Here is a 47,778-nt window from a genome sequence, read left to right as displayed (position 1 = left end):
CCCTCGAACTGCCCCGCCTTCCGGCGCCGGCCCGCCTGGACGCCGCTGTGCACGGCCTCCACAGCGCCCTGAGCACACCGCAGGCCGAGGAATGCGGCTGCCGGCCGCTACGGCGCCGGCACCGCTGAGTCAGTCCGGGCACGGCGGTGTCCGACCCGCCGCCGGGCGTCCTTCAGCACCCGGCGGGCGGCGAGCAGGCCCGACGTGGCGTTGGTCCCCGCGCCCGGCCAGGTCGCGGCACCGGTCAGGTACAGGCCGGGGACCGCCGTGCGGTAGCCGCCGTGCCCGGGCATCGGCCGGAACAGGAAGTTCTGCGCCAGGTGGTGGCTGCCCCCGGTGCTGTCCCCGCCCACCAGGTTGGGATCGGCCGCTTCCAGGTCCTGCGGGGTGTACGCGGTGACGTGGGCGATCCGCGCCCGGCTGCCGGGCGCATAGCGCTCCAGCTTGGCCAGTACCCGGTCCGTCATCGCCTCGGCGACATCCGGCCAGTGGGTCTGCCGGATCGTGCCCGCCGCGTCACCACGGATGCGGGTGGGCATCGTCCGGACCTGGATCCACACGACGTGGCGGCCCGCGGGGGCGCGTGTCGGGTCCACGGAAGAGGTCTGCCCGACGATCAGCAGGGGGTCCGCGGGCAGCCGCCCCGCCTGGGACTCGGTGTAGGTGCGCGCCAGGTCGTCGACGTACGGCGCCACATGGACGTACCCGAAACCGGCCAGCTCCTCCCCCGCCGCCCACGGCAGCGGGCCGTCGAGCGCGAGGTGCAGCATCAGCGTGCCCGGGCCGTACAGGAAGCGGTCCGCTGTACGGCGCACCTGCTCCGGCACCTCCTCCGGTTCCAGCAGGTGCCGGTACAGCGCGGCCGGAGCGGTGTTGGCGATCACCGCGCGCCGCGCGGTGATCGTGCCGCCGTCCGCCGTACGCACGCCGACGGCCCGTCCGTCACGGCACAGCACGCGCTCGACCTCCACACCGGTGCGGACCTCGCCGCCGTGGTCGGCGAGGACGGCCGCGAGCGCCTGCGGCAGCCGCTGCGCGCCGCCCTCGACGACCGACATGCCGTTCTCCATGTCCGCGAAGAGTTCCAGGAGGGGGAACATCGCTCCTCCGGACACGTCGGGGGCGAAGTCCAGGTGCATGCCCCAGCAGGCCGCCATCGCCCGCGCCTCGCGCGTGGCGAACCAGACCTCACCCAGCTCCCGGGTGCTCATGAGCAGCGTGTGCGCGAGGTCGCCCGCGCCCCGCACGCCGTGGTGGCGCAGCAGGCTCAGCACCTGGCGTGCCGCCGACCGCGACGGCAGCGCGGATCCGTAGAGCGCGAACAGGTACGGCGCGAACCGCTGGTACTCGCGGTACAGGCCGGCGAAGCCGTCGGCGTCCCCGGCGTCGTGGGCCGCGAGCTGCTCCATCGTGCGCGCGTAGTCGCCGTACACCCGGAGGCTGCGGCCCTCGGGGAAGACGTTGGCGTAGGGGCGGTCCGTGGTGCGGAACCGCAGCCCGTGGCGCGCCAGTTCGGTGCCCAAGTCGGCGTACGCCCGGGAGCCGAGGAAGAGGTTCTGGTTGGTGGAGTACAGGTCGTGCACGAACCCGGGCAGCGTCACCTCGCCACCGGCGATCGCACCGCCCACGGCGGCGTTGCGCTCCAGCACGGCCACCGACCACCCCGCCCGCGCCAGGTACAGGGCCGCCACCAGGCCGTTGTGGCCGCCCCCGACGACGACCGCGTCGTACTCGCGGGAGCCGGCGGCCGTCATCGCCCCGCCCTCCCCGTGCCGCGTTTCCTCTCGCTTCGCCAAGGGGTCATGGGCCTATCCTCCGTTCGCCGGTGAGGGGGCCGCGATCAGCAGTGCCGTGTCGTCCGTACCGGGGGCGGTCCGCAGGGCGTGTTCGAGGAGACTGTCCGCAACGGCGTCCACGCCCTGGTCGGCCGCCGCCACCAGATGCCGCACCAGGTCGGCCGCGGCCAATTCGGCGTCGGCGCCGGGGGATTCGACGAGGCCGTCGGTGTACATCGCCAGCATCGTGCCCGGGGGCAGGGGGATCTCCGTGGTGGGGTACTCGCCGTCCGGTGCGATACCCAGCAGGAGGCCCGGCGTGAGTCCGAGGATCCCCGCGCGGCCGTCGGGATGGCGGATCAGGGGCGGGGGGTGACCGGCGGTGGCCAGCCGGGCGACCTGCCGCTGCAGGTCGATGTGGACGAACAGGCAGCTGGTGAACAGACCCGGGTCCAGGTCGGCCAACAGGCGGTTGGTCCGGGCCAGCAGGTCGCCGGGTGAGGAGTGGGCGGTGGCGTAGGCGTGGACGGCGATGCGGACCTGCCCCATCAGGGCGGCGGCCTGCAGGTTGTGGCCCTGGACGTCGCCGATGGTGACGGCCGCGCAGTGGGGTCCGCAGTGGATGAGGTCGTAGAAGTCACCGCCGATGTCGCTCCCGTGGCCGGCCGGCAGGTAGCGGGCGGCGACGTCGAGACCGGGCACCCGGGGCAGTTCCTTGGGCAGCAGGCCGGCCTGCAGGGTGCGGGCGAGTTGGTGCTTGGTGTCGTAGAGGTGGGCGCGGTCCATGGCCTGTGCGATGAGCCCGGCCAGTGCGACGAGGACGGTGCGCTCGGACTGCGGGAAGGGCCGGGGCCGGTCGTAGGACAGGACGAGCAGCCCGACGGGGCGGCCCGAGGTGATCAACGGCAGGAAGGCCCAGGCGTCCCTGTGCCGGAAGCGCAGGGCCTCCGGGTGGGCGCGGTGCAGTTCGGCGAAGCTGGAGAAGAACAGCGGGGTGGCGCGGTTGAGGGCCTGGGCGGTGACGATGCCGGAGGTCAGGGGCGTTCCGTCGATGCGGGCCATGAACTCGTCGGTGTAGCCGCGGTAGCCGGCCAGGCGCAGGCGCCCGCCCTCGGCGAGGAGCACGACCAGGCCCTGGGCCTCGAACGCCGGGATGAGCTGGTCGGCGACCTGGTCGACCACGTCCTGCACGCCCACCGCCTCGGTGAGCCTCGCGGCCAGGTACATCAACTGGTACATGGCCGACGCGCCGACCGGGCCGCAGACGCCGGCAGGGACCACGGGCTCCTCCGCCGCGTCCATCTGCTCCCGCGGTGAGCCGGCGATGCTGACGCTTATCCCGGTGGGTCCCGGGTGGAGCCGGAAGGACAGCCACAGGTCCGGTGGACGCAGGGCGGTGAACCAGGTGGTCTGCTTGGTGATGACGGCGGCACGGTACGCGTCCTCGAACGCCGGGCCGTCCAGCCAGAACAGCCGTTCCCACGGGCGTGAGCCCTTCAGGTCCGCCGCACCGACGCCCAGCAGGTCGGTCGCCGCGGCGTTGAGGAATCTGACCCGGCCCTCCAGGTCCAGCGAACAGCACCCGGTCGGCAGCCGTTCGGCGAAGTCGTAGGCCGCAAGCGCCTCGGCCCGGCTGGGCTCCCGACGCCGTACCGCGCGCAGGATCAGCGCGTCCGCGCCGGCCAGGACGGGGTGGCCCCGGTCCGAGTAGTGCCTCAGCAGCCGCCCCGACCTGCCGCAGAAGATGCCGATCGTGTCCCGTTCCCCGGGGCTCAGGACCGGCGCGTGCCAGATCGGCCACAGCAAGCACACGCCGCCCCACATCACGTCGCCGTCCATGATCGGCGCCGCCGCCAGCATGATCTCGTAGGGCGCCACCAGCGCGACCCGGGGAAAGCGTTCCGCCAGCTCCGTGGAGTTCCCCACCCACACCAGCGACCGCTCCCGCACGGCCTGCGCCACCGGCGCCGCGTCGTCCAGGGCGATCCGTGCCCACGGGGCGGCGATCCGCCGGGACGTGCCGGACAACGCCACCAGCTCCAGCGTCCGCTCCCCCGGCGCGAGCACGTAGAGCATGCCCACCGCGGTGTCGGTGTCCCGGACGAGACCCTCGAACAGGCCGGCGAAGCGCCGCATGCCGCCTGTCAACGGTTTCACGTCATGCCGGGTCACCGCGTTCGCCCCCGTCGCCGTCGTGCCGGGACACGCGGGCAGGCCACCGGCGGTACCGGGTCCGCCGAGCCGTCCGTCCGTGCCGCAGAGCCCCGCGGCCCCAGCACCGCTCTGGTCCCATAAACGGACCATACGCCCCAAGGGGCACTACGGCATCCACGGCGCCGGTCACGGTGCGCGGACCCACGGGGCAGGCCGTGTCCCCCGGGAGGGTCGGCGACCCTCGCCGTGCGGGCGGGTCGGACGGGCCGCCGGCTCCGCGCACGCCTGCACCCTGCGTGCGCGGAGCCTTCCACGGACCGGTGCCGGAGCGCCGCTACCGCAGGCCCTCGGTGACGACGTCCATGTCGGCGCTGAAGATGACGACCTTCTCGATCAGGTCCCCGTCGAGCTGGAGGATCTCCGATCCCAGTGCCGACTTGCCGCCAGGGAAGCCGAAGTCCCAGGCCCAGTGGATGAATTCCCGGTTCTGGGAGTGACCCGTGATGAGGCCGCTCAGCGGCGGCGCCTGACGCTGCACGGCGGTGATGTACGCGTTGATGGCCTCCCGGCCCACGATGACCTGGTCGGGCTCCATGATCGTGATGTCCTCGGTGTAGATGCCCTCCATCACCTCGGCACGCCGGGCCGGGTCCGGAGTCATCCAGACCTCCAGGTGCTTGGCTATGAGCACCCGGGCGCGGTCCGACCCGGCGGTCAGCGTCAGGTGGAGCCGGGAGATCCGCCCGTCCGGGCCCAGGGAGACGGAGACCGGTCCGCTGCCGGAGCGACCGTTGCCCCGGACGTCCAGTCCGGCCCGGCTCCACGTGCCCGTGATGGAGCCGTCCGCCGCCACGGAAGCCGTCCACTGGTGCGTGGACTCCTTCCACTCGGCAGCCAGCGTCCGGTGGAGGTCGACGGCGGGCTCGCGGCCCTGGACCATGTCCCCGCTGTGCATCAGCAGCACGTCCTCGGCGAAGACGTCCCTGAGGTCGTCCAGGTGGGAGTGGCCGCCGTCGGCGGAGTCCACGATCTCGAAATAGCGGTCGAGCATCGTCGTCACGCTTGAATTCCATTCTGTCTGCACGTGTCGGTGGCGCCGCACTGCGGGAGGGCGCCCGGGGGCGGTGGCGCATCGTCGCGATCACGTTCCCGCCAGGGAGACGACACGGCCCGCACCGACGTGACGGATCAGGCGCCCGGAGTTCGCTCCGGGTGCTGGTTCCAGCGGCGCAGCTTCTCCGGGTTGAGCACGGCCCAGACCTGCGCCACGCGGCGGTCGGTGACGTCGAGGCTGATGACCGCGGCCACGGTGTGGTCGCAGCGCACCACGAGTCCGGTACGGCTGTTCACGGACTGGGCGGTCAGGGTGGTGCGCGGGTGGGGGCCCAGCAGCGTCAGCAGGCTGCGGGTGACCTGCTCGCTGCCGTGCACGGATCGGACCAGTGTCCGGACCTTGCCGCCGCCGTCGAAGACGGCCATGGCGTCGGGTGACAGCGCGGACGCCAGCAGCCCGGCGTCGCCCGCCGTGCAGGCTTCCCCGACGGCGCGGACGGCCGCGTCGTGCTCCAGCGGGCCCGACGGACCGGAGCGCTGTGCCTGGAGCCGCCGACGCGCGATGGCGGTGAGTTCGTCGTACCTCGACCTCGCCTCCGGGCCGTCGCGCCCGGGGCCGCGGTGCCCGTCGGGCGTGCCCGGGTCGCCCAGGCAGATGCCGCCCGCGGTCGTCGACAGCCAGGCACGGGGCGACGTGATGGCCGCGCGCTCCGCGTCGGACAGCGCGTACCACCGGCGATAGGTCTCGTCGATCACGCTCTCCGCATCGCTGCGGCTGCCCGACATGCGGTGGGCGACATCCAGCAGATGCCGGCGCTCGTCGAGCAGCACCGCGATCGGCACCGCGTCGCTGGCCACGTCCATACGGCATCCTCCCTCTCGTACAAGACCACACAACGCGGCCGCACGCAGCAACCTCGTCGAAGTTCGAGGGCGTGGGGGAGTGGTCCGCGAGGCGGGTGTCTTCCCGGGTCTCGTCAGGGAGACGACGTGGCCCGTACGGGTGTGACAGGCCGGCCCGAGGAGAGCGGCTGGGCGGACTCCGAGGAGTTCATGGCCCATTCCGGGCCGCGGCTGCCGCCCCTGACCCGGATGCTCACCGGCGACCGGGATCAGGACGGTCGCGGTGCGCGGCGGTCCCGGCGACCGGCCAGTTCCCGGTCGTCGACGAACGTGAGCATGGGCTTGCCCTTCTCGCAGAGCATCACCACGACGAAACGGAGCGGTTGGTCGTCCTGGTTGTTGCCGTCCTGGTAGTGGATGACGTCGCCGCCGGGCTCCCAGAACGACTCGCCTGCCCGCACGAGGCGCTCCGGCTCGCCCTCCAGCTCGAAGAGCATCTCGCCTTCGATGACGTACCCGAACGCGGGACCGGTGTGCCGGTGCGGGGGGATCCCCGGATAGCCGGGCGGGTACTGCACGAGCAGGGTCATCGCCTGGGGGTGTTCGGGGACGAAGGGCGGTTCCTGTTCCAGCAGCGTGGTGATGCACGATTCCCAGGGGACCTGGTCCGCGGCAGCCCCGGAGCGGCCCTGTCCGGACCCGCTGGTTTCGTTGTTCGGCATGGTCACTGACCTCACGATGGACAAGCGCGCCGTGGACATCGGCAGCTCAAGGACCCCTTCCACGCTACTGCTCAGCCGGACGACGCGCTCAGCACGTCGCGCCCGGCGCAGCTGTCACACCGGCGGGGGCCGCCTCGCGGGCCAGGGACGGTCGGCGGGCCGGCACCCGGACGGCGCCCCATCCGCTGACGATCCGTCACCCGGCGTGTCTGGAGCGCGTGTTACGCGGCGGCGACGGACCTGATGAGCAGTAGCGCGATGTCGTCGGTGCGGGGGCCGGTCCGGCGCGCGTGGTCGATCAGGTCCGTGGCGAGCCGGTCCATGGGCTGGGGGGCGGTACGGGCGAGGCGGGCGGCGAGCCCGGCCATGGCGTCGTCGAGGTCGACCCCGGGGGTCTCGACGAGTCCGTCGGTGTACAGGGCGAGGACGGTGCCGGGCTCCAGGGGGATCTCGGTGGTGGGGTAGTCCGCCTCGGGGTCGATGCCGAGCAGCACCCCCGGCGGAACGGTGAGGACCTCCGTGTGCCCGTCCGGGTGGCGCAGCACCGGCGGCGGATGGCCGGCGGTGGCCAGGAGGGCCCGGCGTCGCGCGAGGTCGAGCCGGGCGTAGAGGCAGCTGACGAAGCGGCCCGGGTTCAGGTCCAGCAACTGGCGGTTGGCCTGGCGCAGGGCCTGCGCCGGTGCGGCCCCGGCGAAGGCCTGGGAGCGGATGGCGGGCCGGATCCGGCCCATGAGGGCCGCTGCCCTGACGTGGTGGCCCTGGACGTCGCCGATGACCGCGGCCGCGGTGGTGTCGTCGACCCGGACCAGGTCGTAGAAGTCGCCGCCGATGTCCATGCCCCGGACGCTCGGCAGGTAGCGGGCGGCGACGTCGAGTCCGGGGAGGTCCGGCAGCGAGTCGGGGAGCATGGCCGCCTGCAGGGTCTCCGCGAGCTCCTTGACGGTGTCGTAGAGGCGGGCACGCTCCAGCGCCTGGGCGATCAGCCCCGCGAGTGCGGTCAGCACGGTCCGCTGGTTGCCGGAGAATCGGTGGGGCCGGTCGAAGGCGAGGACGCACAGGCCCACGGGCCGGCCGGAGGCGATCAGCGGCAGGTAGGCCCAGGCGTCCAGGCCCTCCCGGCGGGGGGCGCGCGGATAGGCGCCGAGCATCTCCTCGAAGGTGGCGAAGAAGGCCGGCACGCCCTCGGCGAGGGTCCCGAGCGCGGCCGGGGAGGTGAGCGCCGCTCCGGTGAACATCTCCGCGGGACAGGGGTTGTAGCCCCGGCAGCCGACGAACCGCAGGGCGCCGTCCACGGGCGAGAACAGGGCCAGGGCCAGGGTCCGGGCGCGGAAGGTCGGCAGCATCTCGTCCGCGACGAGGTCGACCACGTCGCCCACGCCGACGGCCTCGGAGAGGGCGGCGGCCAGGTGCAGCACCTGGTAGAGCTCGCCCAGGGCGATCGGCGCGCCGCGGGGTGCCGCCGTGCCGGGGCGCACCGCGTTCCGGACGCGGTCGGGACCGTAGGGCACGATGCGGACGCTCACCCCGGAGGCGTCGGGGTAGAGATCGAAGGCGAGCCGCCGGTCCGGCGGGACCGTCGCCGTGAAGGATTCCTGCTGCCGGCTGACCACGGCCGCCCGGAAGCGGTCCTCGAAGGCGGGGTCGGTAGACCAGGACAGGGCCTGCCAGGGGCGTCTGCCGAGGAGACCGGGGACGGTCCCGCCCAGCAGACGGGCCGCGGTGGCGCTCAGGTAGGTGAATCTGCCCTCGAGGTCGAGGGTGCAGCTGCCTCCCGGCAGGCGTTCGGCGAAGTGTGCCGCGGCCTGTGCCTCGGACGGCTCCCACTCCTGGGCGGGCGGCTGGGCCAGGGTCCGCGGGGACGCCGCGGGGGTGACCGGGTGCCCGGCGTCCGCGGCGTCCCGCAGGAACCGCCCCAGGCGCCGGCAGGCGGCGGCGACCCGCTCGTGGCTGGGTCCGGCGAGCTCGGCGGCGTCGCAGCAGGGCCAGAACAGCAGGAGCGCCCCCCAGGTCTCGGAGCCGTCGAGGACCGGTGCCGCGGCCACCGCGAAGTGGTACGGCAGGGCGATCGCCGTGCGGGGGTAACGACGGGCGAGTTCCTGGGGCTTGCTGAGCCACACCAGGCGTCTGTCGCGCGCCGCGTCGGACACCGGGACGTGGGCGGACAGGGCCACCCCGAACCAGGGTGCGAGGTACTCCGCCGGCATCCCCGTGGTCACTTCGAGCCGCAGCGACGGTCCTTCGGGGCTCAGCAGGAACAGCGCGCCCGCGTGGGCGCCGGTGTCCCGCGCGGCGAGCTCCAGCAGCCGGTCCAGTTCCGCCCGGCACGTCGGCCCGGCGGCGTCGGCAGCGGTGCTCGCGTACGCCTGAGCAGCACCGTCGTCCGGTGTAGCGCTCATGGCTCAACCGTACGTCCGGACCGGTCGGCCCCGCCCGGGACGCCGGGCGGCGGCTCAGCCGGCGACCCGGTAGCGGCTGGTGATCGCGACGCGGTTGAACGCGTTCATCACCGTCGCCAGCCAGGCGACCGCCGAGACCTGGTCGGCGGTGAGCACGGCCGCGGCCGCCTCGTAGTCCGCGTCGCTCACGTGCCCCTCCGGCACGCGGGTGATCGCCTCCGTCAGGCGCAGGGCGGCGCGGTCGGTCCCGGAGAAGTAGCCGGCTTCCTCCCACGCGGGCAGCACGGCGATCCGGTCCGGGTTCTCGCCCTTCTTCAGGGCGTCGCGCGTGTGCATCCGCAGGCAGAACGCACAGCCGTTGATCTGGGACGTGCGGATCTTCAGCAGTTCGACCAGGAGCGGGTCGAGGCCTGCCGCGGCGGCGCTCTCCTCCACCACCGTGGACAGGGCGAGGAGCGCCTGGTAGCTGTCCGGGTGCTGCTTTCCGATGTTCACGCGCTGCTGCTCGGTCATGGATGTCCCCTCTGGGTGTGGTCTGCCGGGTAAGCCTCGTCGAAGGTCCGCCGTCACGCGCGGCGGGGTGCCGTCCGGTGGCACGGGTCAGACGTGTGCGATCTTCGCCGGGTTGAGGACCCTGCGGTAGGCGGTGATCAGGCCGTCCTCGATCTCCACCGTGTCGACGGAGAAGACGCGGCCTGCGCGGCGGTGCAGGAGCGCGGGTTCGCCGCCGACCTCGACGAGGTCGACGCGGTCCGGACGCCACCGGAGCCACACCCCCACCATCAGCTTGGCGATGCGCGTGCCGCCGTGGACCAGCTTGCGCGCCGTGAAGACCTCGCCGCCGCCGTCCGTGACGTACACGGCCTCGGGGTGGAGGAGCCGCACCAGCCCGGCCATGTCCCCGGCCTCGTACGCGGCGCGGAACGCTGCGAGCAGCCGTTCCCGCTCCGCCCGGGTCGCCTGCGGCGTCGAGTGCCTCGCCTTGGCCACCTTGCGCCGGGCCCGCGAGGCGAGCTGGCGGGCGGCCGGTGCGGAGGCGTCCAGCACGTCGGCGATCCGGCTGAACTCGAGGCCGAAGACGTCGTGGAGGATGAAGGCCACACGCTCCGGCGGGCTCAGTTCCTCCATGACGAGCAGCATCGCCGACCCGACGGAGTCGTCGACGAGCACCGGCTCCGACGCGTCAGGCCCCGTCAGCAACGGCGCGGGCAGCCACGGCCCCACATAGGTCTCCCGGCGGGCGCGCGCGGACTTCAGGACGTCGTACGACCGTCGGGCGGCGACCGTGACCAGCCAGGCCCGGAGGTCGCCGATGTCGCGCAGGTCCGCTCCGGCCGCCCGCAGCCACACGTCCTGGGCGATGTCCTCCGCGTCGGCCACGCTTCCCAGCAGGCGGTACGCCACCCCGAAGACGGCGGGCCGGTGCGTCTCCCACTCGGCCTCGAGCACCTCGGGCGACCTGGGTATACGCGTGAGACTCATGCTGGCGTGACCTCCTTCGCCCCCACATCCGGCAAAATCGAGATGTTTTTCATCCTGAATGAAGCTCCGCGGGAGCAAAGGGGCGCCCAGCACCGGAAGCGGGCTCAGTCGCGCCCGAGCCCTCCGCGTACGTACGACCCCACCGCGGGAGCGTGCGCTTCGGCCTCCGCCCGCACCTCGGCGAGACTCTGCTCGGCCAGCGCCTTCCGCCAGGCCAGCTCGGCCCGCCCCATGGCGCTGTTCACCGCGCAGGGGCGGCGGAAGCCGCCCGCCGGCACCCGTTCGCCGATCGTGCCGCAGCGGCGGATCTCGGCGCAGCGGAACAGGGGGTCGTCCCCCTCGACGGCGAGGACCACGTCCAGCATCGACACCGCCTCCAGTGGGCGGGCCAGCCGGAAGCCGCCCCGCGCACCCGGCACGGATTCCAGCAGCCCCGCCTTGACGAGCTGCTGGAGTTGCTTGTTCAGGTAGGACGCCGACAGATCGTGACCGGCGGCCAGCTGCGCGGTCGGGACCGGCTCGCCGTCCCCGAGCCACGCGAGGTTGAGCAGTGTGTGCACCGCCCACTCGACGCCCTTACCCGTTCGCATATCTGGATAATAAACATCCAGATATCGCCCGTCAAAGGTCATGTCCCCTCGTAGGACACCTCAGCGGTGACGGCCGCCCCTGCGGGGGTCGCCGGTCCGGCTGGGCACCACGGGGAGGGTCACGGCGTACGCGCCGAGGGCGGAGGGGGTTACGACGGCGCCGATCCACGTGGTGCGCAGGCGTATGTCGCTCCAGGACAGCGCCGTTCCCCAACCGTGGGGCAGCCCCAGGAGCACGGCGCTCGTGAGGAGCGACAGGGTGGCCGACCACGCGAGGGCGGCGGTCAGGTGGACGAGCCAGCCGGGGGTGCGGTGGTCGCGGGTCCGCCACACACGGGCGAGGCCGTAGGCGGGGAGGACTCCCGCCGTGCCGGCGAGGACGGCCAGCAGCAGCGCGCCGATGATGCCGCCGTGGTAGCTCCCGGCGAGGCCGAGGCCGATGACGAGCAGCGCCGCGACGGCCGTGCCTGCCCCCCACGCGGCGGGCAGGCGGAGTTCCCCGCTCCTTCCCGGGTGCGTCATCGGACACCCGCTTCCGCGGCGGGCGGTCCGGCCGAGGCCGGTCGTCCGGGGGCCTGCGGGCAACGGTCGCGGTACCCGGACACCGCGAAGGCGGCGGCGCAGAGTGTGCCGGCGGCGCCGGCGCCGATGCCGAGGACGGCGGTCGGCGGCATGTCGTCACCTGCCGGGTAGCGCCGGCCGCACAGGCGTACCGACCGGGGGTCGTCCGCTGCCGCCTCCAGGCACGGGTGGGCACCCACGGCGACGCGGCCCGGCATCTGCGACACGGGCAGGTCACGGTCGGCAAGGGGCCGCCCGGCGACCTCGTACCCGACACGCGCACTCGTGCCCCTGCCGAACGTCACCTCTTCGATCACGCCGTCCACCCGCACGGGCGAGGCGTCGATCCGGTCGGCGCCCCGGACCTGGCCGTAGAGGAACCAGGCGACGCCCAGCGTCAGGAGCGGGCAGCAGACGGCAATGAGACACGGCACTTTGGGCACTGTCTTGGCGAAGTCCCCCCGCATGCACCGGAGTATGGCACCGCGGCGGGACGAAAGCGCCCGGCCGGACGCCGGGGCCCGCGGGGCCGGTGCCGCGGTGTGTGCGCGGCACCGGCCCCCGGGCGTCACTTCAGGCCGAAGGCCCGGATGACGGTCTGCGCGACCGATCCCCCGGCGCGTGCCGTGGCGCTGGTGCGCAGCGACACGAACGCGGCCGAGGAGGGGGCGTGCAGGGTGGCCCGCCAGGACCCCTGACGGACCTTCAGGTCCTGGCGGTGCCAGGACGCTCCGTCGTCGTAGGAGACCTCGAGCCGGACCGAGGACACCGCGTCCTTCGCGGACGTGCCGAGCACCGAGGGGGTGACGGTGACCTCCTGCGTGCGGCGCGCCCTGCCCGCGGCGTCGAGTTCCGTGCCGTAGTCGAGTTGGACCAGCGGCACGGTCCCGGACTGCGCCTTGCCCGAGACGAAGTCCCACTGCGTGTGGGTCTTCGACGAGTACGGGCTCAGCGCCGGATCACCCGCGGTGTCGACGACCAGGCGGTACGGCAGCGACTCGGCCGGCAGGTCGAAGGCGTTGACGTAGGCGCTGTCGGTGGTCAGCAGCGTGGTGCCGCCCTGGAGCAGTGAGGTGCGTGCGGTCATCGTCTCGGTTCCCGCGGAGCCCGTGTGCGGGGCGCCCGAGTCGCTCCAGCCCGGGACGACCAGCGAGAGGGAGGTGTCGTCCCGCACCTGGGAGTCGCCGTCGGACATGCGAGGCCGCAGGACCGGGCCGAGCCACCGTTCCTGCTGGACGCTGCCCCGCCGGTAGGACGTGGGACTGTTCGTCGCGCCCACCCAGCCGCTGACCGACGCGGTCTGCTGCCACGTGGCCTCCTCGCCCGCGGTCACCCAGTCGGTACGCCGTCCGGGTGCCATGGGCTCGAGTCCGAAGGAGTACCCCGCGGCCCACTCGTACGCCGGGTAGTCCGTCCTGCGCTCCAGGGCCTGCTTGCCCCGCGGCTGGGCGAAGTCGACGTCGACGCGCGCCAGGCGGTCCGGGTCGGCCCGGTAGGCCACGTCCGAGGGCACGGCGCCCGCGTGGTACTTGACCAGGTCGTACAGGTACGAGGGGGACGGGTGGGCCGCCACCCGGAGTCCGACCCGGTGCTCGCGCGCCGAGGCGATCCTCGCGATCAGTGCCTCGCCCTCGTCCTTGGTCACCGACACCACGGGCACGTCCGAGTCGGCGGTGTAGTCCGGCGACCCGTACCAGGCGGCCAGCCGCCCCACTCCGTCGTTGACCACGAGCAGCGCTCTGGCGCCCGCCGCCTTCGCGGCCGACGCCTGCTCCGAGGGCGCGACCTCGGCGCTGTGGCGGACCACGGCGACCCTGCCGCGGGCTCGCGCCCTGGCGAACTCCTCGGGCGAACCGGCGCCGGCGAACACCGCGTCCGGTGTCGACGTGCCGTCCGGCAGGGCCGCGCTTCCCTCCTGGGCGAGCGCGTCGTCGATCCTGCCGCCGCCGTAGGACAGGTCGAGCGGCGTCTGCTGGGCCCGCAGGCGGGTGGCGAACACGAAGCTGCCGTGCCGTACCTTGGCGCCGGTCGGCTGGGCCCAGACGCTGTCGTAACCCGGGCCGACGATCACGTTCTCCCTGACCGCGCCGTAGTCAGCGGGGCCGGGTTCGGTGGAGGTGAAGGAGCGGAAGAAGTCCAGCCGGGTGTTCACGAGCGTGGTGGGCTTCGGTGTGACGGCCCGCACCTGGTGCGCCGTGGAGGCGTCGAGGACGACCTGCCGGTCCGCGGTCAGGTCCACCTCGGGGGCGCTCAGCAGGGCGATGCCGCGGGAACTCGGGCCGTGGGTGCCCACGACGTCCGCGTACGACACCACCGTGTAGGTGTCGGCGGGCAGACGCAGGGTCAGCTCCCCGCTCGCGGGGATCTCGTACGCGGTGGTGGACCTGCTGAGGGCGCCCTTGAGGTGGATCCAGCCGCTCATCGGCTCGCCCGAGCGGTCCTTCATGGTGATGCCGAGGTCGTACCGCTCCGGCTCGAGGCCGATGCCGGCGACCGTGTGGGCGACCGCCGCGCCGGTGGCGTCGCGGGCGACGACCTGGGCGGTGTGGTCGCCCCGTGCGAGGCCGGACGGGTCGGCGCCGACCTCCACCACGGTGCTGCCGTGGGCCGGCACGGTGACCTGGTCGGCGGAGAGGGAGAACACGCCGTCGTCCGGGGCACCCGCCTCCACCGCGAGGCGCAACGTCAGCGGCTCGTCCCCGGAGTTGTGGTACGTGATCCCCTGCGTGACGGGGCCGGTGCCGCCGTTGGGCCACCGGAGGAAGCGGAAGACCGAACCGGTCGCCGTGACCCGGGCGCGGACCGCGGCCGCGACGTCGACACGCCCCGAACCGCCCTGGTAGGCGGTCAGGTACGGCGTCGCCTTGCTGGTGCTCATCAGGGCGTCCTTCAACCGGCTGCCCGGCCAGTCGGGATGCCGCTGCGCCAGTAGGACCGCGGCGCCCGCGACGTGCGGGGAGGCCATCGAGGTCCCGCTCATCGTGGTGTAGGGGCCCTCTCCCCCACTCGCGTACTGCGACCGGGCGGCCAGGACGTCCACACCCGGGGCCGTCAGGTCGGGCTTGACGCCCTCGTCGCCGACCCGCGGTCCGACGCTGGAGAAGAACGCGAGGTCGTCGGAGGGGCCGACCGCGCCCACGGTCAGCGCGGCGTCGGCGGCGGCCGGGGAACCGATGGTGTACGGCGTGGACCCCCGGCCGCTGTTGCCGGCGGCGACGACGAACAGCGTGCCCGTCTCGGCGCTCAGCGCGTTGAGGCTCCGGCTCATCAGGTCCGTTCCGTCGCTCGGCTCGGCGCTGCCCAGGCTCATGTTGACGACCCTGGCGTGCTCCGTGCGCGCGGCCCACTCCATGCCGCCGATGACCCAGGACTCCTGTCCCTCGCCGCGGTTGCCGAGCACCTTGCCGACCACCAGGTCGGCGCCGGGGGCCACGCCCTTCTCCTTGCCGTCCGACGCCGCACCGGTGCCGGTGACGGTGGAGGCGACGTGGGTCCCGTGGCCGCTGCCGTCCGGCACGTCCTGGTCGGGAACGAAGCTGCGGGTGCCGACGATCCGGTCCTTCAGGTCCGGGTGCCCGGTGTCGGCGCCGGTGTCCAGCACCGCGACCTTGACGCCGGAGCCGGTGTCCCCCGACTCCCAGACCTGCGGCGCGCCGATCTGGGCCGTGGTGTCGGCGAGCGTCGCCTTCGTCCTGCCGTCCAGCCAGATCTTGTCGATGCCGCCGGTGAACGACGGGACCGCGGCGGCACGGCGGGACCCGGTCGCCTCCTGCCCGGAGGAGCCGGCGCCGCCCGCGGTGAGCACGGCCCAGGCATCGGCCGCTTCCGACCGGTCGGCCGCGAGGGCGGCGCCGCCGACGGAGGGCAGATCGCGGCGGGTCTCCGCACCGGGCAGGGCGGAGCCGCCGCGGCGGAGGGCGGCGTGGTTCCCGCCGGTGACGATCAGGGGCAGCCGCGGGGCGTGCGCGTCGTCGTAGCCCTGCGCGATCAGCCCGGTGACGTTGAAGAGGCGCTTGTCGAGGCGGTCCGCCGCCACGTACGCGAGGGCGTCGTCCGGGTAGACGTAGGTGTCGCCCGCCTCGGTGACGATGCGCACCGAACCGGCGGCCCCGGGACGGCGCTCGACGCTCAGCGAGTCCCGCGCGCCGCCGGTCCCCGGGGTGACGACGACCTTGTCCCCGGTGATGAGGGTCACGGTCTTCACCCGACCCCCGGCGGGGGCCGGCGGCCCTTCCGGCGGTGCGGCGGACGCGGCCGCCCCCGCCGACGCGGGGCTCAGGAGAGTGACGAGTACGGCGGTGGCGGTGCCCAGAGCCGCCAAGCCCGTTCTTCGGGCCGTGGTGAACAGCACTGTTCCTCCTTGCGTTTTCCTGGGCGAATACGATCACATCCCTGAGATTTCGAACAGATCTTGACAGCCTCGAACAGCGCAGCGGCGCATGTCGGTTGAGGCGCTGATTCCTGGAGCGGCGCTCGGGTCGAAGCGCGGTGTCAGGTGCGGGTGCGGGGTGGGGTTCCGGTGCCCCGCATGCGCTGCGCGGCCTCCGTCACGTCACCGCGTACGCAGCGGCCGGCGCAGCAGGAAGACGCCGACGGCGGCGGACACCAGGATCACGTACAGCGCGAAGACCACGCCCGCGTCCCGCAGTCCGAGCGCCAGGCTCAGGGCGCCGACCCCGACCACCGGTACGGAGATGCCGACGTAGGCGGCGACGAAGAAGGCCGAGATCGTCGCGCCGCGGTGCTCGTCGGGGGCCACCGCGCTCACGCCGGTCAGGCCCGCGCGGAACGACATCCCCTGCCCGAGGCCGCCGACCAGGGCACCCACCACCAGTACCGGCAGGGACTCCACCACCAGCGAGGCCGCGACCACGGCCATGCCCGCCGTGAGCGCCAGGCATCCGGCCGGCAGTGCGCGCCGGACGCCCAGACGGCCCATCAGCATCTGCCCGGCGGTGGACGCGCAGAACACGGAGAAGACGACGAGGCCGTCTACGGCCAGGTTGTGCTCCCCCAGCGTCATGGCGAGGAAGCTCGGCGCCACCGCCGTGAACAGGCCGAGCATGGAGAAGCCGGCGAACGCCGCCAGCCCGGCGGGGACGAACGCCGCCCGCGTCGGCGGCGGGACGACCATGCCCTGAGGACGCAGCGGGGGACGCGGGCTGCGCACCGCCACCGTCTCGGGCAGGGCGCGCGCGACGGCGTAGGCCGCCAGCAGCAGGACGATGTGCACCAGGAAGGGCAGCCGGAGGGGCCACGGCGCGTACTGCGCCAGGACCCCCGACAGCAGCGGCCCGCAGCCGAGGCCGCCCATGTTGGCGGCGGTGGCCGCGAGGCCCGCGCGTGCGCGCCGGTCCGGGGGCGCCAGTTCGAGCACCGCGGCCGTCGCGGCCCCGCTGAGCAGACCGGCCGAGAACCCCGACAGCAGCCGCCCCGCGAACAGCAGCGGCAGGCCGCTCTCGAAGAGGAAGCACACCGCGCTCAGCAGCGACAGGCCCAGCGCGGCGAACAGCACCGGACGCCGGCCGAGGACGTCGGAGAAGTCCCCGGCGACCAGCAGCGCGGCGATCACTCCGATCGCGTAGACCGCGAAGACCACCGTGACGACCAGTTCGGAGAAGCCGATCTGCTCCCGGTAGAGCCCGTACAGCGGTGTCGGCAGCGTGGTGCCCGCCATGCCGACCGCGAACACGCCCGACGCCGCGACGTACGCGCTCCGCGCGCGGCGTTCCCCGGTGGCTTGCTTGATCACCCTTCCACGCTAGCTGACGACCCGTCGGATCGGACGCTCCTGCGCGCCCCACGGCGGCGCCTTGAGAACAGGCAGGCCGACGTGCCAGGCTGACCCGCCATGACCCGCACACCCGGCCCCCGCCTCGACGCCCGGGGCATCGACCGCGCGGCCGGGGTGCTGCTCGGGGCCGCCGTCGGTGACGCGCTGGGCGTGCCCTACGAGTTCAAGGCGACCCTGCGCGAGGACCAGCAGCCGGGCATGATCGGCGGCGGTCTGGGGCCGTACCGGCCCGGCGAGTACTCCGACGACACCCAGACGCAGGTGTGCGTCGCCCAGGTCGCGGCGACCGGGGCGGACCTGCGCAGCCCCGCGGCCCTGGACGCGATCGCCGCCGGCTTCCGGCACTGGGTGGACGGCGGGGCCAGCGACGTCGGCGCCCAGACCCGTTCCGTGCTGGGCGCCTCCGAAGCGCTGCCCGGAAGCCCGGCGGAGGCGCTGCGGGAGGCCGCCCGCCGGTACGCCGCCGGGCACCGGCTCACCGCGGGGAACGGCTCGCTGATGCGCACCGGGGTCGTGGCGCTCGCGAACCTCGGGGACGCCGCCGCGATGGCCGAGGCCGCCACCGCGGTCAGCGCGCTCACCCACCCGGACCCCGACTGCGCCGACGCCTGCGTCCTGTGGTGCTCCGGCATCCGCACCGCCGTGCTGCACGGCACCTTCGACGGTGTGCGGGCCGGGCTCGACCTCCTCCCGCCCGTACGGCGGGACACATGGGCGAAGCGGCTGGACGAGGCGGAGGCCGCGCCGCCCGGGCACTTCGCCGACAACGGCTGGGTCGTCCGGGCGCTCCAGGCGGCCTGGTCGGCGATCACCCGTACCCCCGTGCCCGAACTCGACCCCGGAAAGGGCCGTTTCCCCGCGGGGCACCTGCGGCAGGCGCTGGCGGCGGCGGTACGGGCCGGTCACGACACCGACACCGTCGCGGCGATCGCCGGCGCTCTGCTCGGCGCGCGCTGGGGCTGCTCCGGCATCCCCCTGGACTGGCAGCGGGCCGTCCACGGCTGGCCCGGCCTGAGCGGGCCCGACCTGGTACGGCTCGCGGTCCTCACCGCCAGGGACGGGGCCGACGACGATGACGGCTGGCCCTCGGCACCGCGCATGCCGCTGCCGTCCCACTCCCCCACCGGCCTCGCCGTCGCCCACCCGCACGACCCCGGTGTGATGCTGGGCAACCTGGCCCTGGCCCAGGGCGCCGAGCCGGTCCCGGTCGACGCCGTGGTGTCGCTGTGCCGTACGGGAACGGCGCCCGTGCTGCCCGGCGCCGACGTCGAGCACATACAGGTGTGGCTGCGGGACGGCCCGGGAGACAACGCCAACCTCGCCTTCGTGCTGGACCAGGCCGCCCGGCAGGTGCTGCGGCTGCGGCGCGCGGGCAAGAAGGTCCTGCTCCACTCGTCGGCCGGGCAGAGCCGGACCGCCGCCGTCGCCGCCGTCTACAGCCATCTCGCCGGCGGAGCGCCGGGCGGGTCGTACCCGGTGCCGGCCCACCCTGAACTCCGCGACGCCCTACGGGCACTGACCGCGGCACCCGCCCCGGCCGCCGCGTACGGCACAAAAGCCCCCGCGGCGGCCGTGCCGGCGGCGCGCGCCGCCTCCCCGGAGGAGGACGCCGCCGACGGCATCGACACCTCCGACCCCGAGGAGGAGCCGGAGCACGAGGGCGAACGGCCGCCACTGCCGCGGTACACACTGTCCCGCGTGCGCGGGCTGCTGCTCGGCCTGGCCCTGGGCGACACACGGGGCTCCGCCCAGGGCACACTGCCGGACCGCGGCCCGCTGAGGGCCGGCGCCGGCACGCAACTGGCCTGCTTCACCGTCGAAGGCATCATCCGCGCACGGACCGGTGCCCGGCACGGCACCGGTCATCTCCCGTCAGCCGTGCGGCGCGCCCACGGCCGACGGGCCGCCCTCCAGGAGGCAGGCGGCCACCAGCCGGACGGCTGGCTCGCTCGCGTCCCCGCACTGGCCGAACCGCGCGGCGAGGAGCCGGACTTCCTCGCCACCGTCCTCGCCACCGTCCTCCCCGCCGTCCTCCCCGTCGCCGTCACCGGCGCCACGCACGGCCCGGCCCAAGCGGCCGCCTGGGCACGCGAGATCGCCGCCGACTCCGCGGCGGCCCACGCGACCGTGCTGCTCCACCACTGCCTGACCGGCACTGCGGAGGCCCAGGAACCCCTGTTCGCCGAGCATTCGCAACTCCACATCGCCCTGCGAGCCGGCCTGGACGCCCTCGGCGACACCGGCGTTCCCGGCGACCTCCACACGGCGTACCGGCAGGCCACGGACGACCCGGCCGACCCGCGACGGCTCGCCGCCCTCGCCCCGGACGCGACCGCTCCCTCAGCGCTGCGCGGCGCCCTCTACTGCGCCGCTTCCTTCCCCCACCGGCACCAGATCGGCGACGCCCTCCACCTCGCCGCCGCGGCGCCTGACAGCGCGTGCGTCGCCGCCGTCACCGGCGCCCTCCTCGGCGCCGCCCACGGCGTACGGGCCCTGCCGGCCGGTCCGCTCAGCCGCCATGAACTCGCCTGGGTCCTGGACACCCTCGCCCACGACCTCATCGCGCCGGCTACGGCTGGAAGTACTCCGACATCAGATCGCCGACCCATTCCGGCTGCTTGACGTCCACCGCGCGGAACTCCACCATCGTCGGCTTCAGGTCGATGACCGGGGTGCCCGAGACCGCGTCGAGGCCCACCACCGTCAGTTCGCGGCCGTGGACCGATTCGATGGCGCAGCACGTCACCCCGATGCGGTTCGGCCTGCGGGGGCCGCGGCCGGCGAAGACACCGACGGGCGGCAGGTCGGAGCGGCCGCGGTAGGGGCGGGGTTCGCGGTGGTCGTCGCTCTCCGGGAACCGGTCGAAGACGAAGAGGACCTCCACGTGGGAGAAGCCCTCCAGACCCTGCAGGCACGCCTCGCCGAAGCGCTCGTCGACGGTGATCGTGCTGCGGACGGCGCCCCAGTTGTCCGTGTGCTGGACGTCCGTCCGGTCGTTCCGGACCGTACCTATCGAAGTGACCTCGAAGCTCGGCATGCCAAGGTTCTACCGCTTGGGGCGGTGTCGTGCCCAGATGAGGACCGGTCCCGGGACCGGCTGCCCGGGCGACGCGGTGGGCCCTCCCCGCGGGTGCGGGGAGGGCCCGGGAAGCGGTCAGGGATGGCGGATCACAACTGCTTGATGCGGATGTCGCGGTAGGAGATCACGTCCGTCGTGCTGTGGACCTGGAGGCCGATGTAGCCGGTGGCGTAGCGCCGGCCGTCGGTGCCCGGGTCCCCGGCGCGCGGCGGGGTGAAGACCTGGCCGCCGACGTTGTCGAACTCGTTGATGACGACGCCGTTGCGCAGGACCGTGAAGTGCTGGCCCTCGGCGCGGATCTCGTAGTCGTTCCAGGTGCCCTTCGGGGTCACGCCGGCGCCGCCGAGGCCCACGCGGTCGAAGCCGTAGACGGAGCCGGTCTTGTACATGTCGCCGTCGGGGCGGTCGAGGATCTGGATCTCGTGCCCGTAGTTGATGGCGACCCACTCGGGGCGGGACTCCTCGGGGTGGTCGTGGACGTCCGGGAAGCGGATGAAGACACCGCCGTTGGCGTTGCCGGTGCCCGGGGCGTCGTCGCGGAACTGGAGCTTGAGCGAGAAGTCGCCGTACTTGCGCTCCGGGAACCACAGCATGCCCATGCCGGGGACGGTGGTGCTGCTGGTGATGGCGCCGTCGCCGGAGAGGGTGAAGCGGCCGCCGCCGACCTGCTCCCACTTCGCCAGGGAGGCCTCGGTGCCGTCGAACAGGTCGCGGTAGCCCTGCGTCTGGCCGGGCTTGCCGATCTTCGACTGCTTGGCGGCCTTGGTGATCTTGTTGAACTCGCGCTGGTCGATGACGTTGTCGGCGAGCAGCCCGTCGAGCACGCCGTCGACGTGCTTGAGGAACAGGGCGTGCGAGGACCAGTCCTTCTCGTCCTCGATCAGCTCGTTGATGGTGCAGCGGCTGCGGGTGAGCCGGTTCGGCACACCCGAGTCCACCGTGCCGACGATGACGGTCAGCCGCTCGTCGTACTCGGGGCAGTTGGGCGCCGGGACGCCGCCGCCCTGCGCGATGGTGAAGGTCACCTCGCGCGCCGTGGCGGTGTTGCCCGCCTTGTCCGTGGCGCGGTAGGCGAGCGTGTGGGAGCCGATCCGGTCGACGATGACGGGGGCGGAGTACACGAGGTAGGGGCCGCCGTCGAGGGAGTACTCGATCCGGTCCACCCCGGAGCCCTCGTCGGTGGCGGTGACGGTGACCTTGGCGCTGGTGATGTACGCGCCGTTGGAGTTCCTGGTGCCGGTCACGGTCGCCGAGGTCTGCGGCGCGGTGGTGTCCTGGGTGGGCGGCGCCACGACGGTGAACGCGACGGACTTCTCGGCCGACGCGTTGCCCGCCTTGTCGGCGGCGCGGTAGCGGACGGTGTGCGAGCCGACCTGGTGCACCATCACCGGCGCGGTGTAGGTCTGCCAGGCGCCGGTGGTCCCCACCGCGTACTCGATGGTGTTGACGCCCGATCCGGTGTCCGAGGCGGTGACGGTGACCGTGGCCATCGTCAGGTAGTTGCCGTCGGCGTCCTTCTCGCCGCTCACGGTCGCCGAGGTCTCCGGCGCGGTGGTGTCGTCGGTCGGCGGCGCGACCACGTCGAAGGCGACGGACTTCTCGGCCGCGACGTTGCCCGCCTGGTCGGTGGCGCGGTAGCGGACGGAGTGGGCGCCGACCTGGTCGACGACCAGCGGTGTGGTGTACGGCTGCCAGGGGCCGTCCTGGCCGACCGCGTACTCCACCGTCTTCACACCGGATCCGTCGTCGGTCGCGCTGACGGCGACCGTGGCGGAGCCGACGTAGGCGCCGTCGGCGTTCTTCTGGCCCGTGACCTCGGCCGCCGTGGTGGGCGCGGTGGTGTCCTCGCCGCCGGGCTCGGTCACCGTGAGGATGCCCTGCATCTGGCCGTGGCCGGGGATGCTGCAGAAGAAGCGGTAGCGCCCGGGCGTGAGGGTGACGTCGACGGTGTGCCGGCCGCCGGTGTCGTCGCCCGGGTTGGCGAGGATGTTGACCGGGACGTCGTGGTTGTACTCGGGGTCCGACACGTCGAAGGTGAGCGTGTGCGGCATGCCGATGTCGTTGCCGGTCGCCGCGCTGTTCTCGAAGACGAGCGTCGTCGGCCCGGCCACCGCCGTGGTCGGGAAGCTCGCGTACCGGTCGGTGCGCGAGCTGGCCGTCCAGGTGAGCACCTGGGCGGCGGCCGTGGTCCCGCCGGCCGCCGCACGGTCGTCGGTGCGCCCGTACGCGACGGTGGAGGTGAGCCCCAGCACCATCAGCAACGCGCCCAGCAGGGCCGCCAGCGGGCGTAGAGGTCGCTGTCTCACTGTGCCGCCTTCCTGACCAGGTCCTGCGCGGCGGGGGTCGCCGCGCCGCCCGTGTACGTCACGCGCCACAGCGCGGACTGGGAGTCGGAGGTGAAGAAGCCGCGCCCGTAGTCGAGGACGTAGAGCGAGCCGTCCGGGGCGAACTTCCAGTCCATGAGGTTGCGGATGCCGCCCTGGCCGACCGGGATGATCTTCTTCAGCGACCCGGCGGTGACGGGCAGCCCGCCCTTGCCGACGGTCTTGGGGTCGGTCAGCACCGCGTGGCGCGGGTTGTCCGCGTCGTAGAAGTCGCCGACGAACCACTTGCCGTCCCAGTACTGCGGCCACGCGCCGGCGCCCGCGGTCGTGGCGTCGTAGCGGTAGACCGGGCCGTCCATGGTGGCCTGGCCGCCGCCCTTGAGCCAGGGCAGGAGGTAGGTGGCCTCCTCGTTCTTGTAGCTCGGGACTCCATTGGCGTCCCGGGGGAAGTCGGGGGCGCCGCCCTGCGGGGAGTACCAGATGGTGTTGCCGGTGACGGGCGGGAGGTTCACCAGTCCGTCGTTGTTCGGCGACTCGTTCTTGGGGGCGTCGCAGTCGTACCAGCCCAGCGGCTTGCCCGGGTCCGGCAGGTTGCGGTCCCGGTAGGGCTGCTTGTTGCCCATGCAGAACGGCCAGCCGTGGTTGCCCGCCTTGGTGATCGCGGCGAACGTGTCGTACTTCGCCGGTCCCCAGGTCGTGCTCGGGGCACCCGCGTCGGGGCCGACCCAGCCCGCGTAGAGGATGTCGGTCTTCTTGTCGACCGAGATCCGCGCCGGGTTGCGCACGCCCATGACGTAGATCTCGCCGCGGGTCTTGCCGCCGCCCTCGTCCTGCTCCTTGCCGGTGAAGAGGTTCCCCTCGGGCAGGGTGTAGGTGCCGTCCGGCTCCGGGTGGATGCGCAGGATCTTGCCGTTGAGGTTGTTGGTGTTGCCCGCGGTGCGGCGGGCGTCGGCGAAGGACAGGCCCTTGAAGTTGGGCTGGGGGTTGTTGCCGGAGTAACCGTCGCTGAATCCGGACGAGTTGTTGTCGCCGGTGGCGATGTACAGGTTGCCCTTGGAGTCCCAGGCCATCCCGCCGCCGGCGTGGCAGCAGCTGTGGACCTGGACGGGCCACTTGAGCAGGACCTTCTCGGAGGCGAGGTCCAGCTTGTCGGTGGCGAGGTCCAGCGTGAAGCGGGAGACGCGCCGCTCCGCGACATGCTTGTCGCGGTCGAGGCCGGAGTGCGGGGTGTAGTGGAGGTACACCCAGCCGTTGGTCTCGAAGGCGGGGTCGAGCTCGATGCCGAGCAGCCCTTCCTCGACCTTGGTGAGCTCGTCGCCGCCGCCCTTGTTGCCGAAGACGGTCAGGGCGCCCGCGAGGGTCACCTTCTTCGTCGCCGGGTCGTAGACGTGGACCTGGCCGAGGCCCTTGCCCATGTCGGGGCTGTTCCAGTCGGTCACGACCGGCGCGCCGTTGGCGCCGCCGCCGCGGCCGATGTACAGCACCCGCCCGTCGGGGGCGACGACCATGCCGTGCGGTTCGCCGATCTGGTCCTGCTGTCCGGGCTGGTTGGGCTGGGTGACCTTCACCGCGCTGTAGTTGGCGTCGATCGTCGCCTTGCAATCGGCGCGTGAGAGCCGGGTGGTCCACTGCAGGGCGCCGCGCAGGTGGTCGCGGAAGTCGGTCTCGGCGAACGACTCCGCCGTACCGCCCATCCCGGTGTAGAAGGACCGGCCGCCGTCGTAGTCACGGCACCAGGAGACGGGGTGGTCGACGCCGTTGGCGCCGGTTCCCGGCGTGTAGCTGCTCTCCCTGACCTTGGCGACGGTGTGCACCGTGCCGGTCGGGTTGCTCGCCCAGTTCAGCCACTTGTCGGGCCGCTTCCACTCCAGCGGCAGGTCCTTCGTGGCCGGATTGGTCCGGTCGGGGATCTCCACGACGGCGCGCTGGACGGCGGCCGGGCTGGTGGCCGCGGGCCGGGCGCCGATCAGGCCGGCGAACCAGTCGGAGTACGGTTCGGTGCGCGCCGCGTCATGGATGCCGAGGAAGCCGCCGCCGGCCTCCATGTAGGCCTCCAGGCCGGCTTCCTGCTCGGGGTCGAGCACGTCGCCGCCCCCGGTCAGGAAGACGACCGCGTTGAAGGTGCCCAGTCGCTTGGCGTTGGTGAAGACCGAGGCGTCGTCGGTCGCGACGGTCTTGTAGCGCTGGGCCGCGGGCCCGGTCAGGCCGATCGCCTCGATCGCCTCGATGCCCGCGTCGACGGTCGGGGACTCCTCGGTGGCCGAGGCGTGGAACACCAGGACCTTGACGTTCTTGCCGCCCGGCGGGGACGGCAAGGATAACGTTGTCGGCACCGGCTCCGGATACGGTCTGGCCGAGGCGGTGGTACCGCCCAGCAGGGATGCCGCCAGGGTCCCGGTCACCAGGACCGCGGCCGCGCCTCGCCGGGATCTCGACCGGTGATGTGGTGCGCTCTGCATCGTTCACCCACCTTCGTAGGTCACAGCAACAGCGCCTGAAGCTAGACGGCTTTTGACGGTCCGCCAACAGCTATGGACGGAATCTCACCAACTTTGTCCTGGGTGTGGATAAACGGAGATCCCTGGTCTACCGTGTGGCCGTCCCCGGGGACCCTCGCGCCCCGACCGTCTCCTCACGGCACTGGAGAGACCGGTATGGCTTTGGACAGAAGGAGTTTCAACCGGCGGCTGCTGGCCGGTGGCGTGGTCGCCGCCACCGGGACGGCCTCGCTGGCGGTGGCCTCCGCCCCCTCGGCTTCCTCCGCGGAGCCCTCACCGCCCACCGCACCGGCCGGCGGCCAGGTGCGCCACCTCAAGCTCTACGCCGAGACCTTGCCGGACGGCCGGATGGGGTACGGCCTGGAGAAGGGCAAGGCCACCGTGCCCGGCCCGCTGATCGAGCTGGTCGAGGGCGACACCCTGCACGTCGAGTTCGAGAACGCCTCGGACGTGGACGCCAGCCTCCACGTCCACGGCATGGACTACGACATCGCCAGCGACGGCACCCGGATGACCCGCAGTCACGTCGAGCCGGGCGGCACGCGGACGTACACCTGGCGCACCCACGCCCCGGGCCGGCGCAAGGACGGCACGTGGCGCCCGGGCAGCGCGGGCTACTGGCACTACCACGACCACGTCGTGGGCACCGACCACGGAACGGGCGGCATCCGCAAGGGCCTCTACGGGCCGGTCGTCGTGCGCAGGAAGGGCGACATCCTGCCGGACAAGCAGTTCACGATCGTCTTCAACGACATGACGATCAACAACAGGTCCGGCGCCGACACCCCGAACTTCGAGGCGACGGTGGGCGACCGCGTCGAGATCGTCATGATCACGCACGGCGAGTACTACCACACGTTCCACATGCACGGTCACCGCTGGGCCGACAACAGGACGGGCCTGCTGACCGGCCCCGACGACCCCAGCCGGGTGATCGACAACAAGATCACCGGACCGGCGGACTCCTTCGGCTTCCAGATCATCGCGGGCGAACACGTCGGCGCCGGCGCGTGGATGTACCACTGCCACGTCCAGAGCCACTCCGACATGGGGATGGCCGGTCTGTTCCTCGTCGCCAAACCCGACGGCACGATCCCGGGCTACGAACCGCACCACCCGGACCACCCCGCGGACGCGGCGAAGTCCGGGAAGAACGGCGCGAAGACGTCCTCCGGCGGGGAACACGCGCACCACATGGGGTGAATGCGCGCCCCGCCGCGGTCAGGCCCTTCCCCGCAGCTTCAGGACAGGCGTGCGAGGAGGGCGCGGCACGTCCGCTGCAACTCCTCGTCGTTCTCCACGTTGCCGAACCGGCCGCTGCGACGGGTGCGGGTCAGCTCCTCGCGGACACGCGGCAGGGCCTCCCCGCGGCGGGTGCTGCAAGCGGCACTCGTTGGAGAGCGACGTTCAGCTGGAGCCGAAGTGGTTGGTCTGTTGTCCGTGGTCGCCGGCTTGCATCGCGGTGGGGCCGTGGAAGACGTTACCTGACAGGACGTTCCGGGCCGGGGAGGTGGCCGGCGCCTCGTCCAGCAGTTGCTGCAGAGCAGTCATCGCTTGGGAGCGCTGGTCTTCAGGCAGTGCCTGCAGCGCCGCCACGATGCGACCTTGCCAGGTTCCCTCGGCTCGTGCTCGGGCGATCTCCGGGACGCCCCTGCCAGCGGCCTGAAGTTCTCGTGCGGTGCTGTCGAGACGTTCGAGTTCTCCCTGCGTGCGTGTGGCGTCCCCACGACCGAACCACTCGGCGAGGCGGGTACGGAATGTGGTCCAAGCGTCGGTGCCGGCGGCTTGCACGACGGCGGTTCCACCGGTTGCGGCGAGTACGGTCAGGGCTTCTGGAAGCATTCGTCGTCCCCCTAGCTGAGCTCTGCATTCGTCCTGAGAACGAGGCTATCCATGCCGAGTTCTCGTTTGCAGGTCTTCACACGCGTGCGTCAAGGCACTCGGAAGCTTCCTTGACTGACGTGCCGGTTCGATGGCGTCCACACCCCACCAGGCACGTTCCGGCCCATGCCTTCTGTGACTTCCGACGAGACGTTGATGCAGGACGAGTCGGCCGACCGCTGCGACGGCTACGGAGACGAGCGTGAAGTCGTCGGCATGGGTCGCTCTAGAGTGGCGCGTGCAGATTCGATGAAAAGCCGAATTCTTTCCTGCGTGACATCGTAATGAGCGTCGATCGCTCCGTTCATTTCTCCAACCGCCTCTGCCGTCAACTCCCCCGCAGTCGACCGTTCTTCGTGAGACTCAGCACAATTCAAGAGATCCCGCAGAGCAGAGATGCATGCGTTCGCCATTTCGGACACCTCATTGGGCCCCTGCAGCCCCACGCCGTACGAAGCCACGACGGCATCCCTGTGCGCCTTCCTTCCCTCCATACGCAGGGTAGGCATGTCCTCGCGCATGGTTCTTGGTTGCATACCGGCCCTGTGATAGTCAAGGGCTGCACCCCGGGCCGCCAGAACCCGCGCGGTGAAATCCTGATAAGCCGTTCGTCTGTGCTCTCTTCTCCATCGGTGATGCTCCACGCGCAGGTCCAGGTCTTGCAAACTCGCTTGCCTATGCGTCTGCCGTTCCTCATGCCGCTCTAGGGCCCGTTGTCTCGTGCGATCCGAACGGAGAGCAAGGAAGCCGGTCAACCCACTACCTATCAAGGTTCCTATGATGCCCGTAAGAGAAAGAAGCAGCGACTGCGTCATGTCTCATCTCTGCGTCGGAAAACGCACCGCTACTCCTGCCGTGCCGGGCGACCTTCGAGCCCCCTCCACCCCCAGGCGCGTCGCCGTGACCTCATCTGCTTCAGGTACGCGGGCCGTGCATCGGGTCTCAACTGGCAGCGCCTTGAGCGTATGAGACGGTTACGGCGGCGGACGGTCTCGGCACGCCCGCGGCCCCCGCCCGAGTCGTGACGCCGGTACGCACGGCGTTGTGCGCCTGCGCGGGGTCAAGGCCGCCCGTGGACTCCCGCACCTGGACGTCATGCATTGGGACGGGGTTACGGCTTCGGTCCTCGCTGGCAGCCGAGTGCGTGGTCACCCATGACAGGCTTGCGGACGCCGCCCGTGATGTCGCGCCAACCACGAGTAAGGTGAGAAACCCATCTGGCTTTCCGCTGGGGACGGAACCGACGCGGCCCTGTCGGTGTCATACGGTGACACCGCGACGACAACCGTCATCCCGGAAATGCGCCAGCCGTTGCCGCTACCAGTCGCTGGCGGCATCACCGTGACCTGGCTGGCCATGACAACATGCAGCCAGCCCTCGCTGCGATCCCGCTCCAGCGTGTGGTTCGCCAACCGGCCGTCTTGCCACCGCGGCGGGCGGTGAGCGCCGCACCTGCCTTGAGGCGTTCGCCGTTCCCGCCTCCTATGGCGGCTCACAGCAAGTGCTCTGCTCTCCGACTTTCGTGCCATTCGGGTCGTCATCTGACTAGCCTGAGACAGGAACGATGATCCAGCTGGGGAGGGCCGTGACCGAGGCAGCTGATGTGGCACGTAGAGCTGGCGCGGCCCTCGTCACGGCGGTGGGCACTGACCAGTGGCTGACGGCTCGAGATACGGCAGCGGAATTGCTGTCTGCAGGAAGCCAGAGCCGGTTCGATCAATTGATCAAGCAGCTGGACCTGATGGCGGCCGACGTACTCGCTGCCAGGCCCGCGGACAGTAGTTCCATTCGTTCCCGCGAGGACATCGTCTGGGAAACACGCTTCCTGGTCATGCTTGAGTCAGATCAACCTGGCACGCCGGGCCCAACCGCCCGAGCCGTCGAGAAGTTTGCAGATTCCGTTCATGAGCGGCCGGTTAACAGAGTCTCGGACAATGCCTTCATCGGCCCGACAGCCCTGCAACTCCACGGCGTCCAGCACAACTACTACGGGGCACAGTGGTGGCGGCACCTGCGGGCTCTCATCCGGGCAACGTTGCAGCATCGCCGGGCAAAGTGGGTTGCCGGTGTCGTCGCCCTCGTCGCCCTGTGCGCAGGGGGTACTTGGCTTGGCATCGGCTCGTTCGACGGTGGCCCCGAGTTGCAGCGTCTGATGGTGATCTCCGGGAAGCGTCCAGCAGAGGGAGGCCAGCCCGGACAGCCCCAGTGGACGTGGCATTTCTCACGAAACGTCCCCTATGGAACCAATAAAGTCACCGTCAGCCTCGCCCGCGGCGCGAAGGGGGACCATCTCCGCTCGCTCAGCGGGTCCCTGCACCTGGGGAGATGTACCGGCCCCTCCGACCAAGCAAGCTGGTCCTTCTCCGCAAACAACCACCTCGTCGCCGACGGCATGCTGACGGCTAAGAAGCCAAGCATCGACTTGGCCGCGTACCCGTTCCCTGACCACGTCACGCAACTGGCCATCTCGGTCTACCCGTCCTCGTCCAATGAGTCGGATGCAATCGCCGACCCCGATCCTCCACCCTCGGAGTGCGCGGTCGCATGGGACAAGCCGGGCGTGATCAGGGACATCCGTTCATGAGCTACACCGGCCGAAATCACCCTTCGGTACCGACGCGGCACGGGCTTCCGCAGGTCGGCAAGCGGATCCGGTACCTGCCAACCGGCGAAGGGAGGCGTCGGTGGTGGCAGCATGCGAGCAGAGGCCGCAACGTCGAGTTCTCCTCGTCGATCATGGCTGACACTCTGCCGGAGGGCACTGATACGAGCATCCTGACGGAAATCCCGTACGCCACTTTGTCGATATATGATCCGCGCGGCCCCTCCCCGCCAGGGGTCGCGTTCCGGCCCGCGGGCGACGTGCACCAGAGAAGAGAGCCAGGCCTCCCATGAACGCAGTGGTCCCCCCGGCGGTCGCGGAGCGGTCCGAGGCCGAGGCGATGTACCGGTTCGAGACGGAGGCGCCCGGGTCGGTGCGGGCCGCGCTCGGGATGAACGCCGCGCGGATCGGTGGCGGTGTCGTGCTGTCGATGCGCAACGACCCAACCCACTACTGGAGCAAGGCCCTCGGGTTCGGCGTCACCACCCCTGTCACGGTGGAGGTGATCCACGAGGTGTGCGACTTCTACCGCTCGGAGGGGACCGCGCAGGCCGTCCTCCAGATCGCGCCCGCGTTCCTGCCCGAGGACTGGGACGACATCCGCGGCCGCGAGGGCATCACCGCGGGATCGTCCTGGGTGAAGCTCGTCTGCCCGGTCGAGGAGGCCGTGGCGCGCGCCGAAGCGCTGGGACCGCCCGCCGCCGGGATCCGGGTGGCCCCGCTGGAGCCGGAGCAGGCCCAGGAGTGGGGCGCGGTGGTGACCCGTGCGTTCGGCATGCCCGAGGAGCACTACGCGCGGATGACCGCCGCCTCGGCGAGCCGGCCCGGGTGGCATCCGTTCGCGGCCCGGCTGGACGGGGAGATCGTCGGCACGGGCACGATGCACGTCCACGGCGACGCGGCCCAGATGTTCGCCGGTGCGGTGCTGCCGCACGCCCGCAAGCGCGGCGGACAGACCGCCCTGCTCGCCGCACGGGCCCGGAGGGCACGGGAGCTCGGCTGCGGTGTGCTGGTCGCCGAGACCGGAGCCGAGGCACCGGGCACCCACAACTCCTCGCTGCACAACATGCTCCGGCTCGGCTTCCAGGTGGCGTACGAGCGCCGCAACTGGGTCTGGCGGTCGTCGCCCGAGACGTGAGGTCCCGTGGGCGGCCGCGACGCGTCCGCCGCCCGTGCGGCGGAGCGCGGCCCGGGCCGCGACGATGGGTGGACCGGGTCCGCGCGACGGGACGGGTCCGGCCCGCCCCCGGAAGGTGCCCATGACCCGCGACCAGGCAGACCGCGCCCGAGCCGCACTGATCACCGGCGCGTCCTCGGGGATCGGGCGTTGCTACGCCGAGCAGCTGGCCCGGCGCGGCTATGCGCCGATCCTCGTCGCCCGCCGCGCGGACCGGCTGGCCGCGCTCGCCGAGTCCGTGCACCGGGAGACCGGTCTCGAGGCGACCGTGCTCGCCGCCGACCTGGCCGACCCGGGCGGCCTCGCCCGTGTGGAGCGGGCCGTCCTCGACCACGACGGCCTCGCCGTGGTCGTCAACGCGGCCGGCCTCGGGGCCCTCGGGCCGCTGCGCGAGGCCGCGCCCGCCCACCTGGACCGTCTCGTCGCGGTGAACGTGCTCGCGCTGACCCGGCTGTCCCGGGCGGCGCTGCTCTCCTTCGACCGGCACGGCTCCGGCACGCTGATCAACGTGTCGTCGATCGGCGCGTTCCACGCCCCGCCCGGCGGCACCGCCTACGCCGCCAGCAAGGCCTACGACCTTCATTTCTCGCGGGCCCTGCAACGCGAGGTCGAGGGCAGCGGCATCCGCGTGCAGGTCGTGCTGCCGGGTCCCGTGCGCACCGAGTTCTTCGAGGCTTCCGGCGTGGATTCGGCCCTGTTCCCGCAGGAGTCGTTCGTCGACGCCGACGACTTCGTCCGCGCCGCCCTCGTCGGCCTGGACATGGGAGAACTCGTCTGCATCCCCACCCTCCCCGACATGTCGGCCTGGGAGGACGAGGCCGCGCGGGGGCAGGGCCTGCGGAACGCCGCGGGTCTGCGCGGCGTCATCAGCGACCGTTACGCCAGGCCCTGACCGGTCAGGGACCGGTCCCTGACCGGGCCCCGACCGGGCCCCGACCGGCCCCGGCACGGCCTCAGGAAGGCCCGGAAGCGGCGTCCAGCCGGGCGCGCAGGGCCTGGGCGATCTCACCCGCGGCGGCCATCTGCTCCGCCGTGAGGGAGTCGACGAACATCTCCCGGACGGCGCCGAGGTGCGGCAGCGTGGCCCGCCGGAAGGCCTGGGCCCCGTCGTCGGTGAGGAGCACCTCGGCGCCCCGGTTGTCGGTGGTGCACTCCACGCGGCGGATCAGCCCGCGCCGCTCCATGCGTCCGAGGTGGTGCGACAGGCGGCTGCGTTCCCAGCCGATCGCCGCCGCGAGCTCGGAGGAGCGCAGCCGGTGGCCCTCCGCCTCCCGCAGCGCGAGCAGGACGCCGTAGTCCCCGGGGGACAACCCCGAGTCGCCCTGCAGGCGCGACGCCAGGTGGGAGCGGAGCCGCTCCGTCGTCTCGATGAAGTCACGCCAGATCCCGAGTTCTTCCGTGGTGGGCAGAGGCCCGTGTCCGCGTCCCATGACCGCCCCTCTATTTGACACGTCAATCATATCGATGCATGCTTGACGCGTCAATCACTTGGCCGCCGGACGCGGAACCGTTCCGGAGGCGGGAGGAGGGGACCATGACGCCCACTGCCTTCGAACTGGGTCTGAACTCGTTCGGAGAGATCGCGACGGACGACGGCCGCGTGCTCGGCGACGCCGAGACCGTCCGGCTGCTCGTCGAGGAGGCCGCGCTCGCCGACGCCGCGGGACTCGACGTCTTCAGCGTCGGCGAGCACTACCGGGCCGGGCACATGGACACCGCCACCCCCGTCCTGCTCTCCGCGATGGCCACCGCCACCGAGCGCATCAAGCTCGGCACCTCGGTGACCGTGCTCAGCACCAACGACCCCGTGCGGCTCTACCACGCGTTCTCCACCCTGGACGCGGTGTCGGACGGCCGCGCCCAACTCGTCCTCGGCCGGGCCTCGGTCACCGAGTCCTTCGCCCTGTTCGGCCACGACATGGCCGACTACGACCGGCTCTTCGACGAGAAGCTCGAACTGTTCATGCGCCTGCAGCAGGAGGAGACGGTCACCTGGTCCGGCACCGTCCGGTCCCCGCTGACCGACCAGCACCTGCGCCCGCGCATGCGCAAGGGCGGCATCCCCACCTGGATCGGCGTGGGCGGCAGCCCCAACTCCACGATCCGCGCCGCCCGGTACGGCCTGCCGCTGATGCTGGCGATCATCGGAGGCCGCCCGCAACGCTTCGCCGGCCACGTCGACCTCTACCAGCGGGCGCTCCAGCAGTACGGGCACCCCGCCCAGCCCATCGGGCAGCACTCCCTGGGCCTGGTCGCCGACACCGACGAAGAGGCGGTCGAGACCTGGTGGCGGTACTGGGAGCCGGTCGTGGCCGCGATCTCCGAGGAGCGCGGCTTCTACAAGCCCAGCTACGAGCGCTACCGGGCGGAACTCGTCGACGGCGCGCTGTTCGTCGGTTCCCCCGGGACCGTCGCCCGCAAGATCGCCCGGGTCGCCCGCGACCTCCACCTGGACCGCTTCGACCTCAAGTACGACATCATGCACCTGCCCCGCCAGGCCCGCGCCCGCACCATCGAGCTCCTGGGCCGGGAAGTGGCCCCGATGGTGCGTGAACTGCTCACGAAGGAACCCTCTGATGTCTGACCTCGAATTCGGCCTCGACACGTTCGGCGACGTGCCGGTGGACGACACCGGTGCCCCCGTCTCCCACGCCACGGCGATCCGGCAGGTGCTCGACGAGGCCGTCCTGGCGGACCGGATCGGCGTCGACGTCATCGCGCTCGGCGAGCACCACCGCCCCGAGTACTCCGTGTCGACCCCCGAGACCGTGCTCGCCGGGATCGCCACGCGCACCGAGCGGATCAGGCTCGCCTCCGGCGTGACCGTGCTCAGCTCCGACGACCCCGTCCGGGTCTTCCAGCGCTTCGCGACCGTCGACGCCCTCTCGCGGGGGCGGGCCGAGGTGATCCTGGGCCGCGGCTCCTTCACCGAGTCCTTCCCGCTGTTCGGGTACGACCTCAGCGACTACGACGTGCTCTTCGAGGAGAAGATCGAGCTCTTCGCGAAGCTCCTCGACGAGAAGCCGGTGACCTGGAGCGGCACCACGCGGGCGCCGCTGAAGGACGCCGACGTCTTCCCCAAGACCGAGTCCGGCCGGCTGAAGACCTGGGTGGGCGTGGGCGGCTCGCCCCAGTCCGTCGTCCGCACCGCGCGCTACGGCCTCCCGCTCATGCTCGCCATCATCGGCGGCTCCCCCACGCGCTTCGCGCCCTACATCGACCTGTACCGGCGCGCCGCCGACCAGTTCGGGACGACCGCCCACCCGGTGGGGATGCACTCCCCCGGTTTCGTCGCGGACACCGACGAGGAGGCCCGGGAGGGGTTCTGGCCGGGCTACAAGGTGATGCGCGACCGCATCGGCAAGCTGCGCGGCTGGCCGCCCGTCCGCCGCGAGGAGTACGACGCGGAGATCGAGCACGGCTCCCTCTACATCGGGTCGCCCGAGACGGTCGCCCGCAAGATCGCCCAGGCCGTCGGCGACCTCGGCGTCGGCCGGTTCGACCTGATCTACACCGTGGGCCCCCAGCCGGTCGGCGCCCGCATGCGTGCCGTCGAACTCTTCGGCACGAAGGTGATCCCCATGGTCCGCGACATCCTCGCGGACTGACGCCACCACCGACACCGACACCGACGCGGACGCCGGAACGGAACCGAAGGAACGGAGACCACAAGATGAACACCGAGGGCGTGCGCACGATCGGCATCCTGGGCGCGGGCAAGGTCGGGACCGTACTGGCCCGGCTGGCCCTGGCCGCGGGCCACCGCGTGCTGATCGCGGGCTCGGGCGACCCCGCCGCCATCGCGCTCACGGTGGAGGTCCTCACCCCGGGCGCGGTCGCGGTCACCGCCGCGGAGGCCGCGGCCCGGGCCGACCTCACGGTCCTCGCCCTCCCCCTGGGCAAGTACCGCACCGTCCCGGCCGAGGCGCTGCGCGGCAAGCTCGTGATCGACGCGATGAACTACTGGTGGGAGGTCGACGGCATACGCGACGACCTCACCGATCCGCGTACGTCGTCGAGCGAGACCGTCCAGGCGTTCCTGCCGGATTCGCGGGTGGTGAAGGCGTTCAACCACATGGGCTACCACGACCTGGAGGACGGGGCCCGGCCCGCCGGGACGCCCGGCCGCAAGGCGATCGCCATCGCCGGCGACGACCCCGGCGACCTCGCCGAGGTCGGCGGCCTGGTGGACGCGCTCGGCTTTGAGCCCGTCGTGGCCGGCCCGCTGGCCGAGGGCGTCCGCCTGGAACCGGGCACCGAGCCCTTCGGCGCCAACGTCGACAGCGGCGAACTGCGGGCCATGCTCGGCCGCTTCCCTGAGACCGACCGCGGGCGCAGCGTCGCCGCGGCGCGCGCGTAAGCGGCCGGGGACCGCAGGGCCCGGGCGGGATGCGATGGCCTCCCGCCCGGGCCCTGCGTTGTCGGACCCCCGTGACACGATCCGAGGTATGGATCTCGACACCGTGTTCGCCGAACTGGACCGCGTCGCCTGGGCGGAGCTGCACCATGCCTACGGTCCCGCCGGTGATGTCCCCGCCCTACTGCGGGCGTTGACCTCGCCGGACCAGGAGACGGCGGAGGAGGCCGAGCAGGAGCTGTGGGGCAGCCTCGTGCACCAGGGCACGGTGTACCGGGCGACGGTCGCGGCCGTGCCTTTCCTGGCGCGTCTCGCGGTGGCGGGGGTGCGCCGCACGGAGCTGCTGGGCATGGTGGGCGCCATCGCCGAGAGCACGGACGAGCACGATCCGCAGGGGCCGGGCGCCGCGCGTGCGGCGGTCGTCGCGCAACTTCCGCTGCTGCTGCCCCTGTTGTCGGACGCCGACCCCGAGGTGCGGCAGTGCGCGGCCTGGGCGGTCGCCCAGTGCGGGCCGGAGGCCGGGCCGGACGCGCGGGTGGAATTGCGGCGGCGTTGGGAGACGGAGACCGATCCGACGGTGCGGGCGGACGTGCTGACCGCGTGCACCGCCGTCGACCGGGGCGCGGCTCAGGAGCTGTGTGCGGCCGCTCTGCGGGCGACGGAGTCCCCGCAGGTGCGGGTGGCGGCTCTGCTGGCGATCGTGGACACCGGTCAGCCGTGGGGTGGCGGCGCGGCCGCCGTCGTCGCGGCGTTGTCGCCGCTGGAGCCGCACACCGTGGGCGGCCAGTGGGAACGGGAGGCGCTGGAGTCCCTGGTCATCGGACTGCACGGGCGGGGCGACGTCGACGCGGCGATCGACGTCGCCGTCTCGGCGCTCGACCGCGCGGTGGAGGCCGTACGCGCCGGTGCGGACCCCAAGGAGTCCGCCGGGGAGGCGACCTGGGCGGCCGAGTGCCTCGCGCTGCGCTCCCGTACCGCCCCGGCACGGCTGCTGCCCGCGATGCTGCCGCTGCTCGACCACCCGGACACCGCGGGCGCCGTCATCGACGCCGTGCGCGACTGGCCCCAGCCCGCGCCGCAGGCGGTGCCGCCGCTGGTCCGCCTCGCCGAAGGGGCGGGCGAGCACGCCGACCGGGCCCTGGCCGCCCTGGTGTGGCTGGGTGCGCCCGAGGCCGCGGAGCTCCTCGCGCGTCAGCTCGAGGACCGCCCGCGGGCCCTTGACGCGGCGTTCCGTCGCACCCTGCGCAGACCTCCGGCTCCGCTGCCGTGCACCCCGGAACTGCTCGACGCCGTCCGCGCGCGGCTCGCGGCCCGGACAGCCGACGCGGCGACGCCCCGCACACGCGCGCCTCTGGCGGCGGGCGGTCTCGCCACCGCCAACGAGCCGGTCCACCTCGCCGGTGTCCTGGCCGGCTGGGGCCCCTCGGCCCGTGCCGCGCTGCCGGAACTCATCGATGCCCTCCCCCACCATCCCCTCCCGGTCGGCCGCGCGCTCGCCGCCATAGCCGACGCCGGGCGCGACCCGGACGTGGTCACCGCGCTGCGGGCCTGCGCCGGGACCGGGTCCCGGTCGGACCGTCAGGCGGCAGCCGCCGCGCTCCACGCGGTGACCGGCGACGTCTCCGCCCTGCTCGCCGTCCTGGGGCCCGCCCTCGACGAGCCGGGCGGCCCGCGCGAGGACTGGACCCGTGCCGTCGCGCCGCTCGGCGAGCAGGGGCGTCCGCTGCTGCCCCGTCTTCTGGCGCTGCTGGCCGAACCGGCGGAGACGCGGTCCACCGTCCCCGTGGTCGAGGCGGGGCTGACAGCGGCCGCCGCGGTCTGGGAGCTGACGGGTGATCAGGAGGCGGTGCTGCCCATGATCCTGGAGGGCCTGACCTGGGCCGACAGGCCCTGGGGGGACCGGACCGCCAAGCGGGCCGCCGAGGTCGCCGCCCTCGTCGGTCCCGCCGCGCAGCCGGCCGTACCGCGGCTGCTGTCGATGCTCGACCGCCCGGACACCGCCGCGGCCGCCGCGCGTGCACTGGTGGCCCTGCGCCCCGGCAGTGACCGTCCGGCCGGTGTCCCGCTCACGGAACTCGTCGACCGCGTCCTTCCGTCCGTCGAGCCGGGCGCCCACCTCAACTCCGCGCTCGCCGCGCTGGACGCCCTGACCGTCCTCGGCCCCACCGCGTTCACCCCCTCCCAGCTCGACCACGTACGCCGACTCGCCGACGGGGAGCACCGCATCGTGGGATCCGGCGTCCAGATCGACATCATCCGCGGCGACGAGGAGTTCCGTGCCGCCGCCCGTGACGTCCTGGCGGTTCTGACGCGCTGAACGCCGCTTCCGCGGTGCGGTCCGCGGACCACGGACCGCACCGCGGAGCGCACCGCCGGACTCACACGAACATCGACAACGGCAGGAGCAGCAGGAGGGCGACGACCGAGGCCACGGAGACGCCGAGCGTGCAGCTCTTGAGCGTGCCGCGGGTGGTGTGGCCCATCAGGGACTGCAGCAGCCAGAAGGTGTTGCTCGTGACGTGCACCGCGAACAGCGAGCCCGCGCCTATGGCCAGCGCCACCAGCACCGGGTCGAGGCCGAGGCCGGGGGCGATCGGGGCGAGGATGCCGGCCGTGGTGATCGCGGAGATGGTGACGGAGCCGACGGCGAGGTGGAGTGCGGCGGCGACGGCCCACACGAGCAGCAGCGGTGCGACGTGCCCGCCGGTGGTGAAGGAGCCGCGCAGGATGCCGCCGAGACCGGACGCCCCCACGACGGCGGCGAGCGAGCCGCCCACCGCGGTCAGGATGAGGATCTGGCCGCTGTCCTTGAAGCCGCGGGCCAGGGCGCGTTCCACCCCTTCGCGGCCCACGGTGAACCGCGCGACGAGCAGCGTGCCGACGAGCCCGGTGAGCAGTGCCACCACGGGGCTGGAGATGAAGGTCAGCACCGGGCTGCGGGCGTGGGTGGCCTGGGCGACCGCGCCGCCACCGATCATCAACAGGGCGGTCACCAGCGGGGCGAACCGCACGAGCAGCCGCGGGCCCTTCCCCTCGCCGCGCTGGAGCGCAGCACCCACGGGCGTGGTCCGCGGCCCCGGCGCGGGGCGGTGCCGCAGGGGGCGGCCGGTCCCGGGCCGGGCACGTCCCGGCGTGGTGCCTCCGCCGACCACGGCGACGGCCGGGACGGGGTCGACCCGCGCCGCGTCGGCCTTGCAAGTCGTCTCAGGCTCCGGCTCCGGCTCCGGTTGCGGTGCCGCGGGGTCGGCCGTTCCGGGGGCGACGGCGGCGTCCTCGTCGGTGGCGCCGTTCCACAGCCCGCGCCGGAACAGGAAGGACATGACCGTCACCGAGACGAGGACCGTGGGGACGATCAGCGCCAGGCCCCCCAGCAGCATCGTGCTCAGGGGCACGTGGAGCAGCGCGGCCAGGGCCAGTGCTCCGACGCCGGGCACCATGAGGACGATGCCGCTCTCGAGGCCGATCGCGAGGGCGGCACCCATGCGGGCCGAGCCGAGGGGGCCGATCTTGCGGGAGGCGGTGCGGGCCAGCGGTGCGCAGATGACCAGGAGTACGTCCAGGTAGATGGCCTGCAGCAGGGTGCCGATGGTGAGGGCCATGGAGTGCGGGAGCCGCCGGGGGCCGAAGACGCGGAGCAGGCGGTCGACGAGCTGCTCGACGGCGCCCATCTCCTGGAGGACCGCGCCCATGAGGACGCCGAAGGCGATGAGCAGGCCGACCTCGGCCATGATGTCGCCGAAGCCGGTGGTGATGGTCCTGATGGTCCGGGTCACTCCCAGACCGGTCGCGAGGCCCAGGTAGAGCGACCCCACCACCAGGGAGATCACCGGGTTCACGCGGAAGCGGACGATCAGTACGACGATGCCGACGATCGCGACGGCGGTGTTGGCCAGCACCGGGACTTCGGACATCCGCGCTCCCTTGCACACACGGCGCCGGAGAGGCGAGTTCGGGCAGGCGCCCCATCATGGTGCGGAAGCGGGCTCGTCCATGACCGGCTCTGAGTGAGACGGCGACTCATCATGAGGGTACTCCGCCGGTCCGGCACATGCACACGCATGCTCCGGGCGGCCGATTTCGCGCGGAAAAGAGCACGTCTCACCCATTGAGAGGAACATATGGGACTTATTGACGGGAGACTCCCTGACCCACATCATGGAAGTGGACATCACCATATGGGTCTGCGAGGTGATGGCAGATGCCCGAACCCTTCGAACAGGACAGCGAAACGCCGTCCGGCCCTCTCACGGGGCTGCGGGTCCTGGAGCTGGGCAATTTCATCGCCGCCCCGTCCGCCGGCCGTCTCATGGCGGACTTCGGCGCCGACGTCGTCAAGGTCGAACGGCCGCGCGTCGGGGACGAACTGCGCCGCTGGCGGCTGCACGAGGGCGACACCTCCCTGCTCTTCCGCGCGATGAACCGCAACAAGCGCTCCGTCACGCTCGACCTGCGGCGCCCGGAGGGCCGCGAGGTGGCCCTGGCCCTGATCGCCCGCGCCGACGTGGTGCTGGAGAACTTCCGCCCGGGCACGCTCGAACGCTGGGGCCTCGGCCCCGAGCGCATGCGGGAGGTCAACCCGGCGGTGATCCTGGTCCGCATCTCCGGCTACGGCCAGACCGGGCCCTACCGCGACCGCCCCGGCTTCGGCGGCGTGGCGGAGGCCGTCGGCGGACTGCGCCACCTCACCGGCGACCCCGACCGCCCCCCGACCCGGGTGGGCATCAGCCTCGCCGACTCCGTGGCCGGTCTGTACGCCGTCGTCGGCGCCCTGGCCGCGCTCCACCGCCGCGCCGCGACCGGGCGCGGGGAGGTCGTGGACGTCGCCCTGTACGAGGCGGTGTACTCCCTGATGGAGTCCCTGACCCCCGACCACGACGCCTTCGGCGTCGAACGGGAACGTGCCGGCGGCGCCCTGCCCGGCGCCGCGCCGTCCAACACGTACGAGTGCGGGGACGGCGTGTCCGTGGTGATCAGCGGCAACGGCGACGCGGTCTTCAAGCGCCTGGCGGCCGTCATCGGCAGGCCCGGACTGGCCGCCGACCCGCGCCTGGCCGACAACGCGGGACGCGTGCGGCACGCCGCCGAACTGGACGCCGCGATATCGGCCTGGACCGGCGGGCTGCCGTACGAGGAGGTCCTGCAGCGGCTGGAGGAGGGCGAGATCCCCTCCGGCCCGATCTACACCGCGGCCGAGATCGCCAAGGACCCGCACTTCGCCGCGCGCCGCATGCTCGAACGGCACCGCGTGGCCATCGCCCCCGGATGGCACCAGGACGTGGCCTTCCCCGGCGTCGTCCCGAAGCTGGCCGAGGCACCCGGCGGCACACGCTGGCTCGGCCCGGACCTGGGCGAGCACACCGACGCCGTCCTCGCCGAGCTGGGCATCGGGGCGGACCGCCGCGCCGAACTGCGCGCGCAGGGGGTGGTGTGAGATGACCGCCACGCCCGACCAGGTGGTGATCACCGATGTGCTGCTCCGCGACGGGCTGCAGAACGAGCCCGCCGTGCTCCCCCTCGCGGACAAGCTGCGGCTGGCCTACGGGCTGCTGGAGGCCGGGGTGCCCTCGCTGGAGATCGGTTCCTTCGTCAACCCGGAGAAGGTTCCGCAGCTGGCCGACACCGACCGGCTGGTGGCCCGGCTACGGCCCGGGGAGTCCGCACTGCTGCACACGCTGGTGTTCAACGAACGCGGCGCGCGCCGGGCGATCGCGGCCGGGGCGCGCGACGTACGGCTCACCGTCTCGGCGAGCGACGGCCACAGCCGCGCCAACGCCGGGGTGCCGCGCGAGCAGGCGCTGGAACGCCTGCTGCCCGCGGTGGAGGTACTGAAGGCCTACCGGGTGCGGCTGGAGGCCACCATCGCAACCGCCTTCCTCTGTCCCTTCGACGGGGAGACGGACCCACGCACCGTGGTGGAACTGGCCCGGCGGCTCGACGAGTTCGGCATCCGCGTGCTGCATCTCGCCGACACCATCGGCGCGGCCAGCCCCTGGCACATCCGGCGCACCGTCACCGCCGTCCGCGACGCGCTGCCCGAACTCCCCCTCGGCCTGCACCTGCACAACACCTACGGGATGGCGTCCGCCGGCGTCTGGGAGGCGCTGCGGCTGGGCGTACGGCGCTTCGACGCGGCGCTCGGCGGCATCGGCGGCTGCCCGTTCGCCCCCGGCGCCGCGGGAAACCTGGGAACGGACGACCTGGTCAACCTCTGCCACCACGCGGGCATCGGCACCGGGATCGACGTCCGCCGTCTCACCACGCTGCGCGAGGAGTTGCGGGTGCTGCTCGGGCACCGGCTCGACTCCGCGCTGTCCGCGGTGCCGGCCGCACCCGTGCCGCTGCGCACCCGGGTCGCGCCGGCTGACGTACGGTGAGTCCTCGTACGGGAGGGCCCGGCCAGGACCGGAAGGACGCGGTGATGCGCATGGGCGGGAAGGCGGGGACCGCGCCGCTGCTGGTCCTGCAGAAGATCCGCCAGATCCTGGAGTGCTTCACCATCGAGCGCCCCGAGCTCAACCTCCAGGAGATCACCCGGGCCACCGGCCTGCCGGCGAGCACCTGCCAGCGCCTGGTGCACAACCTGCTGCGGGAGGGCTTCCTCGACCGTGACGGGGACACCTACCGCATCGGCCTGCACTTCGTGCAGTGGGCGGCGCCGGGGACCTTCGGCCTGGACATGGTGCGGCTGACCCGGCCCGCGCTGCAGCGGCTGCGGGACAGGACCGGGGAGACCGCCTGCCTCTACGTCCGCGACGGCGCCCACCGCACCGTGGTGTCGCTGGCCGAGGCCCACCACGTGGTGATGCGGATGTTCGCGGTGGGCATGGTGATGTCCCTGCACGCGGGCTCGGCCGGGAAGGTCTTCATGGCCTTCGACCCCACCGCCCGCCGGGACGCGGTCGGCCACGGCCTGACCCGGCACACCCCGCGCACCGTGGTGGACATCGACCTCCTGGACGACCAGTTGGAGGAGATCCGCCGCAACGGCTTCTCCGCCTCATTCGAGGAACGCGACATCGGCGCCGCGTCCGTCAGTGCCCCGGTCTTCGGCAGCACCGGCGAGCTGGCGGCCGCCGTGGGCATCGGCGCGCCGACGCAGCGGCTGACCCCGGCCGACGTGGGCCGGCTCGCCCCCTGCGTCGTCGAGGCCGCGGAGGAGGCCTCCCGCTGTCTCGGCTACCGCCCCGGCATCCGGGGTGACGGCACCGCGCGCTGACGGCCCGGCACAAGGGAACGGCCGGGACGGCCGGGGTGCCGGACGCCGGCCCTCATGTGCTCTTGCCGATGTCGTCGTGGCGGCAGACGAAGCGGGCCCGGCCGTCCTCCACGTGGTAGAGGAACCATCCGCCGTCCTGGCCGGTCTCCAGGAACTGGGACTGGCTCTCGTAGCTGAGGCGGCGGGTGATGCCCTGCCAGGGGGCGCGCAGGAGTTCCCCGCGCAGCGACTCGCGGTCGTCGCCGGTCCGGGCGGCGAGGCCGTGTGCGGCGAAGCGGACGGCATCGTAGGCCTCGGCGGCCCAGGGCCCCGGGTCGCTGCGGTGGCGGGTGCGGTACGCGGAGGCGAACGCGCGGGTCCCGGGGTCCGCGGAGGCGTCGTCGTAGGCCGTGCCGATCCACCAGCCCTCGGCTTCACGGAGGAAGGACGCGGACAGCACGTTCTCGTCGGCGACCCGGACGCCGCGGTGACCGGCCGTGCGAAGGGCCTTGGCACAGGCGGCGGCACGGGCGGGAGTGACGCCGGCGAAGAGGACGGCGTCGTCGGGGCGGGCGGCGATGGTGTGCGCGGCAGCGGTGAAGCCCTTGCCTGCGGCCACTTCCAGGACGTCGACGGTGCCGTCGAGCTTGCCGTGGACGGTGACGATCTGGACGGTGGGCAGGCCCTCCTCCTCGTCGGCGAGGTCGTGGACGACGACCGTGCGCGAGGGCCGGACGACGCGGTTGAGGTAGCGCACCACGGCGCCGGGTCCGGCGGTGCGGGTGGGGCGCAGCACGAGGGCGGTGGTCGTGTGGACGACGTTGAGCTGCTCGGTGTCGGCACGGGTCACCAGCAGGCAGACGCCGGCCTCGGTGCAGACCGGAACGGCCGCGGGCACGGCCTGGCTGGTGCCCGCCGCGATGACGGCGTGCACGTCGGGGTCGGCGGCGAGCCGGGCGGCAGCGGCGGCGGAACCGGCCGCGGTGCCCCGGTCGTCGGCGGTGCGCAGCGCGAGGTCGAAGGACCGGCCGGGACGGGCGTTGTGCTCGGCGACCGCGATGCCCGCTCCGCGTTCCTGGGCCTGGACGGCCGCGTCCGAGCGGTCGCCGAGGACACCGATGACCCGGGTCGGCAGCGTGCGCTTCCCGGTCCCGCGGGGCGGGCGGGACCGGCCCCACTGCCACCAGGCGGTGCCGCCGCCGATCGCGCCGACGCCGAGCGCGGCGGACGCGGTGAGCAGCCGCCGCCGGGAGGTCCCCGCCTCCGGGGACGCGGCGGACGGCGGATGCGGGCCGGGGCCTGCGGCGGACAGCTCCGTCGGTTCCGGCACCGGCAGGTCGAGGACGCGACCGGCACGGTCGGCGACCACCGCCGGCAATCCGCCGGGCAGCCACGACCGCGGGTCGAACGCGCCGAACAGGCCGCGCAATTCGGCCACCGCGGGGCGTCCACCGGCGTCCTTGGCGAGGCAGGCCCGCAGAGGTGCGTCGAGTTCGCCGGGCAGGCCGGTCAGGTCGGGTTCCTCGTGCACGGTCCTGAAGAGCACCGCGGCGGCTCCCCCGGTGCCGAACGGGGCCCTGCCGGTGGCCGTGTGGGCGAGCACGCAGCCCAGTGAGAACACGTCGCTCGCGGGTCCGACGGCCCTGCCGCGGGCCTGTTCCGGGGACAGGTAGCCGGGTGAGCCGATGACGGTGCCGTCCGTGGTGAGCGCCGTCGCGCCGACGGCCCTGGCGATGCCGAAGTCGATCAGGCGCGGCCCGTCGGCGGCGAGCAGCACGTTGGCCGGTTTGACGTCGCGGTGGACCAGGCCGGCGCCGTGCACGTCGTCCAGGGCCGCGGCCAGCGCGGCGGCCAGGGTGCGGACCTGCGCGGGCGGCCACGGCCCGTGCCGGGCGAGGGCCTCGTTGAGGGGCAGGCCGGGTACGTAGGCGGTGGCCAGCCAGGGCGAGCGGGCGTCCGCGTCCGCCGTGAGCACGGGCACCGTCCAGCGGCTCGACAGACGGGTCGCCAGCTCCGTCTCGCGTCGGAACCGGGCGAGGAAGCCGGGGTCCTCGGCGTATTCGGCGCGGATCACCTTCAGCGCGACCCAGGCGCCGTGCGGTGAGCGCGCCAGGTAGACGACACCCATGCCGCCGGCCCCGAGCCGCGCCACGAGTCGGTGCCCGCCGATCCACGCCGGGTCGGCGGGCAGCAGCTGGTCCATGGCCCTACTGGTTCTCCTGCTTCGGCAAGATCGGCCCGATCTGCTGGAAGCGTCCGTCGCGCACCTGGTGCACGTACGTCTCGCTGCCCATGTTCTGCGTCGTGGTGGCGTACTGGTGGTACTCGTTGAAGGTGTACGTGCGCGCGACACCCTGGTAGCTCGCCTTGGCGAGCCGCTGGGCGAGCGCGGGCCGGGCGGGCCGGCCCCCTCCGGTGGGCACGGTGCGGGCGAACTCCTGCAGCAGCATGCGGGCGCTGTCGTAGGCCTCGGTGGCGTACGGCTCCGGGGTGCTCCCGTAACGGTCCCGCCAGGCGGCGGTGAAGCGCTCGGCCTTCTCGGTCCCGAGTGCCGCCGGGTCGACGGCGGGCGTCACGGCGTACCAGCCTTCGCCGGCGGCACCCGCCAGGCGCGGGAAGTGCGAGCCGTAGAGCAGGTGGGACATCCACCGCCGGCCGGTGAAGCCCGCCCGGGCCAGTTGCCGGGCCGCGTCGACGGTCGCCTCCAGCGGCCCCAGGTAGACGAAGTCGTCGAGGTCGCGGGAGAGCAGGTCACGGACCGCGGCCGGGCCGTCTCCCGAGCCTTCCGCGACGACGCGTGGCACGACCTCCCCGCCGAGGGTGTCGCGCCACTGGGTCACCAGCACCCCGCCTTGGTCGTGCATGACGGACCCGCCGGACCGGTCGATGACCACCCCGGCACGGCCCAGCTTGCCGGTCACGAAGGCGCTCAGCGCGATAGCGGTGCCCTCGGCCTGGTGGGGCGCGCCGGTCTGGAAGGTGACGTCCGGGGACGAGACGTAGTAGTCGTTCTGCCCGGTGGTGCTGGAGACGTGCGTCAGCTTCGCGGCCGCGTAGATCCGCGAGGCGGCCCGCAGGGTCACCTCGCCGGTCGGGCCGAGCACGGCGACCACGTCGCGGTCGGCGGCGAAGTCGTGGGCGACAGTGACGGCCCGGTCGACGGTCCCGCCGTCGTCGAGGACGCGCACGCGGACGGAGAACGCGCGCTTGGGGTTCGCGTTGTGCTCGGCCACGGCCAGCCGCGCGGCCCGTTCGCAGGTGGTGGCCAGGCCCGCGTCCGGCCCGCCGCGGGTGACCTGTACCCCGAGCACGTACGAGGGCTTGGCGGCAGCGGCCGGTTTCTGTTCGGGGTCGTCGCGTCCTGCGGCCCACAGCGCCGCCCCCGAGCCGCCGCCCGCCAGCAGCAGCGCCCCTCCGACGGCCAGCAGCCGCCGCCGGGACGTGAGCCGCTGCCGGGGCGCCGACGGGGTGTCGCCGGGCTCGTCCACCACGGTGGGTTCGACGGGCGGCAGGGCGAGGCTCTCGGCGGAGCGTGCGGCGACCGTGCGGGCCACCGCGTCCGGCAGCCAGGCCGGGGGCGACGCGACGGCGCCCTCGGGGACGGCGCCTTCCGGGGCGGCGTCCTCGGGGCCGTCCTCGGAGAGCCGCCGCTGCAGCTCCTGCGGAGTGGGCCGGGCCTGCGGGTCCTTGGCCAGGCAGGCGTCGATGACCTCGCGCAGCTCGCCGGTGACCCCGTCGAGGTCGGGCTCGTCGTGGACGGTCCGGTAGAGCAGGGCGTCGGAGGTGCCGGTGCCGAACGGCGGGCGGCCGGTGGCGGCGTACGCGAGCACGCAGCCCAGGGCGAACACGTCACCGGCGGGGCCTGCTTGCTCGCCGCGGGCCTGTTCGGGCGAGAGGAATCCGGGGGTGCCGATCACCAGGCCCGAGGCGGTGATCGCGGTGTCGTCCGCGGCGCGTGCGATGCCGAAGTCGATCAGCCGGGGGCCGTTGACGGCCAGCAGCACGTTGCCCGGCTTGACGTCGCGGTGGACCAGACCTGCCTCGTGCACGGCGGCCAGGGCCTCGCCCAGCAGGGCCCCGAGGACCCGTAGCACGGACGGCGGCAGGGGGCCGTGCTCGGCCACCGCCTCGCCGAGCGAGGGGCCGGGCACGAACGCGGTCGCCAGCCACGGCTCGTGCGCCGCGGCGTCGGCACCGAGCACGGGGACCACCCAGGGGCTCTCCACGCGCGCCGCGAGCTGCGCCTCCCGCGCGAACCGGGCGCGGAACTCGTCGTCGGTGGCGCTCTCCGCCCGGATCACCTTCACCGCGGCCAGCGCGCCCGCCTCGGAGCGCCCCAGGTACACCACGCCCATGCCGCCGGCGCCGAGCCGCCGCAGCAGCCGGAAGCCCCCGACGGACGCCGGGTCGGTCGGACGCATCGGCTCACTCATCGCCCGCACCCTCCGCTTCGCCGCCGGACACCCCGGCCTCCTTCGCCTGCACGGCGCCGAGCCGGTCGATGTCGGCGGTGACGTACGTGACCCCCGTCAGCGCGGCCTGTGTGACCTTCGACTTCTCGGCCTCACCGGCACCAGCGGCGTGCCGCACGGTCGCCGCCACCGTCACCGGGCCGAGCCGGTGCTTGAACCAGTCGAAGCGGCGGGGTTCCCCGTCGCCGTCCACCACGTACTCGCCGAACTCGATGAGGTCGTCGTCGGACGTGGCGTTCCGCTGCTCGTCGTACGGGTCGCCCCGCGAGGCCATGCCCTGCACCCACTCCGTGGCGTTCAGCTGCTGCTTGGGGCAGCGCAGGGGTTCCTCCAGCGACACCGCCATGTCCCGGCGCGCGCCGACCTCGGAGGTGTGCACGGTGACCGTCAGGGAAACGAATACCGCGCCCCTGCCGTCGTTGCCGTCGGTGTCCGGCCGGACGAAGGAGCGGGTCAGGCTGGCCAGGACGGTGCCCGCGAGCGGTTCACGCCGCCACACGCAGTCCTCGCCCAGCACCGTCCAGGTCGCCGGCCCGGTCTCGTACGGCTCGCGCTTGCGGTATCCGGAGCCGAAGTAGTCCGGCCGCACGGTCAGCCCCCGGACGAAGTCGGCCGCCTGCGCCCGGGTCCTGGGGGCCGCGCTCTCGGCCAGCGTGTACGGGTCGTTCACCGCCGACGCCGAGGGGGCCGGGCTCTGGGTGCTCCGCCCGCTCGGGCTCGCCCCCGACGGCGTCTTGGCGCCCTCGCCCTGCTTCCCCTCACTCGTGCACCCCGCCAGCAGCAGCGCCCCTGCCGCCGCCAGCAGCACCGGTCTGCGTAAGCC

General features: G+C 73.0%; 34 protein-coding genes. 12 read left to right on the top strand and 22 right to left on the bottom strand.

Annotated elements, in window-relative coordinates:
• Positions 1-107: 107 nt before the first annotated feature.
• The 13 genes from PV350_RS13305 to PV350_RS13245 form a co-directional block, all read right to left on the bottom strand.
• Positions 108-1,754 carry a phytoene desaturase family protein gene (locus PV350_RS13305; RefSeq protein WP_499516238.1) on the bottom strand — a complete coding sequence of 549 codons (1,647 nt, stop codon included), beginning with the start codon at positions 1,752-1,754 and terminating at the stop codon, positions 108-110.
• A 54-nt stretch (positions 1,755-1,808) separates the two neighbouring features.
• Positions 1,809-3,932 (bottom strand): SpoIIE family protein phosphatase, encoded by a 2,124-nt coding sequence (locus PV350_RS13300; RefSeq protein WP_499516237.1) that lies wholly within the window; start codon positions 3,930-3,932, stop codon positions 1,809-1,811.
• 331 nt (positions 3,933-4,263) lie between these two features.
• Positions 4,264-4,989 carry a hypothetical protein gene (locus PV350_RS13295; RefSeq protein WP_500333876.1) on the bottom strand — a complete coding sequence of 242 codons (726 nt, stop codon included), beginning with the start codon at positions 4,987-4,989 and terminating at the stop codon, positions 4,264-4,266.
• 128 nt (positions 4,990-5,117) lie between these two features.
• The gene (locus tag PV350_RS13290) at positions 5,118-5,846 is read right to left on the bottom strand and encodes a sigma-70 family RNA polymerase sigma factor family protein (RefSeq protein ID WP_499516235.1); all 729 of its coding nucleotides are present in this window, start codon (positions 5,844-5,846) and stop codon (positions 5,118-5,120) included.
• A gap of 248 nt (positions 5,847-6,094) precedes the next feature.
• Positions 6,095-6,547: a cupin domain-containing protein gene (locus PV350_RS13285; RefSeq protein ID WP_499516234.1), complete on the bottom strand. Its 453-nt coding sequence runs from the start codon at positions 6,545-6,547 to the stop codon at positions 6,095-6,097.
• Positions 6,548-6,768: 221 nt separating this feature from the next.
• Positions 6,769-8,943, bottom strand: a complete 2,175-nt coding sequence (locus PV350_RS13280) for a SpoIIE family protein phosphatase (protein ID WP_500333874.1) — start codon at positions 8,941-8,943, stop codon at positions 6,769-6,771.
• A 54-nt stretch (positions 8,944-8,997) separates the two neighbouring features.
• Positions 8,998-9,456: a carboxymuconolactone decarboxylase family protein gene (locus PV350_RS13275; protein WP_499516232.1), complete on the bottom strand. Its 459-nt coding sequence runs from the start codon at positions 9,454-9,456 to the stop codon at positions 8,998-9,000.
• Positions 9,457-9,543: 87 nt separating this feature from the next.
• The gene (sigJ, locus tag PV350_RS13270) at positions 9,544-10,425 is read right to left on the bottom strand and encodes an RNA polymerase sigma factor SigJ (RefSeq protein WP_500333872.1); all 882 of its coding nucleotides are present in this window, start codon (positions 10,423-10,425) and stop codon (positions 9,544-9,546) included.
• 104 nt (positions 10,426-10,529) lie between these two features.
• Positions 10,530-11,015, bottom strand: a complete 486-nt coding sequence (locus PV350_RS13265; RefSeq protein ID WP_499516230.1) for an RrF2 family transcriptional regulator — start codon at positions 11,013-11,015, stop codon at positions 10,530-10,532.
• Between the two features lie 60 nt (positions 11,016-11,075).
• The gene (locus PV350_RS13260; RefSeq protein WP_500333870.1) at positions 11,076-11,537 is read right to left on the bottom strand and encodes a hypothetical protein; all 462 of its coding nucleotides are present in this window, start codon (positions 11,535-11,537) and stop codon (positions 11,076-11,078) included.
• A complete protein-coding gene (locus tag PV350_RS13255; RefSeq protein ID WP_500333868.1) occupies positions 11,534-12,010 on the bottom strand; it encodes a hypothetical protein in 477 nt (158 codons plus the stop codon). The genes PV350_RS13260 and PV350_RS13255 overlap by 4 nt, the downstream gene beginning before the upstream one ends.
• Before the next feature lie 134 nt (positions 12,011-12,144).
• Positions 12,145-15,771: a S8 family serine peptidase gene (locus PV350_RS13250; protein ID WP_500333866.1), complete on the bottom strand. Its 3,627-nt coding sequence runs from the start codon at positions 15,769-15,771 to the stop codon at positions 12,145-12,147.
• Positions 15,772-16,128: 357 nt separating this feature from the next.
• Positions 16,129-17,253, bottom strand: coding sequence for an MFS transporter (locus tag PV350_RS13245; protein WP_500333879.1), 1,125 nt, complete (start codon positions 17,251-17,253; stop codon positions 16,129-16,131).
• 174 nt (positions 17,254-17,427) lie between these two features.
• On the opposite strand from PV350_RS13245, the gene PV350_RS13240 reads away from it, so the two are divergent.
• Positions 17,428-19,992: an ADP-ribosylglycohydrolase family protein gene (locus tag PV350_RS13240; RefSeq protein ID WP_499516225.1), complete on the top strand. Its 2,565-nt coding sequence runs from the start codon at positions 17,428-17,430 to the stop codon at positions 19,990-19,992.
• Here the strand turns inward: PV350_RS13240 and PV350_RS13235 are convergent.
• The 3 genes from PV350_RS13235 to PV350_RS13225 all read right to left on the bottom strand — a co-directional run bounded on the left by PV350_RS13235 (position 19,940) and on the right by PV350_RS13225 (position 25,232).
• Entirely contained in the window at positions 19,940-20,407 is a 468-nt protein-coding gene (locus PV350_RS13235) for an SAM-dependent methyltransferase (RefSeq protein ID WP_499516224.1), read from the bottom strand. The genes PV350_RS13240 and PV350_RS13235 overlap by 53 nt on opposite strands.
• Before the next feature lie 131 nt (positions 20,408-20,538).
• Entirely contained in the window at positions 20,539-22,704 is a 2,166-nt protein-coding gene (locus PV350_RS13230) for an OmpL47-type beta-barrel domain-containing protein (protein WP_499517041.1), read from the bottom strand.
• A gap of 47 nt (positions 22,705-22,751) precedes the next feature.
• Positions 22,752-25,232: a ThuA domain-containing protein gene (locus tag PV350_RS13225; protein ID WP_499516223.1), complete on the bottom strand. Its 2,481-nt coding sequence runs from the start codon at positions 25,230-25,232 to the stop codon at positions 22,752-22,754.
• Between the two features lie 201 nt (positions 25,233-25,433).
• Here PV350_RS13225 and PV350_RS13220 point away from each other — a divergent pair, with 201 nt between their 5' ends.
• Positions 25,434-26,474, top strand: a complete 1,041-nt coding sequence (locus tag PV350_RS13220) for a multicopper oxidase domain-containing protein (protein ID WP_499517040.1) — start codon at positions 25,434-25,436, stop codon at positions 26,472-26,474.
• A 204-nt stretch (positions 26,475-26,678) separates the two neighbouring features.
• Here the strand turns inward: PV350_RS13220 and PV350_RS13215 are convergent, their stop codons facing one another.
• Positions 26,679-27,113, bottom strand: coding sequence for a hypothetical protein (locus PV350_RS13215; RefSeq protein WP_500333864.1), 435 nt, complete (start codon positions 27,111-27,113; stop codon positions 26,679-26,681).
• Positions 27,114-28,737: 1,624 nt separating this feature from the next.
• On the opposite strand from PV350_RS13215, the gene PV350_RS13210 reads away from it, so the two are divergent.
• From PV350_RS13210 to PV350_RS13200, 3 genes are all read left to right on the top strand, one after another.
• Positions 28,738-29,736, top strand: coding sequence for a hypothetical protein (locus tag PV350_RS13210; protein WP_500333862.1), 999 nt, complete (start codon positions 28,738-28,740; stop codon positions 29,734-29,736).
• Between the two features lie 307 nt (positions 29,737-30,043).
• Positions 30,044-30,892, top strand: coding sequence for a GNAT family N-acetyltransferase (locus tag PV350_RS13205; RefSeq protein ID WP_500333860.1), 849 nt, complete (start codon positions 30,044-30,046; stop codon positions 30,890-30,892).
• A gap of 121 nt (positions 30,893-31,013) precedes the next feature.
• Positions 31,014-31,823, top strand: a complete 810-nt coding sequence (locus PV350_RS13200; protein WP_500333858.1) for an SDR family NAD(P)-dependent oxidoreductase — start codon at positions 31,014-31,016, stop codon at positions 31,821-31,823.
• Positions 31,824-31,884: 61 nt separating this feature from the next.
• On the opposite strand, the gene PV350_RS13195 is transcribed toward PV350_RS13200, so the two are convergent.
• Entirely contained in the window at positions 31,885-32,361 is a 477-nt protein-coding gene (locus tag PV350_RS13195; protein WP_500333856.1) for a MarR family winged helix-turn-helix transcriptional regulator, read from the bottom strand.
• A 104-nt stretch (positions 32,362-32,465) separates the two neighbouring features.
• Between PV350_RS13195 and PV350_RS13190 the strand changes: the two genes are divergently transcribed.
• The 4 genes from PV350_RS13190 to PV350_RS13175 all read left to right on the top strand — a co-directional run bounded on the left by PV350_RS13190 (position 32,466) and on the right by PV350_RS13175 (position 37,605).
• Positions 32,466-33,515: an LLM class flavin-dependent oxidoreductase gene (locus tag PV350_RS13190; protein WP_499516218.1), complete on the top strand. Its 1,050-nt coding sequence runs from the start codon at positions 32,466-32,468 to the stop codon at positions 33,513-33,515.
• Positions 33,508-34,539 (top strand): LLM class flavin-dependent oxidoreductase, encoded by a 1,032-nt coding sequence (locus PV350_RS13185; protein ID WP_499516217.1) that lies wholly within the window; start codon positions 33,508-33,510, stop codon positions 34,537-34,539. Before PV350_RS13190 ends, PV350_RS13185 begins: the two co-directional genes overlap by 8 nt.
• A gap of 65 nt (positions 34,540-34,604) precedes the next feature.
• Complete coding sequence (locus tag PV350_RS13180) at positions 34,605-35,291, top strand: NADPH-dependent F420 reductase (protein WP_500333854.1); 687 nt, start codon at positions 34,605-34,607, stop codon at positions 35,289-35,291.
• 88 nt (positions 35,292-35,379) lie between these two features.
• The gene (locus PV350_RS13175) at positions 35,380-37,605 is read left to right on the top strand and encodes a HEAT repeat domain-containing protein (RefSeq protein WP_500333852.1); all 2,226 of its coding nucleotides are present in this window, start codon (positions 35,380-35,382) and stop codon (positions 37,603-37,605) included.
• Positions 37,606-37,666: 61 nt separating this feature from the next.
• Here the strand turns inward: PV350_RS13175 and PV350_RS13170 are convergent, their stop codons facing one another.
• On the bottom strand, positions 37,667-39,199 hold the full coding sequence (locus tag PV350_RS13170; RefSeq protein WP_500333850.1) for a GntP family permease: 1,533 nt from the start codon (positions 39,197-39,199) through the stop codon (positions 37,667-37,669).
• A gap of 287 nt (positions 39,200-39,486) precedes the next feature.
• Between PV350_RS13170 and PV350_RS13165 the strand changes: the two genes are divergently transcribed.
• From PV350_RS13165 to PV350_RS13155, 3 genes are read left to right on the top strand one after another with little or no spacing between them, the layout of a single operon-like run.
• Positions 39,487-40,719 (top strand): CaiB/BaiF CoA transferase family protein, encoded by a 1,233-nt coding sequence (locus tag PV350_RS13165; protein WP_500333848.1) that lies wholly within the window; start codon positions 39,487-39,489, stop codon positions 40,717-40,719.
• 1 nt (position 40,720) lies between these two features.
• Positions 40,721-41,662, top strand: a complete 942-nt coding sequence (locus PV350_RS13160; RefSeq protein WP_500333846.1) for a hydroxymethylglutaryl-CoA lyase — start codon at positions 40,721-40,723, stop codon at positions 41,660-41,662.
• Positions 41,663-41,706: 44 nt separating this feature from the next.
• Positions 41,707-42,504 carry an IclR family transcriptional regulator gene (locus PV350_RS13155; RefSeq protein WP_499516211.1) on the top strand — a complete coding sequence of 266 codons (798 nt, stop codon included), beginning with the start codon at positions 41,707-41,709 and terminating at the stop codon, positions 42,502-42,504.
• Between the two features lie 52 nt (positions 42,505-42,556).
• Here the strand turns inward: PV350_RS13155 and PV350_RS13150 are convergent, their stop codons facing one another.
• The 3 genes from PV350_RS13150 to PV350_RS13140 form a co-directional block, all read right to left on the bottom strand.
• Positions 42,557-44,686 (bottom strand): bifunctional serine/threonine-protein kinase/ABC transporter substrate-binding protein, encoded by a 2,130-nt coding sequence (locus PV350_RS13150; RefSeq protein WP_500333844.1) that lies wholly within the window; start codon positions 44,684-44,686, stop codon positions 42,557-42,559.
• A gap of 4 nt (positions 44,687-44,690) precedes the next feature.
• Positions 44,691-46,916: a bifunctional serine/threonine-protein kinase/ABC transporter substrate-binding protein gene (locus tag PV350_RS13145; RefSeq protein ID WP_500333842.1), complete on the bottom strand. Its 2,226-nt coding sequence runs from the start codon at positions 46,914-46,916 to the stop codon at positions 44,691-44,693.
• On the bottom strand, positions 46,909-47,778 hold an 870-nt coding region (locus PV350_RS13140), incomplete at its 5' end, for a hypothetical protein (protein WP_500333840.1). The genes PV350_RS13145 and PV350_RS13140, both read right to left, overlap by 8 nt.

It is taken from the genome of Streptomyces sp. PA03-6a (assembly GCF_033792765.1).
Classification (GTDB): Bacteria; Actinomycetota; Actinomycetes; order Streptomycetales; family Streptomycetaceae; genus Actinacidiphila.
Note: the sequence above shows the minus strand (reverse complement) of the source record. Positions and strands in the feature narration are given on the sequence as shown.

Excerpts from the sequence above, each read along its gene's own strand:
- PV350_RS13265 (WP_499516230.1), bottom strand. The coding sequence starts at position 11,015 with ATGCGAACGGGTAAGGGCGTCGAGTGGGCGGTGCACACACTGCTCAAC.
- PV350_RS13235 (WP_499516224.1), bottom strand. The coding sequence starts at position 20,407 with ATGCCGAGCTTCGAGGTCACTTCGATAGGTACGGTCCGGAACGACCGG.
- PV350_RS13285 (WP_499516234.1), bottom strand. The coding sequence starts at position 6,547 with ATGCCGAACAACGAAACCAGCGGGTCCGGACAGGGCCGCTCCGGGGCT.
- PV350_RS13185 (WP_499516217.1), top strand. The coding sequence starts at position 33,508 with ATGTCTGACCTCGAATTCGGCCTCGACACGTTCGGCGACGTGCCGGTG.
- PV350_RS13225 (WP_499516223.1), bottom strand. The coding sequence starts at position 25,232 with ATGCAGAGCGCACCACATCACCGGTCGAGATCCCGGCGAGGCGCGGCC.
- PV350_RS13205 (WP_500333860.1), top strand. The coding sequence starts at position 30,044 with ATGAACGCAGTGGTCCCCCCGGCGGTCGCGGAGCGGTCCGAGGCCGAG.
- PV350_RS13165 (WP_500333848.1), top strand. The coding sequence starts at position 39,487 with ATGCCCGAACCCTTCGAACAGGACAGCGAAACGCCGTCCGGCCCTCTC.
- PV350_RS13260 (WP_500333870.1), bottom strand. The coding sequence starts at position 11,537 with ATGACGCACCCGGGAAGGAGCGGGGAACTCCGCCTGCCCGCCGCGTGG.
- PV350_RS13180 (WP_500333854.1), top strand. The coding sequence starts at position 34,605 with ATGAACACCGAGGGCGTGCGCACGATCGGCATCCTGGGCGCGGGCAAG.
- PV350_RS13290 (WP_499516235.1), bottom strand. The coding sequence starts at position 5,846 with ATGGACGTGGCCAGCGACGCGGTGCCGATCGCGGTGCTGCTCGACGAG.
- PV350_RS13240 (WP_499516225.1), top strand. The coding sequence starts at position 17,428 with ATGACCCGCACACCCGGCCCCCGCCTCGACGCCCGGGGCATCGACCGC.
- PV350_RS13160 (WP_500333846.1), top strand. The coding sequence starts at position 40,721 with ATGACCGCCACGCCCGACCAGGTGGTGATCACCGATGTGCTGCTCCGC.
- PV350_RS13175 (WP_500333852.1), top strand. The coding sequence starts at position 35,380 with ATGGATCTCGACACCGTGTTCGCCGAACTGGACCGCGTCGCCTGGGCG.
- PV350_RS13190 (WP_499516218.1), top strand. The coding sequence starts at position 32,466 with ATGACGCCCACTGCCTTCGAACTGGGTCTGAACTCGTTCGGAGAGATC.
- PV350_RS13155 (WP_499516211.1), top strand. The coding sequence starts at position 41,707 with ATGCGCATGGGCGGGAAGGCGGGGACCGCGCCGCTGCTGGTCCTGCAG.
- PV350_RS13200 (WP_500333858.1), top strand. The coding sequence starts at position 31,014 with ATGACCCGCGACCAGGCAGACCGCGCCCGAGCCGCACTGATCACCGGC.
- PV350_RS13305 (WP_499516238.1), bottom strand. The coding sequence starts at position 1,754 with ATGACGGCCGCCGGCTCCCGCGAGTACGACGCGGTCGTCGTCGGGGGC.
- PV350_RS13150 (WP_500333844.1), bottom strand. The coding sequence starts at position 44,686 with ATGGACCAGCTGCTGCCCGCCGACCCGGCGTGGATCGGCGGGCACCGA.
- PV350_RS13195 (WP_500333856.1), bottom strand. The coding sequence starts at position 32,361 with ATGGGACGCGGACACGGGCCTCTGCCCACCACGGAAGAACTCGGGATC.
- sigJ (WP_500333872.1), bottom strand. The coding sequence starts at position 10,425 with ATGAGTCTCACGCGTATACCCAGGTCGCCCGAGGTGCTCGAGGCCGAG.
- PV350_RS13245 (WP_500333879.1), bottom strand. The coding sequence starts at position 17,253 with ATGGCGGGCACCACGCTGCCGACACCGCTGTACGGGCTCTACCGGGAG.
- PV350_RS13170 (WP_500333850.1), bottom strand. The coding sequence starts at position 39,199 with ATGTCCGAAGTCCCGGTGCTGGCCAACACCGCCGTCGCGATCGTCGGC.
- PV350_RS13275 (WP_499516232.1), bottom strand. The coding sequence starts at position 9,456 with ATGACCGAGCAGCAGCGCGTGAACATCGGAAAGCAGCACCCGGACAGC.
- PV350_RS13280 (WP_500333874.1), bottom strand. The coding sequence starts at position 8,943 with ATGAGCGCTACACCGGACGACGGTGCTGCTCAGGCGTACGCGAGCACC.
- PV350_RS13215 (WP_500333864.1), bottom strand. The coding sequence starts at position 27,113 with ATGCTTCCAGAAGCCCTGACCGTACTCGCCGCAACCGGTGGAACCGCC.
- PV350_RS13230 (WP_499517041.1), bottom strand. The coding sequence starts at position 22,704 with ATGGTGCTGGGGCTCACCTCCACCGTCGCGTACGGGCGCACCGACGAC.
- PV350_RS13145 (WP_500333842.1), bottom strand. The coding sequence starts at position 46,916 with ATGAGTGAGCCGATGCGTCCGACCGACCCGGCGTCCGTCGGGGGCTTC.